We start from the raw sequence: 57,671 nt of genomic DNA, 5'->3' as shown, positions 1-57,671 counted from the left end.
CATGGCCCGAGGCGGAATCGGCTTTGTTGATGATGGTGCTGTTGACCGCCTGACGAACGGGTCAAACGCCTCGGCCTTGTAAAGACTTATGCCCAACATGGCTGTCCCGCCCAACACCAAGAGAGCCATTATCAGAATCTCTTCGCCCTCGACCTTTCCCCTCAGGATCGAGCCCAGCATCGACAAAGCAACCGGGATGCATAGCAGTATCAGCCCGACATATGCGGTCGATGAAGTCGACAGAATGGACAGGAAGAGCAGGATGGCGGCCAGCCATTTGGCCAGCGGTGATTTCGTCTTTCTCCAGTAGCTGTAGCAGAATGCCAGGAGTAGCTGTAGCAGAATGCCAGGCAGGCGAGGGAAATGCTGGCGAATGAAGAGGCCTCCGAAAAAGGTCCGGTGATCCGCACGAATCCGGCCTCCGTCGCGTTCGATATGATCGCGTAGTTGGCGGTTCTGATCGGGCCCAGCAGGTCTCCCGCGCCCACCGTCTTGCTGATGAAATCGAAGACTCCCATCCCCGTGTGGAGGCCGCACCACAAGAAGAAGCGGCGCCGGACCTGGTCGATCCGGTCCGAGTGCAGCAGCAGGGCGCAAAGCGCTATAGCGGCGAGTCCACCAAGGACGAAATAGCCGGTCTGAGAGATGTTGCCGGAAACCGGCGCCAAGGAATCTTCTATGACTATGCCGCGGGTCTTGGACTGCACGAATACGGCGGTCTGTCCCGCAAAGAATCTCGGACACAACCATGATCCGATGACTGCGTACAGTATGAGGCTTGTCAGGATCCAGACCGTCCGGATGCTTCCGAACACGAGTCCAAGATCAAGCCATATGCGACGTCTTAAAGCGACGGTCGTGACAAGCAAGGCCGCGAACATGGTATAGATCAATGGAGATGACCCGCCCAGAAAGGTCAGTGTCATGACGGCCGTCGCGCCGAAAGCCTGGGAAGCGATCAAGCCGATGATCAGCATTCCCCTTGAATAGTAGGACGTGACCAAAATAGCCGCGCATATTAGCAGTCCCGGCAGAGACACCTGCATGCCGACGAGTTCCCGCTTGGTTTGGCCCTGTGACGCGGATACAGCGAGCTGTCCGATCGCTAATCTTTCAACAACTGGATGTCCTGAGCAAGTGAGTCAAAGGGGGTAGCCTTCCACCGGCGATGGTAGAGCGCGCCAATGCTCGTCCCGACGTCACTTCCGTGGCCTTGATAGTCAAGGTGGTGGCGTGCGCTCAAAAGCGCTGGGCGTTGAGTGATCGAATGTCCCCTTCAACGTCGCGCCAAAACATGCACCTGAGCACAATTCGAGAACAAACAGGTCTGCGACGGAGGCGCGAAGCGGGTCGTACCCTCCCGCGAATGGCTAAGCCCTGGTTCCGGCGGGCCCCCTAAAGAACGCCTCGACCCGGGAAGCCGACGACCTTACTACAGTCGCACGCAGTTTTTTGCTTTCAGCCAGGAAACTCTCTGTCAATGCAGGCCCGTAGTAGGCCAGGCAGCGGAGAATTCCACTACAGGGAGGAGAGGCGATATGACCAGCCATGGAGTATATCGCGCGTTAGGGCTCAAGCAGGTTAGGAAACTCAAGGAGGTTTACGAGTGTGCACGGGCCGTGAAGGCCACCTACCCTGAGAGCCATATCGCCAGCAAAGCCGCCAAAAGGTTGATCGACGCCTTCGAAGCCGATGTCCAGAATGCCGGACCTGTTCTGGACGCATCTTGGCTGACCGAGAATGATCCCCAGGGGACCGCCTGAGCCCGAGCTATACATGGCGTGGCTCTGTCGGGGTAAGTAGGCCACCGTGTGCTGCTTCGGACCCTCATGTCCGCTAGGGATGCTGGCGGATTTGCCTTCCCCTTCCCGACCAAACGAGCTGGCATTTGCCACAGCGTCCAAGGAGCGCCAGGGAGCTGCCCTACGCCGTCCTTTGGTTGAGCGTTGCGCGAAGCAGGCGCTTAGATGACAGTGTCGGCGCCTAAGCAATCAACCGATGCTTTGGTGATACATTGGCTTTTGACTGCCGGAGGGGCAAGCAGTCCTTGGCTACGCCTATGGGATGAGGACCGCCGAGGCCAGCTATCTTCGGATGGGTTCACCTTCGCAGCGTTGCGATGTCCTGCGGTATTCAGACGCTCCACAACATCCATCGACGGGCCAGCTCGCTGTTTTACCTAACACCGTAGCGTCTGCGGCGGGGCTAGCCGTTAGTGTTTTTCGCAGATTCAAAAATTTAACCAAATGTTAATCTAAGTTAGCGCTGGCTCATAAATAGCCCATAAGCTTAGGTTGTTCTGGTTGGGATTGGGAACAGGGAACAGCAGTGGGTGCAAAGCTGGGCAAATTCCAGCTGAAGCTCCCAAAATGGTGGGGCCCTATTTTTAAATTTCTGGAGGAACTGAAGAGTGAGGGGCTAATTGGCCGCCGCAGGGCGGATCGCGTGGAAAAAAGGTGGGTAAGTGTATGGGCTCCACAGTAGGACTGCATAAATATACTTCGGCAGATCAGGCAGAGATCCCGTCAAGCGGAGCGGGAATGGTGCAGCGAGCAGGCAGGGAATGTCTGCTCATCCTGGACGGCAGGGCGCTCGACCGCGAATGTCTCGCATCGGCGCTGGAAGACCACGATCTCGGCATGGCCGTCGAGGCCATGGGATCGATTGCCGAATGGCGCGCCAAAGAGGGGATGACCCTTGCAGCCATTCTCTTCAACCTAGGTGGCCGGAAAGTCACCGACCAGGGTATCGCGGACCAGATCAGGCGAATTTCGAGCGAATTCAAGTCAGTGCCCGTAGTGATTTTGGCGGACACCGAAGACCTCGCACAGATACTGACGGCTCTCGAATGTGGCGCGCGTGGCTACATTCCAACCTCTGTAGGGATCGATGTCTGTGTCGAGGCAATCAATCTTGCGGCAGCGGGAGGCATCTTCGTTCCGGCAAGTAGCGTTCTGTCTATGCGGCACCTGATAGATTCAGGCAGCCGTGATGCGCCTTTGACCGGCATGTTCACGCTCAGGCAGGCTGAGGTCGCGCAGGCGCTCCGACGCGGCAAGGCCAACAAGATCATCGCCTTTGAACTGAACCTGCGCGAAAGCACGGTGAAGGTGCACATCCGCAACATCATGAAGAAGCTCAAGGCGACCAACCGCACGGAAGTCGCATACAAAGTCAATGATCTCTTCGCGGAAGGAACTGCGGCTGAACGGTGATCGCAATCACACGCCGCCTCCCTCAATGTACGATCGCGGTCTTGTTGTAGCGAACGCACCAAGCGCGTCGCCGTCAACGAAAAGCCCGCCACGGTAGCGACCCGGGCGGGCTTCATTCTGAGCGGCTACATCCTGGGGGAATCGACCGCTGCTAGCTGTTTACCATAAGATTCTTTTCCGTGAATGGCGTGATCACGCAGGGGACTGCTATTTGGCAGGATCGCCTGGAATTTCCGGGTTGTCCGCGGGTCAGGGGTCGTAGTTCGCGGCAGCCGCGGCGCAAATGCTCATCAGCATTTCGGACATGCCGGCTGTTCGCCCATGGTCCCAGTGTTGAGCCTGGTTCAAGCAACCTACGCTGGATTAGCTGCTCCCGGCCGCAGGCAACGCTGCGCGAATTCATTCGCTTGCGCCTTGATGCTGCTTGTCAGTTGCGCGTTTGCCGCACAAGACCGCACAATCGGGCCAACCATCCACCATAAGTGCTAAACCGGTGACCTTATGGAGAACGCGAAAATCCAGGCTCAGACATCTAGACTTTCTGTCGAACTGGAGCAGTCCGCATGCCTGAGCAAAGCCTCTGTTTTCGCAAATCGGGACGCCTTCAAGAACGTGGCCGCGAGCTGATCCCGGGCGGCAGCCACACCTACGCGAAAGGCGAGGATCAGTATCCCGTTCTCGCGCCGGGCTTTATCGAACGTGGTCTGGGGTGCTACGTCTGGGATGTCGATGGAAACCAATACATCGAATACGGCATGGGCAACCGTTCCGTCGGGCTGGGGCATGCGTACCCAACGGTGCTCAGGGCGGTGGAGGCGGCGCTTGCAGGCGGAGCCAACTTCACGCGCCCCGCAAGGATCGAAGTTGACTGCGCCGAAACCTTCCTTGAACTCGTCGGCGCGCAGATGGTAAAATTCTGCAAGGACGGATCGGACGCGACGTCAGGCGCCGTCCGCCTTGCCCGCGCCTACACGGGTCGCGATCTCGTCGCGTGCTGCGCCGACCACCCTTTCTTTTCGACAGACGATTGGTTCATCGGCACCACACCGATGAATGCGGGAATTCCAGAAGCGGTTCAAAACCTGACCCTCACTTTCCGGTACAACGACATCGCTAGTGTTAAGGATTTGTTCGACAGGCACCCGGGTAAGGTAGCCGCTCTGATCCTGGAACCTTCCCGTGGCGACGATCCGGCCGACGGCTTCCTGCATAATGTCCAGCGTCTTTGCCGGGAAAATGGCGCGCTGTTCATTCTCGACGAAATGATCACCGGGTTCAGGTGGCATGCAGCGGGAGCACAAAGGCTCTATGGCATCGAACCGGACTTGTCGACATTCGGCAAGGCTCTTGGCAATGGTTTTTCGGTCTCCGCCCTGGCAGGCAAACGCGAATATATGCGGCTGGGTGGGCTCGAGCATACGGATCGCCCCCGTGTCTTTCTGCTGTCGACCACGCATGGTGCGGAAACCCACGCGCTTGCCGCGGCCATCGCGACCATGCGGGTTTATCAGGACCAGTCCGTCATCGAACACCTGCACCGTCAGGGAACGAAATTGAAGGAAGGCATCACGGAGGTTTGCAGACGCCATGGATTGGATCGGCACTTCAAAGTTGTCGGCCGTCCCAGTTGTCTCGCCTACGCCACGCTTGACCAGGACGGCAAGCCCTCACAGACATACCGTTCCCTGTTCCTGCAGGAGACGATCAAGCGTGGTGTCCTCATGCCATCTCTCGTCGTCAGCTACACGCACGACGACGCGTCGGTCATGAAAACCATAGACGCCGTCGATGGTGCTCTGGGCGTGTACGCGAAGGCCCTGGATTCGGGAGCAAGCCAATTTTTGGTCGGCCGCCCCTCGCAGATCGTGTTTCGTCGCTTCAACAATGGCGATGCACAGGCCCAGATATCGGCCGTCTCACAGAACCCTCGGCCAGCGAGCAGTGAGACCAAACGACAATCAGAAACCCGCGGGCTCGTACCCACTTCATGAGCCGGTAACCCCGATCTGGCAGCGTGGTGCGCCAAAAGTGTCGTGCGAAGATCGCCAACCACGTCGAGGATGGCTCCTGAAGGCAAAGCCCGACCCGAAGTCTTCCCCAGGAACCATGCGCCCCCTCGGCTCAGACAAGCCCTCAAGCAAATCGGGACGGAAATCCGCTAAAGAAGTCTGGCTTTTCTGAGTGTAAACGCCTCGGCGAAATGTTCCGGGGCCCTGCACTCCATCCCGCGCAATCGCGCCAGCCCCGCGAATGTGTCGCGGTCGAACCAGTCCTTGGAGCGCTGCGTGCCGAAGTGCTGTTGCAGGAGCTCGATCTTGCGTTCCAGCACTGCGGCAGAGAGCGGCACGTAGGCATTTGGCTGGCAAAGATCGCCATCCCATTTGGGAATCTCGTATTCGACCACAAGATGATCGCGAAAGACATTCCAGGTCAGTTGATTGACCTCCCGATGGTCTTGATGGGCATCGAACCTCGCATGGGTCAGCACCAGGTCGGGATGGACGCGAGATCTTAGATCTATCAACCGCTGCTTTATCGCCCGGCTATGGGCCGGGAAATAGCTGTCTTCGAAATCCGCGATGTCGATTACGGACGACTTCGATCCTTTCAGGAACGCTTCGGCCGAAGCGCGGGCCTCGACCGACCGCTGGCCGCCGGCGCTCAGCACACACCAGTGGACGTCCAGTTTCACCCCCGACGTGATCAAACCAAGGATAGTGCCGCCGGCGCCGATCTCGATGTCATCGGAATGGGCGCCAAGGCAGAGGATCGAGAGTTCCTCCCCGCCACGTGCGAGGCCAAGCCCTCTCATGAAGCGGCCATCACCAGACCGCGCCTGGTTTTCTCGGCGGTAACTTTTCTATTCCAGGGCATGTCGCCCCGTTCGACCATGTCTTCGAGCGATTGCCAATCGCGTAGCGTATCCATCGATCGCCAGAAGCCATCATGTTTGTACGCCATGAGCATGTTGTCGTCGATCAGTCGTCTGAAAGGTTCCAGAACGAGCTCCTCGCCATCGCGCATATAGTCGAAGATTTGCGGGCGGAACAGGAAGTAGCCGCCGTTGATCCAGATCTCCGAGGTATCGGTTGTGCGGAACTCACGCACGCGACCATCTTCCGCGATATCGGCCAAATGGTATGTCAGTGGTGCGCGCACTGCGAGAAAACAACCGATCTTGCCGCTGGCTTCGAATTTCGCCACCACGTCGTCGAGATCGACGTTGGTCAGACCATCGGAGTAGTTGGCCAGGAACATCTTCTCGTTCTTAACCTGGTCCCTTGCCGCCCAGAGGCGTTCGCCGATATTGCGCCAGACCCCGGTATCAAGCAGGGTAATGCTCCAGTCCTTGACCTGGTCGCCGAGCAGTTTCACGTCTTGACCTCCCTGCGTGACCACGCAATCGGAAAAGGTCTGCGGCCGTGTGTTGAGGAAGAAATCCTTGATTACATTGGCTTTGTAGCCCAGGCACAAGACGAATTCATCATGTCCATAATCGCTGTACCACTGCATCACGTGGCGCAGGATCGGCTGGTGGCCAAGCGGGATCATCGGCTTGGGTATACTGTCGGAATAGTCGCGGATCCGGGTTCCGCGACCGCCGCAGAAGAGGACAACTTTCATCTGCCTAACTCCGATGGATCGATCACCGCCACAAAAGGAATTGGGACCACAAACCTTGCACCCCAGGAGGCGACATGGCGCATCTGTTCGATGATCTCGTCCTTCAGGTTCCACGGAAGGATGAGGATGTAATCTGGCCGGACTTCGTCGATGGCCTCGACGGATTTGATCGGGATATGCATCCCCGGTGTGAAGCGACCATGCTTGTAAGGATTACGGTCGACCGTGAAGTCGAGGAAGTCGGTGCCGATGGCGCAGTAATTGAGCAGCGTGTTGCCCTTACCTGGAGCGCCGTAGCCACAAACCTTCTTCCCTTCGTTTTTGACCGAGATAAGGAACGCCAACAGGTCGCGCTTGGCACGCTGCGCTTTGTGACCGAAGGAGGCATAGGTAATCATCTCCGTCAGCCCGTGGCGTTTTTCTCGGGCGAGAAGTTTGCCCACGCTGTCATCCACGCCCCAGCGACTGCCCTCATGGGCGAGATAGACACGCAGCGAGCCGCCGTGGGTGGGCAACTCCTCGACGTCGATCAGCCGCAATCCGTGGCGCGCCGCCATCAGTTCGATCGTCAGCAGCGAGAAATATGAAAAGTGCTCATGATAAATGGTATCGAACTGATTCTCCGCCATCAGCCGCTCGATATGTGGAAACTCGAGCGTGACCACCCCCTGAGGTTTGAGCAGGATTTTCATCCCGGCGACGAAGTCATTGAGGTCCGGCACCTGCGCCAGGACGTTGTTGCCAATGATCAGGTCGGCGCAATGTCCTTCGCTCATCATCTGATTTGCCAACCGAACCCCGAAGAAGTCGACCCGGGTGGGCACACCTTTCTCGATCGCGGCGCGCGCAACATTGGCTGCCGGTTCGACGCCCAGTACAGGAACGCCCAGTGGCAGAAAGTGCTGCAGCAGGTAACCATCGTTGCTTGCGAGCTCGACCGCAAGACTGTCACGGCCAAGCCCAAGCCGTCTGGTGATGGCCTCGCAATACACTTTCGAATGAGCCACCCAGCTGGAGGAGAACGAAGAGAAGTAAGCATATTCGCTGAAAATGGTCTCGGGGCTCAGATACTCCTTGAGCTGCACCAGGTAGCAGGTGTCGCAGACAAGCACGTTGAGAGGATAGTAAGCTTCCATTTGGTCAAGCTGCTCGGCCTGCAGGAAGCTTTCGCAAGGTGGAGACATGCCTAGATCGACCAATGTGTGGCGCAGGCGCGACCCGCAGAGCCTGCAACCGACATTCCGGCTTGCCGCACCGTGACCGCGAACGGTTTCGATAGCCTGAATATTCATTCCCCGCTCCTGTCTTCTACCTAACCCGCGGGTCCGCTCCGCAGAACCCATGCCTGCCGCGCCTGAGTAGGCACATGACGGCAGGTTAGGATCCGGCCCTCTCCGCTTCGATTTGCCAATCCGTCGGGCGCGTTAATCCTTATAGCGAGCCGGCGGCGGTGATCCCGACGCCAGGCTCGCCGAACGGGTAGTCAGCTTTCATCCGCACATACCGCTATCGGAGAGGCCAGCTAAGGCTTAGGTAGCCCTTACAGCGTGGGCTGGCGACGCTGAGAATTGATGCGGCAGTCTCGCTCGGCGCCGGGGAGTCAAGGCATGCAGTTCACCGAAACGGAGCTTCAAGGGGTCTGGGTGATCGAGCCTACTCCCATGCTTGACGACCGTGGTTCTTTCACCCGCCTTTTCTGTGAGAAGGAGATGGCCGATTGTGGTCTGGCGACGCGCTTTGTCCAGCACAGCCGGGCTCATTCGATCAAAAAGGGAACTCTCAGGGGGCTGCACTACCAGGAGGAGCCTTACGCAGAGGTCAAGCTGGTCTCCTGTGTCCGCGGCGCGATTTTTGACGTCGTCGTGGACCTGCGTCCGAATTCGCAGACACGCTACAAGTGGCTTGGTTTCGAGCTGACTTCCGAAAACATGAAGCAGCTCTATATCCCTGCCGGCTTCGCCCACGGCCTCCAGACCCTAACCGACGGCACCGAGGTCTCGTATCTCATATCACAGTTCTATACGCCCAACGCGTCGACCGGCGTCCTCTACAATGACCCCACCTTTTCCATCGCATGGCCCTTGATGCCGACAGCCATGTCGGAAAGGGACAAAAGTTGGCCCCTTGTCAGACGGCGAACCGTAACGGCCTCATAAGGCTACCAGGAGCTCATGTTCCAACAGCAGTTTCGCAGCGGCGGCCAGTTCCTTGAAGGGCAGGTTCGAGCGCTCCGCCATGGCCAGGAGCGAATGCTGCCCATCGGCGAGGTTCAGCACCCAAAGCAGGGACATCGACGTCGCCCCCGACGACTTCTGCCCTCCCACGGCTGCATAAAGGCCGCGTTTGCCGAGCTGCGGCTCGCCCTTGGGCAAGCGGTTCAACGGCGTCCAGTCCTCTTCGACAATGTCGATCACCTCCATCAAGATGCGGAAGGAATCCTCGAGATGCTCTGGGCTGATGAAGTCAAGATTGTCGGCCGATGTGTGGTATTCGGGAAATGTGCCGTGGACGCTTCGCTGGAACATGCCGACCGGAAGATTGAAGCCCGGCGAACAATATTGCCTCTCGTCATAGCCATATGGGGAGAAATCCATCAGCTTTGCCCCGGCGCGATGCCCCAGCACGTGGGACATGGCTCGGTCGATGAAGGCGTCGCCGCGGCGGCTGCGCTTGTATGCCGGGTCTCCTGAATCGCCAACGCATGACAGCACCAGACCGTGGTCGATGAGACATGTTCGGTCCTCATTGCGCGACAGCCACGCGAGCGCGCCGATCGTGCCGGGAGCGAATAGGAAGCGGTAACTGTACCGTGTCTTCCTTGCCTTGAGACTTCTCGCCAGCATCGCCAGCAGCGCCAAGCCCGAACAGTTGTCGTTGGCAAGCGAGGGATGGCAAATGTGCGCCGAGAGGAGGAACTCCCGCTCGGTCTGACCGCGGTGCAGGTATTCGCCGTATGTGAGAGTGCCGTCCTCGAGCTCGGCGTCGATCTCCACATGGTAGAAACCGTCGGGCAGGTCAGCCACACGCACGTGGGCGGCGCAGAAGCCCCAGGTCGGGGCGTAATAGCTGGTCCGGTAGGGGATCAGTTGCGGCTGATCGGGCAGAGTATGAATGTGCGGCCTCAGTTGTGCGAGTGTCAGGATCCCCTTGAACGGCAAGCTGTAGTTGACGACGTGCAGGTTGGAGTCCGCAAAATCGAGGACCGTATGTCCGTCCGGGCCTGTGATGGTTGCCGAGCGTATGTTCCATTCCTTTGGAACGGTCCAGTCGAACAGCTGCGTCCCGGTGGGCACTTCGTGCCGTTCCAACTCGATATGCTGTGACAAGACATCCAGCGTTGCTCGCACACCGTTTCCCGTGATGCTCCGGCAGATGGGAAACAGACGTTCGGCCAGGCCATAAATCTCGTGACCGATTCCGTTTGCCGGCGGCGGCCCGATCCCGGCGGGGTTCAGGTGTTCCATCCAGCTTATCCGAGCGCCTCCTCCAATGGCTTGGATACTCCAGCGACCCGCATCCGCTCGTCCAGAAGTCCGCTGGTCAACAGATGCCTGATATGACCGATACGCTGGAAGCGCGGCCCCTCGAATTCCTCCAGCGTGACATTCGACTTCCGGTATGCCTGGTAGAGTTGCTCGGCACCCTTGCGCGCATCCCATTGTGGCCTAAAAGTAGGCAGGGCAAGCGCGATCTTGTCGAAGTTGACCCGATAGGAGCGTTTGTCGGGTCCGGCGTCGGGCGCGAGTTCAAGCCGGCAATCGGGCACGATCTCGGCGACGATCTCGGCGATGTCCCGGATCCTGTAATTGTGGTCGGTTCGTCCCACATTGAAGGCTTGATTGTGAATGGCCTCGCGGGGCGCCTCCAGCCCGGCAATGAATGCCCTGGAAATGTCCTCGATATGGACGATCGGCCGCCACGGTGTTCCATCGGACTTCAGGAGGATGACGCCTTTGGTGACCGCCCACGCGACCAGATTGTTCAACACGATGTCGAAACGGAGCCGCGGCGAGAGCCCATAGGCCGTGGCGGGGCGGAAATAGGTGGGAGAAAAGCTGTTGCTGGCCAGTTCGGAAATATCCCGTTCTGAAAGGACCTTGGACCAACCATAGGGCGTTACCGGATTCAGTTCGCCAGTTTCATCGACCATCCCGTCGCCCGCCTGTCCGTAATTGCTGCACGACGAGGCGAACAGGAAGCGCGACACGCCGGCGTCCTTGGCTGCCTTGGCAAAGCGGACGCTCCCCTGATGGTTGATTTCATAAGTGATGTCCGGATCAAGGTCGGACAGCGGATCATTGGAAAGGGCCGCAAGGTGGATAACGGCATCGAACCCTTCGAGGTCGCGCGCATGCACGTCCCTGACGTCCTTTTGGACGGATGGAATTGAAGCTCGCTCGCCCCCAGCGGCAAAGGTGCAGCGCCGGTAGAGATCGCTGTCATACCCCGTCACCGAATGCCCGGCACGAAGCAGCATCGGCACCATCACCGACCCGATATAGCCTTGATGGCCGGTTACCATGACTTTCATCGCGCATCTTCCTAAAGCAGATAGTGATGGTGCAGAGCCTACCGAGGCTCAAAGAGCTGGGCGAGAACGCCAATAGGCGGTCGGAATGCCCTGTTGGACGAGGCCCTGCCGCCGAATAGGTCATTCGGTTGGTGCGCGCCTAATCCTTTCGGATGTTGTCTCAGGGACCGCCGAAACCGTGTTTTTGGAGCTCGAGTCCTACGGTCCGAAGACGAACAGCGCGCGGCCGGCCTCGATCGCGATGGCCTGCCGGCCATCCACGGTGAACGAGATCGGAGCGGCTCTCGTCTCTCCGCCAAGCGGCACGCGCCAAAGCTCCTGGCCGGAGGCGGAGTCGAGCGCGAACAGCACCCCTCCGGAGGCGCCGAAAACCAGCCCGCCGGCGGTCGCCAGCAGGCCGCCGTAACCTGAGTCCTTTGCCGTGGGGGAGCGGAATTCCCATTTCCTCTCGCCAGTCGCAGCATCGAGCGCACGCACGGCCCGCACCGGCGGAGAAACCCACGCGGCCCCGCTTGCGACAAACAGCCCCCCCTCCCCTCGTTGGACATTGTCCGGATCGGTTTTCGTAAAAATCGATGCCCCTTCGGTCGTCGGCACGAAGACCAGCCCTCGGCCTTGGTCGAAGGCCGGATTTTGCCAGTTCGTTCCTCCGCCGCCCGGCCGTATGAGGCGCCCCTGGGTCGAAGCGCCCGCCGACAGGACCGGCCGCCCCGCGTGATCCAGGCCATCGGCCCAATTCTGCTCCACGAAGTTCACGCCGGTCAGGAATTCCCCGGTGACCCTGTCGAGCACATAGTAGAATCCGTTCCTGTTTGCCCAGCAAATCACCTTGCGTTTGACGCCGTTGATGGTGAGATCGGTAAGGATAGGCGTCTGGTTGGAGTCCCAGTCGTGTTCGTCATGGGGCGTGAACTGGAAGTGCCATGCGAGCTTGCCGGTGTCCGCATGCAGCGCGACCGCGCTATTGGTGTACAGGTTGTCGCCGGGGCGTACGTCGCCATTATAGTCCGGGCCCGGGTTGCCCACGCCCCAGTACACGAGATCGAGCGACGGATCGTAGCTACCCGTCACCCATGTCGGGCCGCCGCCGGTTTGCCAGGCGTCGTTCTTCCACGTCTCGTGCCCCGGTTCGCCAGGACCGGGGATGGTGTTGAATTTCCACAGCTGCTTGCCGCTCGCGGGATCGTAGGCCGCCAGAAATCCGCGAATGCCGAACTCGCCGCCGGCAACGCCGACCACGACGGCATTGCTTGTGGCCAGAGGCGCCCCGGTCATCGTGAAACCTTCGGAGGGCTTGGCTACCTGGGTTTCCCACACCTCCTTGCCGGTGTTGGCATCCACCGCGACGAGGACGCCGTCCAAAGTGCCCAGGAAGAGCGTGCTGCCGAGAACGGCAACGCCTCTGTTTACCCTGCCGCAGCACATCGGCAGATTATCGGGCAAAGGCCTGTCGTACTTCCAGATCACCTTGCCCGATATGGTGTCGAAGGCAACGATGCCGGCAGGAGGCACGCTGGTGAAGAGCGCTCCGCCGATGACAAGCGGCGTCGCCTCTAGAACACGGTCATCGGTGTCGAGCTGGCTGATCCAGCGGACACGAAGCCGGGGCACATTGTCCTTTGTGATTTCGGAGAGCGGCGAATAGCGCCGACCGTCCAGCGAACCCGAATAGGTCAACCATTGGCCCGAATTCGGATCAATCAGATCGTCGCCCTTCACGCGGATATCAAGATGGGGCGCGTTGTCGTCGCTCGTGGCCGAAGTCCTGGCTTGGAGCGATCTGATATAGCTTACGACCTTCCAACGGTCGTCGAACGGCAGATCGGCGTGGGACGCCATGGAGGTTGCGGGAATACCGTCGCGCACGACCTTGTAGATGGCCAGGTCGCTGTCGCCGTGTCTGAGTGGCCGGTCGAGAAGCGGAGCGTGTGTCCCCGATCCATCGTGGCAGGCCGCGCAGTTCCTGCGAAATATATCGGCGCCGCTGGCGCGATCCTCCGCACTGACAAAAGGATTGCTGACGGCGGCATCCAGGGAGCGCCCTTCCGTCACCGTCGTGGTCAAAACGAACCCGCTCGAAGGGTTCGTCATCTGAAGAAGCTCCGACCAGGACAAGTCCGGAACTCCCCCAAACACCTTACGCGTATAGAGCTGGACTCTCCAGGTTAGTGAATGCCATATCTTTGTACTTTTCGCCTCATCTTCGGGCTTATGCATATTATTGTATAATACAAATCCACCCACCACTGCGATGAAAACAGAAATCATCGCAGCGTACAAAAATCGTAACTTCCATCTTCTCTTGGCGGAATGTGCCATCTATCTTGGCATTTTTCCTGTCTGCCGCACTTTACTGTCGTGCTTGTTATCACGCGAGCGGAGCGGTCACATCGAGACTCCTTTCCTGTCAGCCACCGACAGGAGTCAAGGACAGACACCCTTATCGTCCCGATACGGTTGGTCGACGGATGGTGCATGTCAAGGGACTTTCCCAGCAAGCGGGGCCCGCCCGCAAGAAATGCAAAAGGAGTAGCCGCACGAAGACGTAATCCCTAAGCCCTACGAATGGGCTCCTAGCCGCATTGCCGATCCACGCAACAAGAGTGGTAGTTCGCGCAGGAAAAGCCGGCTTGCCGAGGGCAATCCGTAGGCGGCGAGATGCTTTCGAGACCCTGCGGGAGCCCCGGTGATCAACACGCCGGCTATCGGTGCCCTGCCCGCACGCATCGACCGCACGAGGTCCTTCAGCACGTCCATGGAGGTTCTGCCCCATCCGGCGACCAGGATGATGCCATCGAGAACCGGGTTGACCGCCAATTTGGAAGATCCCGAAGCGAACGAGGGGAGGACCACGATGACAATATCGTACGATTGCAATTCGGCGAGGGCGCCGTGCATCGCCTGCGGGACAAGCAGTTCACCGGCGCTCGAAGACAAGCATGGAAGCAGATCGAACTTCCGGTTCGGCACAGACACTATGCTCGACGTGATGGGGCCTGCCGCCCGCTCGCCAGCGGCAGGCAAAGCCGTCAGCAGCATCCTGGTCAGATCCGGACGAGAGGAGTTCGCATCGAGGAGCAGCACGCGCTTGCCGGACATCGAGTAGAGCGAAGCGAGGTTGATCGCCGTCAAGCATTTGTCCTCGTCCTCCGCCGTCGATGTGATGCCCAGCCATTTCATGGGACGGGCGCCGCCGGCGAGGCTGATCGCGGTCTTGACCCGTCTGAGGCTGTGGCTGAGGGGCGAATATGGAGAATTCGTCACCTCGTCCGTTCGGCCGCCACGTCCTCTCCGTCCGAACGGCGGCAACTCGCCCATGCATTCCAGCCCAAGCCCCTCACGGACTTGCCGCGGCGAACGAATGGTCTTGTCGAACATGTTCCGGATGAAGGCTTGGGCCACTCCGACCATGATGCCGAAGAGAGCGCCGAAAGCCAGCATCAGCGAACGTCGCGGATGGCTGGCTGACGGCGATGGCGAAGCAGGCGTGATTACCCGCAGGTCGGCAATCGGATATGTTTCCTGGTTGAGCGAACTGGTGTGCGCCTGCAAGAAGTCGCGGTACATCTTGCGGTAGATGTCCGCGGTAAGATCGAGTTCTTCGAGCGTAGACTCATGCATCTCGCCGCCCGCATTCTCCATCGCCTTGTCCTGGACCGCCGCGTCGCCCGACGGTCTGCCGACGCTGTAGTCGTGCCGGGCGCGGAACTCCTGGGCGATCTGCGTGGCGTTGTTCATTTGGCTCCGCAATTCCTCGAGACGTTTATCGAGCCACGCGCCATCCTCATTGGCCACCGCTCCCTTGGTCCCCAGCTGTTCGAGCACGAGGGCGTTCGCGATGGCGTTGGCTACCCTGGCCGACAATTCGGGGTCGTGGGAACTGAAGGAGATTTCGATCGCGTAGGAGCCACCCAGCTGACGGATGTCGAGTCCGTTCTGAAAGGCCTGCATCGTATGGCGGGTGCGCCTGAATTCCGCGATCTCGGACGCCGTGCCGTCGGCGCTGCCCGAAAGCGGTTGTCCATCGCCGGCGGATTCAGACCCACCGGCAGCCGCTCTGGTCCGCAAGCCCAGCGTTTTCAGCACAAGCGCGCCGAATTGGTCAAATCGTTCGGCCAAGGTAAGACTTTGCGGCCGATTGAACGTCGCGTCGTCCCGCAGGTTGAGTGAGTCGATGACCATCATCGCGGTCCTTTCCGACCTCATGAGGGCGATCCGACTTTCGATCTGCGCTGTATCGAGGGACACGTTGGCTTCGCGCGGCTGCTGCTGGAGCAGCTTGGCGAGGTTCGGCTCGATGAGGATCTGGGTGCTCGCCGTGTAGGTCGGGTCCGTGGTCACGACGTAGAACCCCGCCGCGAGGATGCCTGCCGCCAGGCAACCCGTGATGGAGCGCGCGTACAGCTTCAGGAAGCCGGTAATGTCAGAAAGGCCGATGAATTCGCGGTCGATGGGATTCTCCCAGCCGGACGCGGGCGGCCACTGCCCGGATATCGCCGCATGTCTGGCGACAGCCGGATCATCGATCAGTTCCGGGGATTGGTATCCCTGCAACGACCGTTCGCGGGCATGCCTGTTCCTGCGGGCGAGCGCCCTGGCTGAGGCGACGACGGCGAGTGCGATGAAGAAAACGATGCCGGGATCCGCGCTCCCGCCCGAAATGGAGGCGGCGACGATTCCTGCCAGGGCGCATGCCCGGACGGACGATACCACCGCATCCGTTTCGCGATCGACGTAAGGCCTCAGTCCTCCCAGTCCACGGATCAGCACGCCCAGGAGCGTCGCCATCATCAGGCTGCCGACGAAGCCGAGCTGCGAGACGACGGCAATCGGCCAGCTGGAAGCGCGCGAGCTGCCGAACCCGACGCCCAGGCCGCTGGTGTCGGCGAAGGACTGGAGGCTCTTGACGTTCCAGTAAGTCCGTTCGTGACCGGAGTCCGTGCTGCCCTTGCTGATGATGGTCGAGTCGATGAGGTCGATGACCGGATCGAGGATCCGTTCATCGTAGACGATGATCGCCATCACCGCGCAGACCCCGATCGTCAGGAGCGCGACGATCAGGATTTCATCGGCAGTGACACGACCGGCCAGAAACGAACGTGCGAGGGAAAAGGCAACGGGAAGGCTCAGCGCGGCCAAGCCGACATATGCCGTCGACGACGTGGAAAGCAGCAGCAGCAGCAGCATGGCCGCCGACAGCCAGCTGGCCAGCCGAGAGCCTGTCTTGCGCCAGTAGACGTAGCAAAACGACAGGCACGCCAGGGACGCGCCGCCGAAGGCCGATGCTTCGGAATACGCTCCGGCAAGGCGGAAGAAACCCGACTGGATCTGGTCCGTGAGCATCGCGTAGCTGGCGGTCCGGATCACCAGCAGAAGGTCCCCGGCTCCCGCGAACTTGCCCGCCAAATCGAGCAGTCCCATGGTCACATGGAGGACGCACCAGACGAAAAAACCGCGCCGGATCTCGTCTGTCCTGTCCTTGTTGAGGAGCAGGACGCAAAGGGCGATGGCCGTGAGGCCGCCTAGAATGAAATATCCGGTTTGCGAGATGTTGGACGAGACCGGCCCGAGCGAGGCCTCTACTACGACGCCGTGGCGCGTGGTGGATTGGACGAACGCGCTGGTCTGTCCCGCGAACAGGCGCGGGAAAAGCCACGCTCCGGCCGCCGCATAAAACATAAGACCAATGAGAACCCATACGGGCCGGATCTTGCCGAACACATCGCCGAGGTCCTGCCAGATCCGCCTCCTCGCGGCGACCCCCATCAGCAGAAGAGCGCCGAAGAAGGTGTAGATAAGCGGCGACGATCCGCCCAGCGAACTGAGTGTCATCAGGGCCGTTGAGCCGAAAGCCAGCGATGCGACAAGCCCTACGATCAGAGGCGCCCGGTAGTAGTAGGCCAGCAGCAGCACCGCCGCGCAGACAACGAGACCGGCAGGCGAGATCTGCATCTGTCGTCAAGCCCGCCCGAGCCGGCCGCAGCCCTGCGTTTCCTTCATATGGCTGGCTCCCCGCGCATCGGCATGCATGTCATAGTTTCCTGGGCTGGCGACCCGCGTTAATGTCCCGGTTCCGGGCGCGGCGCCGATGCCTGACTTTTCGGGAAACGACGCCTGGCCGGCAAGCGTGGCAATGGGAGTAGGAGGCGGCGACAAGGTTGAGCGCACTATCCTTTTGCCGTATTGCCATACCTCCATAAGCCTATCCATCGGCTCTTTCGGATCGTATGGACCTACTTCGACGACATGGCGCCGTCCGGCTCCGGGTTCGCGGCCGCCGCGTCACTGCGAAAGCAAGGACAGTATCTTTCGCCTGCGTGTGTATCTGCGCCAAGGATACACCCACTTCATGCGAAATCTGTTGCGCTCCCGATGGGAAAGACCCGCAACTATCTGCGCCTTTGGAGGGACCGGAAGCGTGACGCTGCAGTTTCGCAGCACCGACTCCGCCTGGCGATAGAATTTGTTGAAATACTCATCCCAGGGCCAGCCGGGTGCGTCCCACGGCTTGGGCGCGCCGACGAAGTGCCAGATCGTTGGCTTGAATCCCAGCTCGCGCGGATCCAACGCCATCATGTATTCGCTCTGATAATTGTAGCGAAGAGGCAGAAAGTCGACGTTTCCCTGCGCCGCGTGATTGAGCGCGCTTTGATCGGACGCGATGCAGCGGTCCGGATGCTCACGCAGAAACTTGATGGCCGACGATGCTATGGAATTCCACGCATTTTTCGATGCATATATTACGCCTGAATTGAAATATGCCGTCGGACTGCAGCCCAAATCTGTCAGATGGGCTATGTCTTTCCCTTTAGACAGGCTCAATTCATCAATGTAAATTCTCATGAAGTCCGGTACCGCCATCAGACCGTGCTCGGGCGGCGAAATTGCCAACAGGCTGTCGAGCTCGTCGTCCACCATGGTGTCGCCGTCGATGTACAGAAGGCGCCCGATATCCTCTTCCAACAACGAGCCGATCCACAACCGTGCCAGCGCTATCGGGGGAACGACGTCACGGTGAAATCGGGAGAGTTCAGCCAGCTGCGGGAAGCTCGCCGCCTTGATTGATATCTTCGTCCCGGAAACAGCCGCGCCGAATTGCTGTAACCACGCCTGTTTCGCATTGACGACGAACAGATAAATGGAGATGTCGCCGCCAGTATGGGCATCGGCGGACAATGCCGTTGCGAACGTCGGAAGAAAGTAGTTCTGGTCCGTGACCAGAACCACCGCCACCTTGCCGGAGGTTTTTTCGCGTTGGTTTTGTTGGGCAAGTGGCAAGGTCACGATCAGATCCGACATCTATTGCCCAATCGATGTTGAGCGCTTTGCAAAATTCCGAGAAACACGGCTAAGGGCGCGTCGCTCCAAGAACCTCCAAGATGACCCGTCTCGCACGTTTGAGGGAGCCGTCCGCCGTGAACAGATGACCGATGGGCGGCAGAAACATGGAGGCCGGGTCAAGCCTCCGGCCGAATTTGAAAAGTTTGGCGCCGGCCGCGCGCTTGCCCCTTATCAGATGCGATAGTGCCGACCAGTAAGCGGCCGCCGCCAGATGGCGCCGGACCATGCGATGAAGCGCCGGCGCGTTGGGCATGGTGCTGCCTTCGTGAGCAAAGAAGCTCTCCAGCACGGTTTCATACTCCTGCAGTCTGCGGAGCCCGTCCTGCCACATGACTTGAGAGATATTGGTCGTGTGTTCGCGCGTTATCGCCAGCGGCACGGACAGCTCCGCAACGGATCCGAAGCGGGCCAGGCGCAGAGCCATCTCCAGGTCGTCGAGCAGAGGGACGGACGGCCGATAGTGGCCGACTGCCTTCTGCACCGATGTCCGCACGAGCATGGCATGGGCGGTCAGGTTGAATTTCATCTTCCGGCAGCAGGTCTCGATCAGCCGGTTGCCATCCGTCAGGGTCCAGCCGTCGGCCTGCGCAGACAGGGTGGGAAGGTCGTTCCCGACCCATGGCGCCATGTGCTTGCCCAGCACGAACGATACCTCCTTGAAGCGGTCGAGGAGCGCCATCCCAAGGCGAAGGGCTCCCGGCATGAGCAAGTCATCGGCGCAGAGGATCATGAAATAATCGGCGCGGGCCAAATCCACGCCTTCGTTGAACGAAGCATGGGAGCCGACATTCACCGGATGCCAGATGGCCTCGATCCTGTCATCCGTCGCCGCCAGCCGATGCGCCACCTCGACGCTGTCGTCGGTGGAGGCGTTGTCGATGATGACGATCCTGACATCCTCGACTCCCTGGACAAGAACGCTTTGAACGCATTGCGGCAGGAAGTGCGCATAATTGTAGCAAGGGATGACAATGTCGACGCTGGCCATCAATCAGAACCTCCGATGAGGATGAGGATTGCCAGGCTCGCTGGCGTCCTTATAGGCTTCTTCAGCATTGTTTCCATCGATGATGTTGCTCGCACGAGTGAGACCGCAACAGACTAGCATTTCGACGTCATTGTTGACCTTCAGACGATGGATGTAGCCCCTACTCCTGGTCCGCAACTTTCGGATGAACGCCGTTGCGCATTGCCTGGAGGCGCAATGCGGGCGATCAACACCATGCGCTTCAACCGATCACGCCGGAGAGGAGGCAGGCGTCCTGCCTGTCGACCTGCTCCCTGAACTCGACGAGACGCTCGCCAATTGCCTGTTCGTGCTTTTTCCTGGCAGCCGCCAGCTGCGAAAACTGCGCGATCAACGTTTCGACATTGAAGGTCTCGACATGCTGGCAGTACTCGCCCAGGCCCATTTCTTCCATCAGCACATCGTTCTTCCTCGCGTAGCTCAGCGAGATGGTCGGCCTGCGCATCATCAATGCGCAGACGATGTTGTGGAACCGCGTGGCGACGACGATGTCGGTCAGCGCCATCTGCCCCATGACGTCGCCCAGCGAATGGACCTGTTCGTGCGCCAGCCTCGAGCCGGGCCGCAGGTCATCCACGGCCGCCCGGAGCGCGTCGACGGCGATGCTGTCTTCTTCGTCGCCTATGAGAAGCCGGACATCGTGGCCGCTGTCGAGGAGGTGGACGACGAAACGCGCCAGTTTGCCGATATAGCCGGTAAGGATCGACTGACCGCCTTCGGCAAAGCCGTACCAGCCGCGATAGGCCATGATGCCGACGCCCACCTTCAGCGCCTCCGGCCGAGTCCGAGGAGATCGAATTGGCGCGGGCAGGCCGAAGGCGAGGTCTGGATAGATCGCGTCTCCACGGGTGTCGAAGCCGACGCTTTCCATGAATTCCCTGGATTGCAGGTCGCGGTAGGACCGGTAATGAGCCAGGCGGGCCGCCGACGTCATCAGCAAGCGGCTCAGCCGGTTCCTGATCGGGCCGGCCCCGATGCTGACAAAGGCGATGCGCGTGCCGACGAGGCGAGCGGCGAGACACCATTTGAGGATGTCGTAAGGCATGCCCGCCGGCCTCTCCCCGAAATCGTCCAGGATTCCGGTGCCTGGGAAGATCATCACGTCGGACTTGCGGATGCGGCTAACCGTCTGCGCGAAATCGGCAAGTTTTCCGGGGATTTTCAGGAGCAGCCGGTTGATGCGTCCGGACAGGCCCGCCGCAGGCCCGTTCCGCCGGATCGGCGAGGTCTCGATCCCAAAAGTCCGTTTGACCACCTCGGGTTCGCCGCAGACGCATGAAAGGTCCGCCTCGGGCCTCTCTCTCCTCAGAAACCCGACCATTGCTTCGAGCGAACCTTCATTGCCGAAATTGCCGGAGCCGAAGAGCCCGAACAATGTTATTCTTCGCGGCGCCCGGAGCACCTCCGTGCGGTGGCCGCTTGGCTGACGGGACGCCGCTCCGATCGCACCGGTGCTCGCCAGGCTGTCAAAGCTGTCTGCGGCGTCGTTCCTGGCGGTCATTGGCTTTGTACCGGTTGCGTACGGAGTTCCAGCATCCAATCGGTGTGATCGCCTTTTGGCGCCACGAAATACCGGACATTCATGGAAAACGGTGACCCGGGAGCCGCCTCGCTCCCTCCCGTGGAAGGATCGATCCAGCGAGCCGAGACTTGCGGCCCGGCGAGCTTTTCAAGGTCGAGGGTAATGCCCCTCCCGTTGGGAAGGTAGACGAGTGCGAACGACCCATCCTTGCTCCGCGCCGACATCGTCCGGGCGTGGTAGCTGCCCTGTCCCGCGATGAGGAAGTCGTTTCCCGTATCAGGTTCGAGTTCCCACCATCTGATCGACGAAAAATATTGATGGAGAACCTGCATGCTCCTGGCCCCCGGACTGTCGAGCGCCTGCTGCCAGGTCGTGTCCGCCGGCCAGAGGCCCGGACCGCCGAAGTGCCAGATCGGGTTGTTGCCGAATATTTGTCCCGAAGCGCCGGAAAGAACCGCCTGGTAGGCCTGCACCCGCACGCGGTGCGCGTCCGCGCCGAACTCGTTTTCGTAGGCGCTCTCCATCAGGAAATACGGCATCTCGCCCGAGGCGTGCTGGACAAGCGCCGCCGCGTGGACGGGCTCGTAGGTGTAGACATTGTCCACGGAAAGCCACGGTTCGCCCCGCCAGTAATCCAGAGCCGCCGTTTCGGGCGCGTTGTGCACGGTTTGCAAGGCATTCGGGTCGATTTCCCGGATCCCTTCCGCGACCGCCCTGACCAGGCTCTTGTCCGGCGGATTGTAGTCGCCGCCCTCCACCCAGATGATGTTTCCGAGGCCGCCATAGCGCTGTCCGACGAATCGGCCGTAGGCTCGCAGGCTTTTCTCGCCGCCGGCGGCCATCTCCTGGTACCAGCCCTGGTCCCCTCCGCCATAGCCGAGATAGGAAGGAACGAGCAGCACCACGAAACCGAGATCGCGCGCCCTGCGCAAGACCCAGTCGGCATGCCTGAAATAGGCTTCGTTGGGGGCGCTGAAGTCGCCATCGCGAAGGAAAGGGCGGTCGCCATAGGCATTGGCGGGAGCGTTGCGGGCAAAGCGATGCTCGATGAGGTTGATCAGCACGGTGTTGAACCCGCGTGCCCGCCGGTCACGAAGGTAGACATCCGCATCCTCGCGGGTCAAATCGGCGATCAGCGACCACGCGGCGTCGCCATTGATCAGAAAGGCACAGCCGGCAGCGTCTTCCAGATATCGCTTGCCGGGTTCCACGCGCAGAGGGAACGGCTGCTGGGCCGCCATGGGCGCTTCGCAGGCATGGCCGACCAGGGTCGTCGCAGCCAGCATGCAAAATGCGAGACCACAGAAGCGCAGATCCATGACGGTCCAGACCTCTTCAGCCGCAGGCTAGTTTGCCATTTCGGCGGCGGGGGCCGTTTTCGCGGTCGCGGCGAGGTGGACGGCATACTTGTCGGTGAATTCGCTGGAGGTGATCATGCCGCGGGCTATGGAATCCCTCGACATCGAGCCGTCCCGCAGCTGTTTGGAATAGACGTCCAGCCCGTACCCGTCGCCGTCCCTGTCCATGAGCAGCCGGTAGAGGAAGCCGACATAGGCACGGTCGCTCAGGCCGATGATGCAATACTTCCTCAAGAATTCCCGCGAATGCATCAGGTCGATCATCATTTTGGGGACATCGGCCGAGCCGTCGTCCAGGGCAGCGGACCACCGTTCGATATCTTCATCGCTGCCCTTGCGCCCCAGTATCAGGCAATGACTAAAACTCGCCTGGCGCATGGTGGCGGTCACGATCTTGCCGCTGTCCGCGAAATCGCAGCCGCGCTCCGGCCTCGGCAGCGGCCGCGGGCCGAGTATCAAGTCCCTCACCGCAATGTATGCGGCCTTAGGCCCTGCCGGGCTCCAGCCGCGCTCCGCCGAGCCGACAAGCCTGACCAACCCCATCGATGCTTCGAAGTCGGGCGCCCAATAGGTTTCATCCAGAAGCTCATAGATGTGAGCGGCTTCCACGTTGTACTTGGCCTGCAGCTGGCGCAGCCGCAGCATGGACTGCATCAGTCCTTCGGCCTGCTGTCTTTCGCTTTGCCGGCTTCCGTAAGGATTGTTGAATTCGGTGACCCAGATCGGCTTCCCGTAGCTGGCGAGCACCTTGAAGGCGGGCTCGGGATCCTGGCCATACATATGCCAGACCGAGATGTCCCATTTGATGCCGTCCTGCTTCATTCGTTCGAATGCCCCGGTGTGGCCCCACCCCGCAGTGCCCATCGCCTTGCGAATGCCCGGGTCGACTTCGCTCATGCCGTCGGACAATCCCTTCAGGACGGCGCTGACCTTGGCCCAGCGCGGGCCGAAATAGTCCAGCACTCCGGTGCCGCCGGCCGGACCCCATTCGCAGGGATATGTGGTGCCGTCATCGCGCTTCTCGCAAGCTTTGATGATGGCGTAGTTCTCGGTCTCGTTGCCCAGTTCCCAGGCGCGGATGTCATCCTTAAACCGGGATCCCAATGCGACCGCCAGAGCGCGCGTCTTGGCGTAGAGCTCGTCGGTGTTGTCTTTATCAAGGTCGACATTGCCGGGGGTGATGACGGGCAGCACCTCGATGCCGTGCTTCTTGCCCTCCGCCACGATTTCCGCCAGCCTGTCCGCCGAGGAAAGGTCGGAAATGTTCACGCGGTAGGACTTCATCCCCAGGTCTTCGAGGTAGTCGAACTGACGCTCGACCGAGATGCCTGGATAGGCCGTAATCGGGTGGCCGTTAGCCCCCCAGAGAATGTCGCCGGAGGCCGACGAGGCCATGGCGAGCAGGCAAGCCGCCCCGATCAACGCACATTTCAACATTTTCAGTGTCCCGGTTCTCACGAGGCTGCAACACTATCCTCGTCGGGGGTCGCAACAATCTGACTATTGGGAGACCGGCTTCATCCGCCTTACGTCTTTAGAATGCGGCTCATAGCCTTTCGGCCGCTATGGGCGACGGCGGCACCCCAGTACGGGCGACCGCTTCGGGACCTTCTCGCGATGCAGGGCCTTGCTGCCGCAGAAGCGGCCTCAGGCGCGCGCCCTTCGATCTCAACCGAATGTGGGACGGACCTACTTCCTTTTGGCTTCTACTTCGGACCGCCGGCCTATGTTCTCCTGCCTTGGGAGGCGGGCAGACCAGACGTCATCGTCCGGCGCTTGTTCACTCGCAGCCGGCATCCAGGATCCTCATGAGCGTCAAACGCGCACTTCTGCTGAGCACGGGCGATCGTTACATCGTGATCGGCTTGAACTTTGTCACCGTCGCCGCCGTTTCCCGCGTCCTGACCCCCGAGGAGATCGGCATCTCGGTGATCAGCCTGGCAATCCTCGGCATCGCGCTGTCGGCGCGGGAATTCGCCAGCTCGAGTTTCATGATCCAGCGTCCGGTCCTGAGCAGGGAGGACATCCGCGGGACCTTCAGCCTGATGCTCGCCCTCACGGCGGCAATCGCAGCCTTTCTGGTTGTGGCCGCTCCGGCGCTCGCGTCCTCCTTCCACGAAGAAAAAATGGTGCCTTATCTTCGGCTGGTGTCGGTGTGCCTGTTCGTCGAATTGGTGCCCATCCAGGTCGTCACGCTGATGCGCCGTGAAATGGCTTTCGGAAAGGTCGCCATGATCAACGTTGCCGGGGCGGCGACAGGCGGAGCTGCTACCGTCGCGCTGGCGCTGACCGGGTTCAGCTATATGAGCTTTGCCTGGGCCTGGCTGGCGAGCAGCACGGTCACCGGCGTGTTGGCCCTGGCGCTGCGCCCGGATTTCTGGATGTTCAAGCCGACGTTCAAGCAATGGCGCAGGATAGCCGCGTTCGGCGGGTACAATGGCGCCATCGTGTTCCTATACAGGGCCTATGAGGCCTTGCCCCTCCTGTTGCTCGGCCGTGTCCTGTCGCCACATGCGGCGGCGCTCTTCAGCCGCGGGCTGACGGTGTGCCAGATACCCGACAAACTGATCCTTGGCGGAGCCATGGCGGTCGTGCTTCCGGCTTTTTCCGCCTCGGCCAGGCAGGGCGGGGACCTTAAACGATCCTACCTACATGCCATTGAAATCATCACCGGGCTTCACTGGCCGGCATTGCTGGCCGTCGCCGCGCTGTCCTATCCCGTCGTGGACATCGCGCTCGGCCACCAATGGCAGGCGGTTGCACCGCTGGTGCAAGTCATCGCGCTGGCGTCTCTTTTCACCTTCAGCTTCGAGCTGAACCATCCCGTGATGATGGCGATGGGCTCGATCAGGGACATGTTCGTAAGGTCGCTGATCGTCGTCCCCGTCTCGGCGGTCGTCATGACGACCGCGGTCCTGCTTGCCGGACTTATGGGCGCGGCGCTGAGCCTGATGTTCATTGTGCCGTTCCAGGCCTTTGTGTCCTTGAGTTTCGTGCGTCGCAGGCTTTCGCTGCGGTGGGACGAGATAGCTGTCGCCGTCCGAAAGAGCGGCGTCGTCGCCGCGTTGACCACACTCGGCCCGCTGGCCATGGTCGTTGCCGGCGGCTTCAGCTTCGACCTGTCGTTGGGACAGGCGATATTCGCCGGGAGTCTTGCCGCGGCCGGCTGGCTGGTCGGAGTGTTCGTGACCGGCCACCCCTTGTTCGACGAAATAGTCAATGCCGGTCGAACTTTCCGCAATGCAGTTGCTCCGACATAATTGTCGGCGCCATTGCAGCGGAAGGCCGTTTCACGCCTTTCCTGGAATTGCCCCCGCAGCCAGCACGTCCCTCCATTGCTGCAGGAACCGATCCTTGGTTGCAGCTGACGCGGTGTCGCGCAGCGCGCGGCTTGTTTGTGTTTTCTCCGCGGCGCTTCGCGAAAGCGCTCTCCCCATCACTTCCGCGATCGCGGCGGGATTATCCGGCTGCACCTGCGAGCAAACGCCCCCGACGGCCTCCACGAGGGCACTGCCAGCGGACACGATCGGCAGCAGTCCCATATAGGCGGCCTCCAGCGCCGGCATGCCGAAACCTTCGAGAAGGCTTGGCAGCACGAATGCCTCGGCATTTGCGTAGAGCCAGCGCAACTGCGCGTCGGGAACATATCCCATGAGCCTCACACCCGGGACGGCGCCCGCGAGTTCCGCTATCTCCGCATAGCCGTCGCCGCGCGTTCCGCACAAGACGTATCCGACCCCCTGGCGATGGAAGCCGCCGTCTCGATACGCCTTCAGGGCGGCGACCTGGTTCTTGCGGGTTTCGAACGCGCCGACGGTGAGAAAGAACGGACCGTTTAAACCGGGGACCGCCTCCGCCGGACCATCGAACAGTTCGGTGCGCAGATAAAGCGGGATTGTCTTCAGGAACCGGAAGCCGGACCCGAAAAGGATCTCGAAGTGGTGCGCCGAGAAATTGCTGACGAAAACGACGCCTGGCCCAACGCGCCGGATCTTCTCGTAGGCAAGACGATAATTGGCGCAGGTCCGTTCGTCGTAGAGTTCGCGATGCGTCAGCGGGCCAACATCGTGGCAAAGGACAATGTCGTTCTCGCTCAGGCGTGACCTCAGGACGTAGAGCGGGTCCAGGAACAGCCGGGTGCCGCGTTCGTCGACCTTGTCACGGATCAGGAAGATTTCGCTGTCCTGGAGCCAGTTGATCTCCAGCATCATCAGCCGGGCGACAATCTTGCGGACCAGGCCCTCGGGAGCGAAGGAACCCAGCCGCCAGTGCCGGATCCCTGCCCTGCCGGGGACGAATTCCCGGGTCAGGTCCTTGGCGATGTGATAGGCCCCGGTCCTGTTCAGGATCGACAGCGAGTTGTCGAAGAGAAGCGTGCCGGCGGACGCCAGTCCGCCTGGGGCGCGTAATCCGCGCGGATCGATCCGTTTGTTCATCGTGCCCCTCTTCACACTGCGATCTGACAGGGAGCTATGCCGCTCCAGCTATAGTTCCGCTCCCGCGCATGCATAACCAACCGTCCGCTCTCGCCGCTTCGACTATCCCGGCAAGGTCGGTCCCTGCCGGGCCGGTTACCCGCTGAACTCCCCGAAGTCGGCGTCGACTTGAACCATGAGCTCGAGGTATTTCCATGCGATCCATCGCCAGGAGTAACTGCTTGCCCTGGCGTATCCCTTGGCGACCAGCCGCTCCCGCAAATCCGGGGTGAGCATCAGCAGGCGGACGGTTTCGGCCCAGGATTGGATGTCGTCGGGATCGGCATAGAGAGCCGAATCCCCACAGATTTCGGGCAGACAGGGCGAGGTCGAGGCCACGACCGGGCAGCCCGAGGCCATCGCCTCGACGGCGGGCAGCCCAAACCCCTCGATGCGCGACGGGAACAGAAAGCACAGGGCGCCTTCGAGCGCCTTCTTGAAGTCGTCGTCCCCTATCCGCCCGAGGAAGACTATGTTCCCGGGCATTTCGGGGAGGTATCGCAGGATCGTTTCCTCGTCGACATCGCCTGGCATCCAGAGATCGAGACCCATGGCGTCGAGGAGCGGGGCAAGCCTGGCGAGAAGCGCCATGTTCTTGTACTCCTGGTCCCGCCTTCCGAGACAGAGAACATAGGGTCTGCCGCGGTCGACGGTCAGGGACGATCTCGCCGCATCCCATCTCTTCGCATGGTCGCTGCCATTGTAGGTGACCACGATGTTTTCGTCCGGCGCGATGCCGAACGCCAACAGGTGGCTGCGCGAGAGCTGCGAGACGGTGGTGATGCGGGCGGCCCGCCTGCCGAGCGCCGGCAGGATAAGGCGGTGCGCCCATCGGAAACCCCGCCCGTAGCTCGACGGCATGAGCCTGGTATGCATATCGTGGATACACGCGATCTGGCGCCTCAATGCGACGGGAGCGAGGTTGCAGAAGCTCAGCAATCCTCCCGGTACATGCCAGGGCAACTGGGCCTGCACCCAGAATTGGGGGAGACGCGGCTTGCTGAATTCAGGCACGACCCGGACAGGGATGGCGTCGAGGCGGAAGGTTTCGGGAAGCGGACGCGGCACCACGAGATCGATCTCCAGGTCGCGGCCAAGCGGATGCCCTTCCGAAATGAGAGCGTCGAGGGCCATGGTCACTTCGCTGGCGTAGCGGGCCACTCCGGTCGGCCGAAGTGTCGTGAAGTCCCCGTTTATCGTCCAGCGCCGCCTCGGCGCTTCCCGGTCCGACCACGTCCATGCCGAATGCCCGATCAGCGATCCGGCGTCCCCGGCAAGCGAGGTCGCCAGCGGTGTCCTGGAGCGGTGTCCATTCAAGCGGCTGGCCGATCGTGCCGGTGGCGATTCTGTCGTGTCGAACTCGATTTTACCCATCTCCGCCTCCCCGGGCCGTCTCGGCGCCCTGGACCAGACTAGCATCGCGCGAGGCACGAAGGTCCTCGAACGTTTGAGGTAGGCAGACTGCCAAACCTCGCCTATCCGGATGATTTCCGGGTTACCCGGATGACCCGATGGCCATGGTGACCCGCCGCCTTGGAGGCCCCACACTGGAAGTTCAAAGGGGGACGGCATGGCGCGGCGTTGGACAATCAATGGGCGTTTTCTTTCCCAGCCGACAACAGGCGTCCAGCGTTATGCGCGCGAGGTCGTCCGTTCGCTCGACGCTTTGCTCGCAGAACATGGGCCCCTCGCCCGCGGTCTCGACGTTCGCCTGCACTGCCCGCCCGGGTCGCAGGAGATCCCGCTCGCTTTCATCGAACGCGTCGAAATCGGCCGCACGAGCGGCCACGTCTGGGAGCAGACGCAACTCCCCTCATCCCTCGGCGGCGGCGGACTGCTCAGCCTCTGCAACACGGGACCGCTGCTTTCCCGCAAGCATATCGTCTGCATCCATGACGCGAACGTCTGGAATGCTCCGCAGAGCTATTCCCTTGCCTTCAGGAGCTTGTACCGAACCTTGCTGCCCAGTCTCGGCAGAACCGCGTGGGGCATTTCGACCGTTTCCGACTATTCGCTGGGCGAGTTGGTCCGCCGCGGCGTCGTCCTCGCCCACCGGGCCTTCGTAGCCCCGAACGGCCATGAGCATGTCCTGCGATGGATGCCTGAACATTCCCCGGCAACCCGGCTGGCGGCCTCGCCGGAAACCATTGTCATGATCGGCAGCGCCGCCCCCCACAAGAATGTGGAACTCATCCTGAACATGGCCGAGCGCCTTGCCGCGGCCGGCCTCAGCATCGCAATCCTCGGCATGTCGGACGCGCGCGTCTTCAGGTCGGGATCCGCCAAGGCCAAAGCGCAAAACATCCACTGGCTCAGCCGTATTTCCGACGGGGAGCTGGCGGCTCTCCTTGGGGATTCGCTCTGCCTGGCTTTCCCCTCGCTCACCGAGGGCTTCGGCCTTCCCGCCCTCGAGGCGATGGCGGTCGGCTGCCCCGTGGTGGTGTCGGACCGCGCCAGCCTGCCCGAGGTCTGCGCAGATGCGGCGCTTTTTGCGCCGCCCGACGACCCGGAAGCATGGTTCGACCGTTTTATGCAGCTGCGCGATTGCGAGGACAAGCGGACCCAGATGATACGCCGGGGACGAGCGAGAGCCTCAGCATTTGGTTGGCAAGCGACGGCCTTGCGCTATCTCGAGGCGATGGCTGCAGCCGACGGCGTCGACACGCAAACGAAGGTCGTCCGAATACGCGAACTCACATGATCGCGTGAAGCGCCTGGACGGCCCCGAGCGATTCCAGGATGGCGCGATCGAAGTTCTCTTCGGAAAAGCGTCCCGCATTCCTGGCGCAGGCGCGGGGCGTCATGGCGTGGCTGTTCTCTTCGAACCGTTCGACCGCCTCCTTGAGGTGATCCACCGTCTGGGCCTTGAACAGCACGCCGGTGGGCTCGGGAGACGACCCAAGGCGCTGCACGATGTCGACCGCTCCGCCGCGGCCGAAAGCGATCAGCGGCGTTCCGCAGGCCTGTGCCTCGGCCAGGGCTATGCCGAAGTCCTCGCAGCCGGCGAAGACCATCGCCTTTGCCCGCGCCAGGGTGTCCACATAATCCTGCCGGGGCAGGTATCCGGAAAAAGTGACGTTCGGGCCGGCAAGTGCCCGCAGGCTGGCCGATTGCTGGCCTTCGCCGACGATGACCAGGCGCCGCGACGGCATCTCGTTGAAGGCCCGGATGACGAGGTCGGTGCGCTTGTAGGGGGCGAGGAAGGACGCCGAGACATAGTAGTCGTCCTTGTCCTCCACGCAGGGCAGTTCCTTCAGCGAGACCGGAGGGAAAACGACGCGCGCCTCGCGTCCGTAGATGTGCTGGATCCGCGAGCGGACATAGTTGGAGTTGGCCAGCATGAGGTCCGGGCCATGCGCGGTTCTGGTATCCCACGTCCTCAGGCGATGGAGCATGTAGCGATAGAGCATTCCCTTGGGGCCGAAGCCAAGCCGACCCTGCTGAAGATAGGAAAACTGCTCGTCCCAGGCGTAACGGACCGGGCTGTGCACATAACAAAGATGCGGCTGGTCCGGCCTGGTGATCACGCCGCGCGAAAATGCCGCCGAAGACGAGATCACCGCGTCGTAGCCCGTCACGTCGAACTGTTCGATCAGGAAGGGACAAAAGAAGAAAAGCGACCGATAGAATTTCTGCACCATCGGGATCCGGTTGGCCGCGGACGTATGGAATTCCACGTCGTGGAAATATTGCTCCTTCACGTCGGCCGGCAGGAAATCGAAAAGCGTGAAGACTTCGGCATTGGGGAGCTGCTTGCAGATCTGCGCCAGCACCCGTTCACCACCCCGGAAATTCGGGCACCAGTCATGAACGACGGCTATCCTCGCATATCTGTCGACGTCGAGCCTCGGCGCAGCCGGCACCTCCTCGATGGGCATATCGACCCTGGCCGCAAGGGCCAGATCGGAAGCGCGTTCGTGGAGCATGGTTCCCCCTTGCCTCGGCAGGCCAGCAGTCTCCATTCCTCGCAACGACCCCGGCAAGTTCTCCGATCGGCTACAGGCTGCTCCGGGCGCATGTTCGGCTAATACTTATGGCTGCGGCCGTTCGCCGGGGATACTCCGAAAGCCGGAGCCAGGGGGTAAGCCAGGCTCCCTCCGTCTCCTTTTATGCAGGCTGTTTCGACCCCGTCACCGGTCTAGGGTCAGCTGGAACCGAATATGGACCGGCCATGAAACTCATCGTGATCATCCCGACCCTCGGCCGCAACGAACAGGTCGCGCGCCTGCTCAGCTATCTGAGCGGCCAGACGAGACTTCCCGACGAGGTCGTGTTGTCGGCGCCCGACGCCACGCATGTCGAACTGCCGGAAAGCTGTCCCTTCCCCGTGTCACTCGTTTTCGGGCCGAATGGGCTGGCCGCCCAGCGCAACACGGCTCTCGTACCTGCCCTGGGGCGCTCCGACATCGTCACATTCTTCGACGACGATTTCGTTCCATCCGCCGAATATCTGGAGCAGATCGAGAAAGCTTTCGCGGAAAATGACGGATGGGCGGTGGTGATGGGCATGGTGGTCAGGGACGGAGCCACCAATGCCGGCCTCACCTGGGAAGCCGCCGAAGCCGCCTTGCGGGAAGCCGACGGCAAGAAACATGAGGGACCGCTGGTGGTCGACCATGTCGGCGCATACGGATGCAACATGTCGCTCCGCTCCTCGCTTGTGGGAGATCTGCGTTTCGACGAGCGCCTAGTCCTCTACGGCTGGCAGGAAGACATCGACTTCACCAGCCAGATGAGATCCAAGGGGCGCGTGGTCTGCGTGACCTCGATCTCGGGCGTCCATCTCGGCATCAAGACGGGGCGGGTGAGCGGAGAGCGGTTCGGCTACTCCCAGGTCGCGAACGCGATCTACCTGGTCAGGAAAGGCTCCGTTCCGGCCTCTTTCGCGCTGCCCCTGATGTTCAGGAACATCGCGGCCAACCTGGCGAGGAGCCTGCGGCCGGAGCCGTATGTCGACCGGAGGGGCAGGCTCAAGGGCAACATGCTTGCGATCCTGCATGTCGCCATGGGGCGAATCGAACCCGAATACATCCTGAAAATCTGAGGCGGAAAAGACAATGCGGAAATGGCTTGTAACGGCGTCGGCTTCCTTGGCGGCGGCGACCGCCTTCGCCTTGCCGGCGATGGCTGCCGAGTATCTGCTCGGACCTCAGGACAAGGTCAGGCTCAAGGTCTACGAGTGGCGTGCGTCGCGCGATGTGATCTTTGAATGGACCGCTCTCAACGACGATTTCGTTGTCGGCGCCGACGGCACGCTCTTCCTGCCATTTGTCGGCCAGATACGCGCGCAGGGCACCTCGCCGGGCGACCTCGCCCGCGCAATCGGCGACCGCCTGATGCAGCAGATGGGCCTCGGCCGCCATCCGGATGTCGCGGTCGAGATCGCCCAGTACAGACCGTTCTACATCGTCGGCTACGTCACGCAGCCCGGCGAATTCCCCTACAGACCCGGACTGACGGTGCTGCAGGCGCTGGGAATCGCCGGCGGCCTGCGGACGCGCGAGGATGACATCCCGAGGCTCGAGCGTGAGGTCATCGCCGGCCAGGGCGACGTGGGCCTGTTGGCGCTGAGCAGCGTCACCCTGCTCGCGCGCAAAGCGCGGCTGGAAGCCGAGCAGGCCGGCAGCGACGACATCGCGTTTCCTGCGGAGCTGAAGGACAGGGCTTCGAACGCAACGGTCGCGGTGGCGATGGAGCAGGAACGCAGGATCTTCGCCGTCCGCAAGGAAGCGATGACAACGCAACTGCGTTCGCTTAGCGAACTCAAGGATTTCCTGGAGAAGGAACTGGACTCGCTCCAGCAGCAGCTGACTTTCCGCGACAAGCAGATCGAGCTTATCCAGAAGGAATTGGCAGGCGTTTCGAGCCTTGTCCAGAAGGGGCTTGCGGTTGCACCGCGGGAGCTCAATCTGGAAGGGACGGTTGCCCAGATGCAGGGCGACAGATTGGCCGCCGAAACCTCGCTCTTGCGGGTCAGGCAGGAGATAAGCAAGACCGACATCGAGATTCTCAATCTCAACAACCAACACGCCAACGAGATCGCCGCGGCCTTGCGGGAGACGCAGTCGCAGCTCAATGAAGTTGTCAGCAAAGCCGAGACCGCATCGCAGTTGCTGCACGAAACCGCGGTCACGGCTCCTGCCCTGCTTGCGCTCAGGGAACACGCCGAAAGGGCCAAGCCGATCTTCAAGATCGTCAGGATGACGGCCAATGGTCCGCAAGAACTGGCGGCCGAGGAAACGACATCGATCGAGCCGGGCGATACCGTGAAGATCGAGATACCCGCGCCGACATCCGCCTTGTCCGCCCTCCCCGCGGATGGCGAGATTCAGGGACAGGCGCTTCCGATCCAGAACACCAACTGATCAAGCCCGCACAGCTTGGGCTCGGGCGGCAGCCTGCCGCCCGAGCGTCGATCGATTGCCTGCGAGCAGCTCTCGCTGTTTCATGGAGACGCAGAACCGCCGCACAGTGTTGCGCGACATGCGTCAGAGGATACGTACTCGCCGGATCGCAAGCGGTTGTTGGCCACTCGGGACGGCGAGCCGCCGCTTATCTCTGCCAGGAGGGATGCTGCCATGAAGGGCTCGGGGCACAGGCCGATCCGCGTCATGCCTGAGTGAACTGTGCATGCAGTGATCCTGGCCCTTGCTATGCTTTTTGAGGCCGCATATCAGTGATCATTCGACCGGCTTCCGCACCAACTGCACAGGAGTGGCCAACGCGACTAGCGGGTCTTTCCATGCCGCAGCGAGCCGATCGGTCCCGTGATGTCGCAGCTGGAGATGTCGGTGCTCATGAGTGTAGTCGCTGTATCGGCGGCAGGCGTTCTGATGGGACTGCGGTTCAAGGCTCCCGCCCTGATCGCCGGGACAGCCGTGCTCTTGATCGGCAGCCTTGTCTGGAATGGCCTTGGCTTGCCGGGCTACGTGACGATCACCAGGTTCCTCATCCTGGCGTTCGCAATGGCTTGCGCCTACATCGTCGGCCTGTCGATTTCCGTGCATAGGAAACGGACCCAAGCGTAGGCCGCCTCGGCTTTTTGAGCAGTTCACATTCGTAGAATTGTTATGACTATTTTCTTCAGTGCGGGACAGAAACCAGTCTTTCTGGAATTCCCTTAGATTAGGATCGATGAAGGGATTGCAAAGGAAGATTTCATTTGCAATCCGCATATTCAACTGATCACGGAACCTTCCGGGATCCTGGCCGTTCGGTCCCGATCCCAGATGTTGCGTAGCCAGCGCGTCAGAGGGACCTCCAATCCCAAATGAATTCCTACTGTGACGACGACGGCAGTGACTGCCGCGAGTGGCATTACCACAATGGCCATTGTTGGCTCTGGGGCCATAATCTTGGCCGCCAAGTTTACGAACGGCTGCAACAACATGGGGTGAAACAGATACATCGAATAGCTCGCGGCGCCAACCAGCAGCACGATCGAGTTGCACGTCGTCGCCCCACTGCGCTCAGCCACCAGGGCGCCCGTTACCACCAGGACAGCCGGAAACCCGTAAGTTACGATTCTGTACTCGCTTGAAGAGACCTGTAAGTAATACTCGATGGAAAGCACGGCCAGGCCTGCTGCAACGAACGCAACGCCGACGGGCAGCCCGAGCTTCCTTCGCTGGGACAAATACCAGTAGCCGAGCCAGCATCCGGCGACGAACTCCAGCACAATGGAATTGGTATAGACACGCAGCGCGAAAGGGCTATCCGGTCCGAACAGCGACCCAGCCGCCACGACAACGAGGAGGACCGCCGAAACAACCGCCACTCTGTCGCGTGTGCTGCGAACCCAGAGGAACGCGCCAAATACCAGGTAAAAGTACATTTCGTAGATCAAGGTCCACCCGAGCGACAGAATGGGCGCCTTCTCCCCGTCCAGCCGCACTTTAGGGTAAAACGCAAACGACGTGACTATGTCGGCCAGGCTATAGTCCTGCAGCCCGTTCGGCCGGAATCCGAGCCCGAACAGGACAATGAGCGCCAGGGTTGCCATCCAGTAGAGAGGGGCAATTCTGATCACCCGTTCACCGTAGAACGCCCAGGCGGAACGTTCTTTTTGCGCGTACGCAAAAACCATCACGAAGCCGGAAATGACGAAGAATATGTCGACGCCCTCCGCACCTATATCGCTGTGGAAATCGGTGCCAAAACGGCGGTTTAACATGGGTCCAAGATGATAAAGTAAAATCGTTATCGCGGCGATGCCTCGCAACGCCTGTAAGTTAGCGACCAATTGAGCCTCCCCGCTCCTCTAAAATATTTCTATTTTTCCACTTTCTGGATCTTTAACGCCCCAAAACGCTAACTTCTTTTACTCTATACTTTGGTGACCGCCTGTCCCATGGGGTTCACCCGAAAAAATGCGATCTTGCCACGCCCATGCCCACCCGGGGGCATTTAGCCAGTCTCGTGGCGTCGCAGGGGTCCGGCTAAAAACAATGAGACGGGATAGGATGGACCATCCGACACAGACGATCCCCCGTTCTAGGAAGCCCTGTCGAAGCGCATCACCGCAAACACGGTCCTGAACAAGATGGCGAGATCGAGCCAGATTGACCAGTTCCGCACATATTGGCTATCCAGCGCCACACGGCTGGGGTAGTCCATGCTGCTTCTGCCGCTTACCTGCCAGAGGCCGGTAACGCCCGGTCTCGTGCGAAGGTATTCCTCCAGATGGTCGCCATAGCGCTGGAGTTCGTCCTTCACGATGGGCCGCGGCCCCACGCAGCTCATGTCGCCACGGATGACGTTGAAGAGCTGGGGAAGTTCGTCGAGGCTCGACTTGCGCAGGATCCACCCGAGGGACGTGACGCGAGGATCGTCCCTGATCTTGTGAGTCTCCTCCCACTCCGCGGTGATCTGGGGATTGGCTTCGAGATATGCTTTGAGAACTTCGTCCGAATTCGCGACCATGGTGCGGAATTTGTAGCAATTGAACGGCTTTCCGCCGAAGCCGACCCGGCTGTGTGAGAACATCGCCGGACCTCCCGTCGTTATCCTGATCAGCAGGGCAACGACGATCATGACCGGCGCGGCCATGACAAGGGCCGAGATTGCCACGACCAGATCCATGAACCGCTTCGAGATGCCTCCCAGGGGAGGGTTCGTCGTTCCTGCCCTAAGCGAGGGCGACAGGTCTGCCAGCACTGCCCCGGCATTGTTGGGCTTGGGCGAGGCAACGACATGCAGGACTGTCGTCCGGCCGTCGTCAGGCTCGGGGAGGAACGGATGAATCCAGATCGTCGCTCCCTTGTGCGGCTGTTTCTCGAAGGCGTCTGTTGTCATTGGACGGTTGCCGGTTCGAAATTGTCCTCGACACTCTTCCAAGGCCGAGGCTTGTGAGCAAGAAAGGCAAAGGAGGTAGCGCAGCGCTCCGGGGCTATCCCCTTATCCCAAGGAATGATCCCCCTACACGCTTTGACGACTTCCGAAGGAGGATTCTCGATACCGGCCTCACGCCTTGCGGCGCTTGGACGTCATCGCGCGGGCCAGGAGCACGCCAAGTATCGGCGTCCTGCTGGCCTGCAGCGTCCTGACAAGTTCCCGCAGTGTTTCGACTTGTGTCCTGCCCCACTCGGCGACGATCACGACGCAGTCCAGGACCGATCCCACAATCAGCTCGTCGGCGCCCGAGGCGAGCGTCGGCAGGTTGACGATCACGATGTCGTAGGCGGCAAACTGGTATGCGGCCAGGTCACTGGCGGTAAGTTCCGCAAGGAGCGCCTTCATCTTGTCTGGCGCCAGCAGATGCTTTTCGTCCACCACCGAACTTGGCAGCATGTCGAACGGCCGTCCCGGGGCGCGGACGATGTTGAGGCGAACGGGATCCTCGCACGGTCTGTCGAAGGCCCGTGACGGGCCGAGCAGACGTGTGGTCATGCTCGCCCGGATGTCGGCGTCGATCACCAGCGTCTTCAGGCCGGACATCGCGTAAAGCGTGGCAAGATTGCTGGCGACGGAACTTTTCGAACTGTCGTTGGAGACAGCGGTCAACCCAAGGAATCTTATCGGATGACTGGTTTCCGCAAGGCTGATTTCCGTTCGTGCCTTCCTGAGGCCGTGGCTGAAGGGGGAATACGGGTATTTCACCACTTCGTCGAGGCGGCCGGAATCCATTCTCCAGCTGGTGGGCGGCACCTCTCCGACGCATTCGACACCCAGATTGTCGCGGATGTGCCGCGGCGACCTTATGGTCCAGTCGAACGTATGCCTGGCAAACGAAATTCCGATACCGAGAATGAGCCCGGTAACTGCCGCCAAGGCCAGAAACAGTTTCGGCCTGGGAGCGCTCGGATAGAGCGGCGCCGTCGCAGCCGTGATCACCCTTGCGTCGGCGACCGGATACGACTGCTGGCTTACCGAGTTGGTGTAGGCCTGGAGGAAGCTTTCGTACATCTTCTGGTAGGTTTCAGCAGTCACCTCAAGCTCTTCGAGCGTCGGCACAGCGCTCGTGCCGCCGCTGGCTTCGTGGCCGACGCTATAGTCGTGCCGCGACCGGAACTCCTGCGCTTTCGCCATGGCCTCGTTCATCTGGGTGCGCAACTGGCCAAGGCGCTGCTCGAGCCACGCGCCGCCTTCCTTCGCGGCGTCGGTCTTGGTTTCGATCTGTTCGCGCACGAAGGCATCGGCCGTGGCGTTCGCAATCCTGGCTGCGCCCTCGGGATCAAAAGAGGTGAAGGATATGTCTATCGCATAGGAAACGCCGACCCTGCGGATGTCGATGCCGTTGCGGAAAATAAACATGCTGCGCCGAGACTTTTGGTAATCGGTCAGCGTCGCAGGCGTTTCAGGCACGCCTAGGCCGAAATGCTCCCAAAGCGAGGTGAACCAGGCGCTTTTCCGGGGCCCGAAAGCGTCAAGCAGGATGGCTCCTATCCTCCTGAATCTCTCCCGAAAAGTCGGAGCCTGCGGACGGTTGAACTCGGGGTCATCGATGAGCTTCAGCTGGTCGATGACCATCGCAGCGATCTTTTCCGACTGCATGACTGCGATCTGGCTTTCCACTTGGGCGGTATCCAATGACAGATTTACTTCACCACCCTCCTGCAGGTGTTGCGGCAATTTCGGCTCGATCAGGATCTGCGCGCTGGCGGTGAAGGTTGGGTCGGTGGTCAAATTGTAGAAGCCGGCCACCAAGAGCGCCGCGGCAAGGCAGGCGATGATGGTGCCAACATAGCACCGCAGAAATCTGGTTATGTCGGAGAGGCCAATGAACTCCTGTTCGACGGAAGCCTGCTGGTCCGTTGTCGAGGGCCATTGATTGGGAAACATGCGGTTCATTCAACGCCTCCGGCAGGCGTGCGCGGAAACCCTGCGCGCACGCCGTCCCCATGCAGGTGGTCCTTGGCATTCGGCCACTGTTTTCATTGAAAGCCGAGGCCCCGCGATCCCAGACTGCCGCGGAAGACTACGCCTGTGCCCCGGAAGGTAAACGCCGCCAATTGGCGTATGCGGCTACGTCCTATGGGAGGGAAGAAGGCGCTGCAATTCTGCTTGAGTCCTGCGCAGGAATGACAGCTGCCGCTGCAGCGAGACCTGCCGTGTGTGTTTCAACATCATATTATGTGTGAGCGTATCGATCCTGACGGAGATAACTTCGAGAGTTTCGCCGTTCTCGAGCGCCTGCACAGAAAACGCGGCGCAGTCCGCCATCGCGTTTTCCGACGGATAGAGTTGCGTCGCCTCCTTCTCGATTTCGACTTGCGTGGCCTGAAGAAGGCGAACCAGCCGGCCAAGGCGCCTTTCATCGACATATTCGCGCGACGGGGACCTCAATGCGGGAAGCGGCATTTTGCGGCCCAATCCTTAACGTGAGCGCCCGAATGGAACGCATGTGCCAGAATACAAAACGCTCTCGCCTCTACGAGACATCCTTTCGGCGGCCGATTGGCATCTCCTATTGGATGAGGGGAGCGTATCTGGGTGTCAGGACTGCCCGAATTCCTGACGAGGCCGGCGCCCCACAGCATGCTAAAACCCTCCCTCGTGAGCGATTTCGGAGCGGAAGGTGTCCTTTACAAACTCAATTGCATCACGACGCGGCGTCGGGCCGGCCGCCGCGCTGGATGGTAGTGGACGTGACTTGGGCAGCCATTTGATCGCTGCCTGGCGCCCAATCGCCGGGCTGTTCCTTGGCGGCCTGGTCCAGGAGTGTCGGCATGGCTTTTCGCAGTCTGCCTGCCTCACGCCGCTGCTGCCAGCTCCTCGCCGGGGCCACAGTGACAGCCTCGTCGGAGAAGCCTATGATCCGGCTCTGGTGCGCTGCTCCGTCCAAAGGGCGCCACGACATGGTTGATGCTCTCGACCTGCAGTTGCGCCAAGATCCAAAGGTCGAGCCAGTAGTTAGAGATTTCTGAGAAGGGAACTCGAATATGGCATCCGAGCTGGTGTGTTTTGTCATGAGCGGGGGCGTGGGCTCACGCCTCTGGCCGCTTTCGCGCGAAGACAATCCAAAGCAATTCCACGACCTTTCGGGCGACGGTTCAATGCTCGCAAAGACTGTCCGGCGGCTCAAGGCGCGGCCCGACAATCAGACCCCAATCTACCTGATCGCTTCCGAACGACATGCCGATCGTGTTATCTCTGACATTGCTTCGCTCGGCCTGAACGGCGGTAAACCGATCTTCGAGCCTGTCGGTCGCAATACCGCCGCAGCCGTCGCCATAGCCACCCTGCAGACAATCTCGGAACATGGCAGCGATGCACTTGTGCTCGTGGTTCCCTCCGATCATGAAATATCGACCGACGCGCAATTCTGGGAGACCGTCGAGTCGGGCGTTCATGCCGCCGAGTCAGGGAGCATCATCGTGTTCGGCATCAAGCCAACGCATGCGGAAACTGGATACGGCTACATCGAGGTTGCAGCAACTGACGACCGCGTGGCTGCAGTTTCGCGCTTCGTCGAAAAGCCCAACGCAGAGACAGCGCGCAACTACGTATCGTCAGGACGATTCTACTGGAATGCCGGCATTTTCCTGTTTCGTGCCGACACCATGCGCCGGGCATTTCTCGAGTTCCAGCCGGACATCTGGGAAACTGCAGAACGGGCCTACAAGACTGCACGAACGGACCTCTCGGGTATCTGTCTCCCCCAGGGTTTCTACTCGGCCGTCCCCTCCACCTCGATAGACTATGCCGTCATGGAGCATGCACGCGATATTGCCATGGTTACGGCTTCCTTCCGCTGGAACGACCTTGGGTCGTGGCAATCGCTGCTCGAAGCCAGCCCGACAGACGGCAATGGCAATGTCGTGATGGGCGACATCGTCGCCATGGACTGCGACAGCTCCTACCTTAGAAGCCAAGGAAGGCTGCTGACCGTCATCGGCATGAAGGGGGTTGCGGTAGTAGCGACACCGGACGCGGTGTTCGTCGCCCCTGTCAGCCACAGCCAGAACGTGAAGAAGGTCGTCGAGCAATTGGAAAAGAGCGGACGGCTTGAGACGAAGTACACGCCCTCGGGAGACCGGGTCATCATCAACGGTTCCTGGCGCAAGCGCGTCGAACATTGGCTCTTCAACGAAACCCTGCCGCTTTGGTCCACCGTAGGGGTCGATGATGTGAACGGCGGCTTTCACGAGGCGCTCGGTTTCGACACAAGGCCGCTGGGGAAGCCCAAGCGCATGCGCACCATGGCTCGCCAGATCTACGCCTTCGCGGTGGCCAAGGAACGCGGCTGGGCCGGACCAGCCGACGAGCTGATCGACCACGGCATCGACTTCATTGCCAAATATGGCCGTACCACCCGTGGCGGCTGGGTGCGCACCCTTAATGTCAATGGCAGCGTGGCTGACCCTGCGGAGGACGCATACGATCATTCCTGCGTACTCCTGGCACTTTGCCATGCGCATCGATGCGGCCATCGCGAGGCCTTGCGACTGGCACAAGAGACATTTCATTTCATCGACGCGCATCTCGAAGACGACCGTCTGAACGGCTTCCTGGAAACCTCGGGCTCGAACGGGATGCGGTTTTCGAACCCGCACATGCACATGCTGGAGGCTTTCCTTGCGTGGCATGACGTTAGTGGCGACCGCACCTATCTGCGCCGGGCGGCTCGCGTGGTAGATCTCTTCAGATGCCATTTCTTCGACCAGGAGAGCTGGACGGTGGGGGAAAATTTCGACGTCGACTGGCTACCTTTGCCTGGAGAAAAAGGCCTGTCGACCGAACCGGGCCACCATTTCGAATGGGCCTCGCTTCTCATCGATTTCGCTCAAAAAAGCGGACAAAAGGACTTGGCCAGTTATGCACGGAAGCTCTATTCGTCCGCGATCGCCAGCGGATTGAATCGGGCTACGGGTCTGGCTTACGCGGCTGTGTCGCGGCAGGGAATGCCAATCGACCGGCTCTCCCGCAGTTGGCCCCAATGCGAGGCCATCAAGGCAGCCATAGCCTTGGACGGCATAGGCGGGCCTGATTTGAAACCAGAGATAGAGGCCCGTGTCGCCCGCCTCTTTCGATGGCATATCGATCCCGCCCCCCTTGGCTTGTGGATCGACAGAATTGACGAGCGCGGAAGATCACAGGCAACGGAGGTTCCCGCCAGCATTTTCTACCACTTGGTGACGGCCTTGATGCAGTATTTGGACAAGACCGAAGGGCAGATCGAATCTTTCCCGATGCCGGCTTTGGGCCTGGACAAGAGCGTCGCCGCGCGGGCTCTGGGCTAAGCCTCACGGTCGGCCCCACACTATTCATCCGGCTGGGTACGGAAGAATTCGACGGCGTGGCAGGCCAGCGATGTACGCGCCCGATCGAAGGTGGCGAGACCCGTCGCGGACGGCAAGCGGTGACCCCGTGAGCTGGGAAGTGACCATGGTTTCTCTGATAAAGGACTTGTCGCCGTTCTCCGATGCGACGTCTCAGCGGCGACGGCGGTATCGTGGTGTCCCAAGGTGGAAGGGCAAGCTACGGCTAATTCGGTATGCCTGCCTCTGTGTCGTGGCTCCAAACCGGGATAGCATGCTTACAATATGTCTAAAGGGACACAGATTGAGCTTTTCCAATCTCGTTTGCCGCCGCGGATCGCGATTAAAATCGCCAAGGCGAGGTGATGTGAGTCCAAACACCCTTCTTGTCCGGACAGTTGAGAAGCATACTATGGCAAAAAAGAAATCGCGTACTAGGCCCAGCAGTGATCTCTTGAAATTGCTGGCCACCAGGCCTCGAGCTGTTGCCCTTGCCGCGTTGCACGTAAGTGAATCGGTGCTGCTTGAACTTGAGGCATCGGAATTGTTGTCGGCAAGACAGATAAGAGGGTTGCTCAAGGACGCATCAAATACCTTGCGGAATGCCGCCGGCCAAGTGGACAATCGCAGCAGCTTCATCGCCGCCGAAATAGTCGATTCCATGCAAGAAACTTTCACAAGAAATAAAAGCTAGCTGCGGGGTTGCGACGTACAACGCTTGCTTTCGCATGCTGGTAGCTGCGACGTCGCACAGGTACCCATCACGCCAAATTTAATGTACATTCGATCCGTTGGGGATAGAAAGGAAGACATCGGGCGGGATTATAGATGTTGTACGCTTCACAGTCTTTGGGCGGGAATGAAAAGCGGTCATCGTATATCAGGCTTGCCGACGAAGATTCGGCGCTCATGAAGACGCTGGGGTTCACACCGAAGCGTTATCCACCCGAGACGGTCATTTTCAGCCAGGGTGAGGACAATGATCGCGTATTCATAGTCGAGTCGGGCTGGGGTTGCCTGTCGCACGAACTTGCAGGGGGGCAGCGACAGATCCTTGATTTTGCCTTGAAAGGCGATCTCGTCCTGTCCCGGTCGAGCGGGGGTGGCGCGCTTGAAACGTTTGTTGCTCGAACCGAACTGAACGTCTTGGTAGCCTCGACCAAGACATTTACGCTCGCAGCCATGAAATCCCCCCATCTTTTCTCCCTGGTCGTCGCGGCTCTTGGGCACAAGGGGGCCGTCATCGCTGAACATCTCACCAATGTTGGTCGACGCAGTGCCCTGGCGCGGACCGCACATCTGTTCCTCGAATTGAGGACGCGCCTGGAACACATAGGCTTCGTCACCCGCGATAGCTATGAATGCCCTCTGACCCAGTACGATCTCGCGGACGCCCTCGGCCTCACTCCGATTCATGTCAACAGGATGCTGCGCGAACTGCGCGAGCGTAAATTTCTCGAATTCCGGCAAGGCCGTGTTCGCGTGCTCGATCTACGAGGCATGACGGAATATGCGGGTTTCGAATGCAGCTATATAAACAGTTGACATCTGTATGTAGGAGCAACTTGGCATCCAGATGCCTCCTGAGCGAGGGGCGCATTGCCGTCCGGCAGCAAGGCGGGCAAAGGGCTGGCTCTGCACGGCCATTGGGCGCCGGCTGACCCTTCCCAGGGATTCCGCCGGGCCGGCTCCCCGCACCCCTTGCGTGTTCGACCGCCCATCCTTCCGCGGCGCCGGCGCCTGGGTGATTTCCATCTCCCTTTAGCTGCTAGCCTGCAAACCCTCATCGTAGCCCTTTGAGGCAAACGTTGGGTGTCCGCCACCAAAGCATGGCGCAGCGCCGATGCCTCCGGCGCGCGGCACGCTCATCGCGGGGCTGTCAAATCCACATGCAAGCAGCTTTTGTAGCGCGAGCTACATCCCCTCATTGGACACGAGCTGGAATGGCCGGCGCGGTCTGGGATGTTGGGATGCGGGCCGCACCGGCCATCGCGGTCGGGGGGCCTCCCGCAAGGCTTGGTATATCTTATATTAGCTACAGCGCAATTAAGCCTATCGGACGACCACCACCATCGCCGGGACCGGGAGGGATCGAGTGCAAACCGAGCATTGCGGACTTGCTGTTCAGACCTGTTGGAGAGCGGAACGCAGAGGCTGAAGGACGGCATGCTAGAGCAGCGCCGGGAATGCCGACTGCGGCGACTCGATACAGCACGATCCCTCCCGTCGCGGCAGCGAGCTGGAGCCGTCCGGAGCGGGAGGTCGGCAGGGCTCGTCGGCGGCCCTAGCCCTTTCGTCATGCGTTAGATGGTGCCGTCATACCGCCATATAGCGACGCTGGAGTAGAGAGAATGGGGATGGCGCAAGATTGCCGTCCCAGGGTCGGCGTCGTGCTCGACTTAGAGGAACTCGCAGGCAATGTGTCCCTACCATCTGAATGTTCTTTTGGCCGCCAAGTCAGCATATATCCGGGCGCGATCGCCATTGTGCTTCTCGACGAGCGCCTGCGCTTCTTGCCTGCTGAGCTTTCCGAGCTTCATCAGAAACTCGAATTCGTGCTTCGGTACGGATGATATCAGGCGTTCGACTTTGGCTCTTTTGGTCTCGTCTGCGGACATAGCGATGCTGAACTTACTTTAGGGCTGCACTCAATGACGCTAAGCACAAGTGCCAAGGAAACGCCAAAGGCCAGGTTGAGCAATATGTTGTTTCTTGGTACATCAGGTTTCCTCGAATACCAATGCGCTTTATCTCAGACCCGGCGACTCAATGTCCCCCGATGCCGATGGCTCCAATCCGCCAAGCAGATCGTCTGTTCATCGTTCCGCACGACATTTCTGGTATCGCTAAACAATTTTACTGTCAGGCAGAATGTTCCCTCTAGTGCGGGTTCGAGACCCAGGTAACCGGATTCGCCCCCAGAAGCTGTTTTGCAGGCAAGGGAAAGAAACGCAACGACGACGGGCTTTGAGCGCGCGATCTGCTACCCTTTTCCATAGGCGACATTTGCGTCGCCTCCGTGACGATCAGGCCCGCCGATGCACGCTGGCTGGATCGTGTCCCGAACGTGGTGTAGCTGTCGGTCGCCGTGCTCTCCGGCATTGGCCGGGCTGGTCTGCGCCACGGCTGGAAAGAAAATGCCACCGCCAACCAGGCTGGCTGACGCCGCGCCTGTACGCAGTCGTGGGCCTGTCACCGAACAGCAGGAGCTTCAATCTGGGCCCCGCCAGCAGCGCTCATCAGTCGCTTCCTGGCCGAACCGTTTCAACATGCAGTGTGCCTGCAGGCGACGGTTGAAGCAGCTCCGCTTCGGTCTTGGTAAGGTAGATCCAGTGCGCCCAGTCATGCGGGCTCAACACGACGATCTGCCGGTCGTGATAGGGCCCAACGTCTGGTCCGGGACCGGTTGTCAGCATCGTGAAGGCCGCTGGCGCTCCGCCCTGCCCTTCCCGCCAGATGCCGGCGATCGCCATGAACGGCTCATCATTCATTGTGAAGCGATGTTTGGCCTTCGGATATTTCTTGCCCGTGAACTCGAAGAATGCCGAGGCCGGAATGAGGCAGCGGTTGCTATTGGCAAAGCTTCGGCCTTCGGAGCGGAAATTGAAAACCGGTCCGCCGCGCGGGCTCGATGGCGGGAAGCCAAAGTTCATAGGCACCAGTTCGATGCCATTGCCCGCGGCGCGCATCACCGGGCCGACATCGTTGATCTTGATGTCGTCGGCCTCGGGCAGATCGCCTTCGCTCTGCCCGGTAGGCATCCCGAGTTCGAGCCTCTGCATCATCTTGCAGTATTCAGCCCACAGAATGTGTTGCTCGTAGTCGTTGCACATAGTGTCTGATCCAGCTTGCGCGATTAGGATACGACCCTACACCCCTCCGGCAAACCCGATGCCAGCTGGTATCCTGTCACTGAACTGTGGCGAAAAGGCCCGCTACAGTTGACGCTATGATAGGCGTGACTCAGGGCCACCTGCTTTTACAGCAACATCTGTGGATGGCTGCCATGGCGTCAGTTCCCGGTTCGGGTCTCGCGGATCCTGGCATAATGGCGCGACGCCTTGGCGCGGTTGCCGCAGTCTCCCATGGAACACCAACGACGGTTTTGCGCCCGGCTCTCATCGATGAACAACCAGCCGCAGCCGCGATCGTCGGCACATTGCTTGACCCGTCCTGCCCGCGGGCCGGTCATGAGTTCAGCCGCGGAGATGGCGATCGGCGTGCAAAAATCGAGTTCATTTGGATGCGAGCCGTTCCAGCCGAATTTCCCGGCACGCCATTCCAGCAAAGCGGCTGGCCTGTGATGCAGAAAACGATTGAATGCCTGGACGTGGTCGGCAACGGGACTGACATTTCTGATCTGTGCCACCAGGAGTGCATAGATCGTCTCGCGCAGCGCTATGGCGCTTGCATATGCGGTTTGGGCCCCTTGAAAGTGCCCTCCCCTCCCCCGCGTGAGTTCAGCAGAATCGTTGGAAATGCGCACGCCGTTTTCATCAAGCCAATCCAGCAGTGCCGCGGGCGTGGGAAGCCGCTCCTCAGTGGCTTGCCGCAGGCGCCAGGCGACCGTGTTGACAAAGCGGATCGCTAGATCCTCCTTCGCGACATCGGTCGGCTGCCGCTTTTTCAGGTTGTGCGGGGAACCCAAGCGCGATCTCCGAATTCTAACCTCATAAGAGGTTTTACGCCTATGAAGCTCCCCAGCGCAAGCTTTCTCCTGATAGCTGCCTTCGGCGCCATCTACTTCATCTGGGGCTCGACTTACCTGGCCTTGGCGCTGGCCCTGCAATCACTGCCGCCATTCCTGCTGATCGCGGCGCGCTGCCTGGTCGGTGGTCTGATCCTTTTCATCTTTGCCGCAGCATCCGGTGCGAAGCCTCCGTCAAGGAGGTCCCTGCTATACGGCGTCATATGCGGATTACTTTTCTTCGTCGGATGCCACGGCATCCTTGCCAACGTTCAGCAGCGTGTTCCAACAGGCCTGGCCGCAATCATGCTGGCGACCATTCCTTTGTGGATTGCGGCGCTTCAGACAGGCCTCCGACGTCCCGATCGGCCAAGCCCCTTGTCACTGACCTTTCTCGTCCCCGGTGTCGTTGGCGTTGCGCTGATAGCCTGGGAAGAAGGCGGTGGCGGAATCGGGGCGGTGCACTTCATCGACATTTTCTTGCTGCTTGGCGCGTCCCTGTCCTGGAGCGTCGGAACGGTGGTATCCGAACAGTCCCCAACGTCCAGCAGCCCATTGGTGATGTTTATCATCGAATTGTGGGCTGGCGCCGCTGCCTTGGCGGTTGTCGGTGCCGCCAAGGGCGAAGTGAGCCTTGTTCACCCCTCCTCGATCACGGCGTTGTCGGTCGCTGGGTGGGCATACCTCACCGTTGCCGGAACGGTGATCGCCTTTGCCGCCTACATCTGGCTGCTCCGCAAAGTCACGCCGACCTTCGTAGCGACCTATACCTTCGTCAACCCCATCATCGCTGTGTTGCTCGGCTGGGCCTTTCTTGCGGAGGTTCCGTCGATATGGATGGCGAGTGGCGCGCTCCTCGTGATCCTTTCCGTGAGCGGCCTGCTTTTCACAAGCTCCGCTCGACGCTCGAGGAGACCAAACAATGCCCGGACCGAATATGCCGTCGACTAGCGGCTCTTCCGATTGAGGCTCGGCATCACAGCGCCAGTGTCTTGTAAGCTGGCTGCTCAGAGCCGAGAACGCGAACGCGGGCCAGAGGCCCTGGATGAGGCCAATGACTCGAGCAGCAACAGCTTGTCCTGGGCATCGCAGATGACAGGGTTAAGGAGGCACAAGGAAGCCATCACCAGGTCCTATATCGTCTACGAGCCGGTAATCGCATTTGGTCACTACAACGCAATTTAACCTGCGCGATGCGCTGGCTTATGACACGGCGGGGCTGGCGCTCATGACCGTCTCAGCAGCCGTCGCCCTGGCAGCAGCCGCTTGTCGCCAGCGGCGCGCCTGGCATAGAATGGCCGTCCGGCACGCGTTCGCGCTGCGTTATGCCAGGCGCTTGGGCCAGTCAGCCGTGAACTTGCAGGGCTGCTGCTGATCAACACGCCTGGCCGCCAGGTCATGGGTGCGGCTGACTGACACCAAGGCCCCGGCCCCATGCACAGATATCTCGCCCCCGGGGTCGAATGACTCCCGTTTTCCCGCCGCTGCAGCGACAGTGGTGGCAACTTTACTGTTTGTACTTTACTGCAGTAAATTTCCACAAAAACCTAAATCGAAACAGCGTGGTAGCTCTCTCCAGCAGACGTTTTTACCGGCGTGTTGACCGCTCGGGCCGTTAACCTCCTGTTAACCCAAAAGCTCTTGCTCGGGATGGCGAATCGGAGCTTAATGGCGGTTGTTGGTCTGTTTCCCACCAAAAAGCGCCAATTCAGGTTTCCGGAAGTATGAACATCGCGATGCGGTTGCCCAGCTTTGAGTTTGACGACAAGATCCTCGAGCACGGGGCGGAGATATCGCGTCGGCTCAATCAGCTGCGCATGGAGAAGTTTCCTCCGAACGCCACGAAGACCCTGCGCACCTTCTCCATGGCCGAGGTAGCGCACTATCTTGGTGTGTCGCAAAACAATCTGAAGCGCCTCCATCTCGAAGGCAAGGGGCCCCTGCCCGAACAAGCGCAGTCGGGTCGACGCTCTTATACGGCGGACCAGATGCTGGAGCTTCGCCATTTCCTCGACCAGCATGGCAGGACGGAGGTTAAGAAATACGTCCCGCACCGCAAGCCTGGAGATAAGCTGCAGGTCATCGCGGTGGTCAATTTCAAGGGAGGAAGCGGTAAGACCACGACCGCGGCTCACCTCGCCCAGCACCTGGCACTTACCGGCCATCGCGTGCTTGCCATCGATCTCGATCCGCAAGCGTCTTTGTCGGCACTCCACGGCTTCCAGCCGGAACTCGACCGGAACCTCTCGCTCTATGAGGCGATCCGCTATGATGCGGAGCGTAGGTCCATAGCCGACGTCATCGTCCCGACGAATTTCCCCGGCCTCGACATTGTTCCTGCAAATCTCGAACTTCAGGAGTATGAGTACGATACGCCGTTGGCAATGCAGGACAAATCATCCAATGCCGGCCGCCAGTTCTTCTTGCGCATAGCCAGGGCCTTGAGCGACGTCGACGATCGCTATGACGTCGTCGTCGTCGACTGTCCTCCGCAGCTCGGCTATCTGACCTTGACCGCCATGTCGGCAGCGACGTCGGTGCTGATTACGGTTCATCCGCAAATGCTCGATCTCATGTCCATGAGCCAGTTTCTGCTGATGCTCGGCGGCATCCTAAAAACCATCAAGGGAGCCGGAGCCGAGATCCAACTCGACTGGTTCAGGTATCTGATCACCCGTTACGAGCCCACCGACATTCCGCAGGCCCAGATGGTAGGCTTCATGCAATCGATGCTGGCCGGCCAGATCCTTGAGCATCCGATGCTGAAGTCGACTGCCATATCGGACGCCGGGCTGACCAAGCAGACGCTCTACGAGGTCGAGAAATCTTCGTTCACGCGCACGACCTACGATCGGGCGATGGAATCGCTTGATGCGGTCAATTCCGAAATCGTCTCGCTCGTCCATCGCGCGTGGGGGAGGGCGTGATGGCGATGAATTTTACTGCAGTAAAAACGCAGATTTTTGTCCACAAAATCAGACTAGTAGCTGATTTGAGGAGGGGCTGAATGGCGCGCAAGGACATTTTCGATAGCGTGATGGGGTCCGCTGCGGTGGAGCAGACCAGGGATGTGTCGAGCTACGCTGTTCGCGGCGCGTCGCGATCCATCATGCAGTCCTTTGAAGAGCTGTCGAAAAGCTCGGTTGTCGATCTCGACCCAGAGCTGGTGGACACCTCGTTTGTGTCGGACCGGATTGGCGAGGATGAGCAGGAATTCTCCGAGTTGGCGCGGGCGATCCAGGAGCGCGGACAGGATTCGCCCATTCTGGTCAGGCCGCATCCGGCTTCCCCCGGGCGCTACCAGACAGTGTTCGGGCATCGGCGCGTCAGGGTCGCACGTGCGTTGGGGCGCCCAGTGCGAGCCGTTGTCAAGCAAATGGACGATCGCGATCACGTCGTCGCCCAGGGCCAGGAGAATGCGGCTCGCGCCAACCTGTCCTTTGTCGAGCGGACGCTGTTTGCCGAGCGCCTGCTCAAGCAGGGCTATTCGGCCGATATCGTTAAATCGGCCTTGACGCTCGACGATACGACCTTCTCCAAGATGCGGTCCGTGTCGAGCAACGTCTCCGAATCCGTCATCATGGCCATCGGGGCGGCCAAGGGGATCGGCCGTGACCGCTGGTGGCAGTTGGCCAAGCTCATGGAGCATCCGGCCAATGCCGCCAGGGCGCAGGCGCATGTCCAGTCCGCCCAGTTCCAGCAAGCCGGCAGCGATGCGCGGTTCCAGGCCCTTTATGAACTGCTGGCGGCAACCGTCCACGGTGCGAAATCGACGCCGACGAGGGCCGTGGAAAGGGCCTGGGCGACAAAAGACAATTCCGTAAAGGCAAGGATCACCGATACCGGGAAGGTTTTCACCCTGGCTTTTAAATCCAGAGAGGCATCGGCGTTCGGTGCTTTCATTACCGGCAGGCTCGAGGAACTGTTCGAGGCGTTCCGAGAGACGGAATCCAGGAAGACAACAGGAGACTGAACCGCAAAAGAAAAAGGCCCCCGAACGTCACCGTCACGGAAGCCCTTCTCAGGTCTGTAGCAAGCCGAGAATCGCAAATCCGCGAATCACTGTCAAGTGCTATTAGGCGTCGTTTGGCGAGCAGATTTCTTTTGTCTGACTAGAGGCAAAGGGAAAATGGTTACGCATATCTCAACGACGCCATTTGGGCGGCGGCCACTGACGCTTGCTCAGATGGCAAGCCAGGCAGGTGCAAAGGCGATCGACCGAACGGCGGCTGTGCCCAAATGGCAGGCCTTTCGAGACATCACAGAGGCCAGGGACGCCATAGGCGCGACCGATCGTTCGCTGGCGATCCTCAATGCGCTGCTGTCGTTTCACCGCGAGGACGATCTTTCCGGGGAGGGGGGCCTGGTCGTGTTCCCCTCCAATGAGCAGCTGATCCGGCGTGCCAACGGCATGTCGCCGGCGACGCTTAGGCGCCACCTGTCCGTCCTTGTGACGTGTGGCTTGGTGATCCGTCGTGACAGCCCGAATGGCAAACGCTTTGCTCGCAAGGGGGAGGGCGGGCAGATCGAGCAGGCCTATGGCTTCGACCTTGCGCCAATCGTGGCTCGTGCCGAGGAATTCAAGCAGTTGGCGGCCGCCGTGCAAGCCGAGCGGAAGGCCTACAGGCTGGTCAAGGAGCGTCTCACCATCTGCCGGCGCGACATCGTCAAGATGATCGATGCAGGGCTCAATGAACAGGTTCCGTGTGATTGGCGCCGGTTTCAGAAGCGGTATGAGGCGGCGGCCGCTCGATTGCCGCGGACAGCCTCACGCCAGTTGCTGGAGTCGGTTGCCGACGAGTTGGAGGACATCTGGGCCGAAGTGCATCAGCTGCTGGAAACATTCGTTAAATCACAAGATATGAACGCCAATGAGTCCCATTCCGAGCGCCACATACAGAATTCAAACCCAGACTCTCATTCTAACGATGAAACTGAAGATCGCCAGGAAAACGAGAAAGAAGCGAGCGGCAGTGCCGGGTCCGACAACAATGTTCACAGCCTGCCCAAACGGGAGTTGCCTCTGGGAATGGTGCTGGACGCATGTCCGGAAATCCTAAACATGGGCCGCGGCGCCCAGATTCGATCCTGGCGTGACTTTGTTGCGGCGGCCGAACTTGCCCGGCCCCATATGGGGGTCAGCCCCAGCGCATGGCAGGAGGCGGTCCAGGTGATGGGGCCTGAAAACGCGGCTATCACGATAGCTGCGATGCTGCAGCGAACCGACCAGATCAACAGTCGGGGCGGCTATCTCAGGAACCTGACGGAGCGGGCTCGCAACGGCCAGTTTTCGGTGTGGCCGATGGTCATGGCGCTGCTGCGTGCAAGGCTTGATGCAAAGACCAGCCAGAACGCCGGCAAGCCGCTCTGGAAGGACAGCGCGCATCAGGATGGGCCGGCCAGCGGCCCAAGATCCGCTGAGATCAGCGAGGCACTGCGGCTCAGCATGAAACGGAAAGGCTGGGATTGATTGGGGAGGGACGGGCCTGGTCGTTGATCAATCCCGCTCAAGGCCAAGCTGTTTAGCCGGTGTACTGGGTCACGTGCTGTCACGTCGTAAGTCGAGGCAGGGGAATGCTCTTGATCAGCCGCGAGCGGGCCATCCAACAGCCTCGTCGGTGGTCGCCTCGGTTGCGAGACTTGATGCTAACGGTAAAGTGCCTTATGTTTTGCCTAGTATTTGTGACGTCTGATATGACAGGATGTAAGCTGTGGGCCACGCACTCAGAAAAATCGCCCCGAATGAACCGTTGGTTTTGCTTTATATGGATCCGGCCGGGAACATTGCTGTCGACCAGGTGGCGGATGGCTTTGGAATGTCCAAGGGCCAATTGGCCGAGACGGCCGGCCTTGCTCGCGAGACCCTTTATCGATTGGAGCGCAGCCGCGCCGCCAAAACACAGGGGCGACTTCGTGAGATGCTTGAGATCATCAGCCGCGTGACGGATTGGGCGGGGGGAAAGGACCAGGCGATGGCGTGGTATCGAGCCCAGCCGCTTGCGGCATTCGGAGGGCGCACCGCCGAAGCGCTCGTGAAAGAGGGCAAGGCTGGTGCCGTTCGTGACTATCTCGATCACATGGCGCTTGGCGGCTTTGCTTGAGGTTCGTTGGAACCTGCTACAGGGCACATGATCCGCGTTGGGCTTTCAAACCGACTTCCGGTGAGGGAGCCGCGATCAGGGGTGCGCGCTTTAATCCCAAAGGTGTGCCCGCACTCTACCTGGCCCTGACCATCATGACGGCGGTCAAGGAAGCCAATCAGGGCTTCGCGCATCGGATCGATCCGTGCGTGCTGTGTTCCTACGAGGTTGATTGCGAGGCCATTGTGGACCTGACAACGGGGAAGGGGAGGGGAGAAGCGTCCGTCACGCTCGACGAGGTGTCGTGCGCCTGGGCGACGGCGCTCAGCAACGGGGAACGCCCGGCTTCATGGGATGTCCATGACCGCCTGCGTTCTCGAGGCATTGCCGGCATTCTGGTGCCAAGCTTTGCGCCGGGCGCCGAGGCAGAAGATTGCAATCTCGTGCTTTGGGATTGGGGGCCAGATCTGCCGCACAAGGTGACGGTATTCGATCCGAGCGGACGGTTGCCGAAAGACCAGCTATCCTGGCTATGACGGCCCTTTAACGAGTTTGGCGGCTTGCGGCGCCAACTCAAACCAGATCGTCATCTGGTCTTTCTGGACATCTGGTTCGGGGCAGGGGAGGGCGCTTTTCCTGCTACAACCCACTACCTTTGGTGAGATTGACGCGGAACCGATCGCGACGGCGCTGGTATTTGCGGGTCATTTCAGCCGAGGTGTGGCCGAGCTGCTTTTGCACATGGCGCTCGTCGACCTCGGCTGAGGAGGCCAGACCGGCTCGCAGCGAATGTCCCGAAAACCTTTGGCCGCGTTCGCCTTCCGGCAGATCACCCCGCACGCCGGCAGCAAGTGCCGCGCGCTTGACCAGCCGTGCCACCTCCTGGTCGTTGAGCCGCTCGGCGCCGACCGCCTTGCCTTGGGCGGTGACACGGCGAAACAGCGGCCCATAGCCTATTCGTGCCAGTCTCAGCCACGCCTCCAGGGCCACGATAGGGCAGGTGGCGTCCGCCGAACCGCGGCCAATCTCAACTTCGCGCCAACCGGTCTTGCCGCGCAGCGTGACCAGGACGCCTTTGCCAGGGAAGAATTCGATCCAGCCACGACCGTCTTCGGTCTGGTCACGGGCCACGTCGAGCCCGACGATCTCCGAGCGGCGAAGTCCGCCCGCAAAGCCAAGCAGCAGCATGGCGCGGTCGCGCAAGCCGCGCAGCGTGCCTCGATCGAGCGTCTCCAGCATGGCAATGAGATCTTCGGGGAGAATGGCCTCCTTCTGCACAGGTGGCTTGGCGTGGCTGTTGCGAATGCCGGCCAGCACAGTGGCGATATGCCGGTCTTTTCTGTCCAGCGGCTGACCGCGCTGGGCATAATTCCAGGTCAGCGAGGACAGACGCCGTTCAATCGTCGCAACGGTTTTTTTATCCCCTCCAGACCCAGAAGCCAGCGCCGTGATGTAGAGCCCGACCATCTGCGGATCCGGCGGCATCGGGTCAAAATATTGCCGGCGGCACCAGGCGCCAAAGTGCTTCCAGTCTGCAGCGTAGGCGCGGCGAGTGTTGGCCGAGCTCGCCGCCTCGACATAGTCACGGGCGCGCCCAGCAAGCGCCTCGAGATGCGCCGGCAGGCGCGGATTGGCGACGTCCGGAAGAGGGGAGGGAGCTTCGGCCGGCGGTTCTTCCGGCGTTGTCCCCATCGCCAGGACGACGTCGATGATGTCGGGCAAGTCGTCGGCGCGGGGCGCGTCGGGCTCCACCGACAGCCTCGCGGACGAAACATCGTCCTGCGCTGCCGTGCTGTGGGACGGTGCGGAGGGTGGCGCGACGTGATTTTCGGGGTTTTGATCGACGAGAGAGGCCATTCGCTCTATAGAGAGCAAAACGAACGATAAGGCAACATTATCATTCGTTTTATCCTTCCGACAGGCTGTGCGTTTTGACGCGAAAATCATGGCGAAAAGCGCACGCGCGCTTTACCCTCAAAAGCCATGATTCGTCTCGATCCCACGACCGCCAGTCCCACCGCCCCGCGGGCCGTGCCGGCCTGGGCGCTCGCCGCCGGCGGCGCGCCGAGCGACGCCGACGCCGCCTTCCAGGCCGGCGCCGCCCTGAGTGCGCTCGACAGCCTTGCCCAGGCGCAGCCTGCCTGGGCCGGCGCCTGGCGCCAGCGACTGGCGCTCAAATGCGCCGTCGCCAGCATGCGGCTCGCCGGCCGTTCAGAGGACGGGGCCGCCTTGCGCGACGCCTGGTACCTGCGCTCGGCCGGTGCCGATCCTGGTCCCGCCGGCGCGATCTTCGCCGCCTGGCGGCGGTTGTCCGTCCAGCCGCCTGTCGCCGACTCCGATCGGCTCGAAAAGATCGTCGACCAGCTTGGACTCCATTGGGACGGCGCCTCTCTCGCTGACCTCTGCCCGGCGATCGACGAAGCAGCGAGGTCGCCGCGACCGGCCCCGTTCGCCGCGGCGGCAATCGCCGGACACGTGATCGCCATGCGGCCCGACTCCGAGATTTTTGCCTGGTGGCTCGCCGACCTTGTGCTGGCGCAAAGCCTCCGCTGGCCGCGGCCACTGCCGCTGCTGATGGCGCAGGTTTTTGCTCCGGCCCTCCGCGCCGCGGGCGGCGTCGGTAAGCGCGTCCGGCTCGAGGAACAAGGATACGAGCGCGCGGTTTGCGTGGCGCTGGCGCAGGCGGCGACCGACGCCTGCCGGCTCGCCGCCGAGCTGTCGCGCCGCGCCGAAAAGCTCCTGGCGGTAGCACCAAAGCTGCGCGCGAAAGGCGCCGGCGACGTGATTTTTTTGCTGCTCAACGAGGACGCCGTTTCCGGATCGCTGACAACCAAAACCCTGTCGCGTTTTGCGGCGCGACGCCTGTTCGACCGGCTGCAGCAATTGGATGCCGTGCGCGAGCTGTCGGGCCGCCAAACCTTTCGGCTGTTTGGGCTCTAGCGATGAGCGAAGCCGCTGCCCGCCGCAAGCCGAACGACCAGCCGGCGCTGCTCGATACCGAATTGGACCACCTGCCGCCGGAATTGCGCTGGCGCGAGTGGATGGGCCGGGTGGAGGCGGTGATCTTTGCGGCAAATGAGCCGGTGCCGCGCGAGGTGCTGGCGCGCGTCGTCGGCAAAAGCTGCAATCTCGACCTGGTCATCGACGACATTCGCGCCGAGCTCGCCGGCCGCCCCTACGAGTTGGTGTCGGTCGCTGGCGGCTGGCAGCACCGGACCAAGAAGGTTTTTGCCGACGTCATCCGCTCCGCCTTTGGCAGCGCAACGGGCGAGGGGGCAAAAGAGCTGACTCAGGCGGAGGCGCTCGTGCTGATGTGCATTGCCTATTTCCAGCCGATCACGCGCGGCGAGCTGTCTTCCTTTTTCGGCAAGGAGGTGTCGCGCGACCTGATCGCCGTTCTGCGCGGGCAGGACCTCATCGCCTCGGGGCCGCGCAGCCCGCAGCCGGGCGCGCCCTACACCTATGTGACGACGAAAACGTTCCTGTCGCAGTTCGGGCTCGACACGCTGCGCCAGCTGCCGGATTTCGAGGCGCTCGAGGATGCTGGGCTGCTGTCGAAGGAGAAGCTGCTGGCCGGGGATCTTGCGCATGGGTTTGCCAGCATGGTCGAAGAGGATGTTGGCTCGGACATTGTCGACTAGTAGCGTCGATGAGCACGCAGAATCGCTCCGGTTGCTTTGCCCGTAGCGCCATCGATGCCCACCAGAATCTGAATGCGAGGTTTCTGAAGCTCCTTCACCGCCAGGGCTACTGGGCTGGCTTCGTCCATCTGCACCCATCGACCCGTCACATTGGTGGCGGCGATCAAGTCAGCGACCCTGTGGTCATGAAGTGCGATCAATCCATCCAGATCCTTTGCACGCTGCGAAATGAAGCGGATCGCGTCGAGAACTGTGAACGCCGCCGTTGGACGCCCATCTTCGTCAAGACATAGGATCGGTTGGGGCTTTTCCTCGACAAGGTCTATCAGTTCACTGAGACCCGTTTCCGGCGTAACCGGCACGAACGCCGCATCCAGCTTAGAGGCAAGAGTATTTGTCGCAGAACCATCTCTGCGAGGGCGCGACCTCACGACAGCGCCGAGTGTGGAGTGGTGTTTCATCCACGCCGCCGTTTCTGCACATCTCAGCTCGACCAAACGCACGATCTTGGCGTGGATGTCGGTTACGTTCATGTCCAAAACCGGCTCGTGATGAGCGACCCTGTTTCGGAACGCATTGATGGGCCTGACGAGATTCTGAATCTCCTGGCGCGATTCGCCATGCTTGAGGTGCGGAAAAGCAATGTTGACGGTTGTGCGCCACAAAGCCCCGTATTCGGAGCGAAATAGGTTCGACCAGAAGTCGAATGTCAGCGTCGCGATCACTTGATTCCGAGCTGCGTTCGCGCCAGCCCTTTGTATCGCCTTGTCCAGCGTTGCGAGGCCGTCGGCCGACAACGTTTGTTCCCGAAAGGTCGCATCCTGGTGCCAGGTGGATCCGAACTTCGCGACGAGAATGCCGTCAACGGCGTTCCGAAGGGTTACTTCCGCCACATTCAGAGGGTAGAGGAACGCCTTGGCGACGCGCGCATTGTACAGGTACAGCGCCATCGCATATTCCTCGTGATTGCCGCCCTTGGTGAGGTATGTCGCGAAGCGTGGTTCAGAGATCGACGCGCGGATAGCCTGCAGTTGCGGAGGCAGGTAAGGATATGGAACTTGACTTTCTGCCATAATGCGTAGATAACCACTCCCAAGCAGTCGAACAGGCCCCACTGGCTTGCCATGCGCCTTCGACACCGATCTTTGTGCACCAGGTCAGGCCAGCCCTCACCTGGTGTTTCAATTTTAGCCTGCAGTTTCAAGGCAGCTAAGCTGCGGGCAGTTATCTCCGAGGCCTTGCCACCTATTGTCTGTTTTTGGTGCGCCTGACCGCCTCTGCCATTGCCTCGACGACTCGTGGAAACCGCGCCGGGTCGCGAACCGCCGCCTTAAGATTGTCGGACCACTCGGGGTTCGATATCTGCCACTTGCCCAGATCACCGCCATTAATACCCCGATGGCGGCACAGAAATTCGCTGATCTTGGCAGGGACACGCTCGGCGATGTAGATTGCATTGGCGGGCTTCGCA

At 60.6% G+C, this 57,671-nt stretch carries 47 protein-coding genes (1 of these 47 cut by a window edge); 21 read left to right on the top strand and 26 right to left on the bottom strand.

The features are described 5' to 3' along the window. Positions 1-209: 209 nt before the first annotated feature. Positions 210-1,046 carry a hypothetical protein gene (locus FJW04_RS24005; RefSeq protein WP_140717127.1) on the bottom strand — a complete coding sequence of 279 codons (837 nt, stop codon included), beginning with the start codon at positions 1,044-1,046 and terminating at the stop codon, positions 210-212. 492 nt (positions 1,047-1,538) lie between these two features. On the opposite strand from FJW04_RS24005, the gene FJW04_RS24000 reads away from it, so the two are divergent. The 3 genes from FJW04_RS24000 (at position 1,539) to FJW04_RS23990 (ending at position 5,206) form a co-directional block, all read left to right on the top strand. Continuing rightward, positions 1,539-1,763 (top strand): hypothetical protein, encoded by a 225-nt coding sequence (locus FJW04_RS24000; RefSeq protein WP_140620151.1) that lies wholly within the window; start codon positions 1,539-1,541, stop codon positions 1,761-1,763. 777 nt (positions 1,764-2,540) lie between these two features. Beyond that, positions 2,541-3,215, top strand: coding sequence for a response regulator transcription factor (locus tag FJW04_RS23995; RefSeq protein WP_246673994.1), 675 nt, complete (start codon positions 2,541-2,543; stop codon positions 3,213-3,215). 563 nt (positions 3,216-3,778) lie between these two features. Further along, entirely contained in the window at positions 3,779-5,206 is a 1,428-nt protein-coding gene (locus FJW04_RS23990) for a glutamate-1-semialdehyde 2,1-aminomutase (RefSeq protein ID WP_140717123.1), read from the top strand. Positions 5,207-5,373: 167 nt separating this feature from the next. Here FJW04_RS23990 and FJW04_RS23985 read toward each other — a convergent pair whose 3' ends face one another. The 3 genes from FJW04_RS23985 to FJW04_RS23975 are packed head-to-tail and all read right to left on the bottom strand — an operon-like array spanning position 5,374 to position 8,131. Next, positions 5,374-6,027: a PIG-L deacetylase family protein gene (locus FJW04_RS23985; protein ID WP_140717121.1), complete on the bottom strand. Its 654-nt coding sequence runs from the start codon at positions 6,025-6,027 to the stop codon at positions 5,374-5,376. Next, on the bottom strand, positions 6,024-6,839 hold the full coding sequence (locus FJW04_RS23980) for a sugar phosphate nucleotidyltransferase (protein WP_023774755.1): 816 nt from the start codon (positions 6,837-6,839) through the stop codon (positions 6,024-6,026). Before FJW04_RS23980 ends, FJW04_RS23985 begins: the two co-directional genes overlap by 4 nt. Beyond that, positions 6,836-8,131: a class I SAM-dependent methyltransferase gene (locus FJW04_RS23975; protein WP_140717119.1), complete on the bottom strand. Its 1,296-nt coding sequence runs from the start codon at positions 8,129-8,131 to the stop codon at positions 6,836-6,838. Before FJW04_RS23975 ends, FJW04_RS23980 begins: the two co-directional genes overlap by 4 nt. Positions 8,132-8,446: 315 nt before the next feature. Between FJW04_RS23975 and rfbC the strand changes: the two genes are divergently transcribed. Next, on the top strand, positions 8,447-8,995 hold the full coding sequence (rfbC, locus tag FJW04_RS23970) for a dTDP-4-dehydrorhamnose 3,5-epimerase (protein WP_140620160.1): 549 nt from the start codon (positions 8,447-8,449) through the stop codon (positions 8,993-8,995). On the opposite strand, the gene FJW04_RS23965 is transcribed toward rfbC, so the two are convergent. From FJW04_RS23965 to FJW04_RS23925, 9 genes are all read right to left on the bottom strand, one after another. Continuing rightward, positions 8,990-10,303 (bottom strand): DUF4910 domain-containing protein, encoded by a 1,314-nt coding sequence (locus FJW04_RS23965; protein ID WP_140717117.1) that lies wholly within the window; start codon positions 10,301-10,303, stop codon positions 8,990-8,992. The two genes, rfbC and FJW04_RS23965, sit on opposite strands and share 6 nt — an antisense overlap. Positions 10,304-10,308: 5 nt before the next feature. After that, positions 10,309-11,370, bottom strand: coding sequence for an NAD(P)-dependent oxidoreductase (locus FJW04_RS23960; protein ID WP_140717115.1), 1,062 nt, complete (start codon positions 11,368-11,370; stop codon positions 10,309-10,311). 198 nt (positions 11,371-11,568) lie between these two features. Continuing rightward, positions 11,569-13,461, bottom strand: coding sequence for a PQQ-binding-like beta-propeller repeat protein (locus FJW04_RS23955; RefSeq protein WP_181173040.1), 1,893 nt, complete (start codon positions 13,459-13,461; stop codon positions 11,569-11,571). Between the two features lie 468 nt (positions 13,462-13,929). Beyond that, positions 13,930-17,322 carry a Wzz/FepE/Etk N-terminal domain-containing protein gene (locus FJW04_RS30060; protein ID WP_181173039.1) on the bottom strand — a complete coding sequence of 1,131 codons (3,393 nt, stop codon included), beginning with the start codon at positions 17,320-17,322 and terminating at the stop codon, positions 13,930-13,932. 330 nt (positions 17,323-17,652) lie between these two features. Beyond that, positions 17,653-18,669, bottom strand: a complete 1,017-nt coding sequence (locus tag FJW04_RS23945; protein WP_140717111.1) for a glycosyltransferase — start codon at positions 18,667-18,669, stop codon at positions 17,653-17,655. 49 nt (positions 18,670-18,718) lie between these two features. Continuing rightward, a complete protein-coding gene (locus tag FJW04_RS23940; protein WP_023781621.1) occupies positions 18,719-19,699 on the bottom strand; it encodes a glycosyltransferase family A protein in 981 nt (326 codons plus the stop codon). A gap of 241 nt (positions 19,700-19,940) precedes the next feature. Beyond that, complete coding sequence (locus FJW04_RS23935; RefSeq protein WP_246673993.1) at positions 19,941-21,113, bottom strand: polysaccharide pyruvyl transferase family protein; 1,173 nt, start codon at positions 21,111-21,113, stop codon at positions 19,941-19,943. A gap of 122 nt (positions 21,114-21,235) precedes the next feature. Beyond that, on the bottom strand, positions 21,236-22,546 hold the full coding sequence (locus FJW04_RS23930) for a DUF4038 domain-containing protein (RefSeq protein WP_246673991.1): 1,311 nt from the start codon (positions 22,544-22,546) through the stop codon (positions 21,236-21,238). Positions 22,547-22,606: 60 nt separating this feature from the next. Next, entirely contained in the window at positions 22,607-24,055 is a 1,449-nt protein-coding gene (locus FJW04_RS23925) for a DUF4214 domain-containing protein (RefSeq protein ID WP_140717105.1), read from the bottom strand. A gap of 371 nt (positions 24,056-24,426) precedes the next feature. Here FJW04_RS23925 and FJW04_RS23920 point away from each other — a divergent pair, with 371 nt between their 5' ends. Next, entirely contained in the window at positions 24,427-25,878 is a 1,452-nt protein-coding gene (locus FJW04_RS23920; protein ID WP_181173038.1) for an oligosaccharide flippase family protein, read from the top strand. 30 nt (positions 25,879-25,908) lie between these two features. On the opposite strand, the gene FJW04_RS23915 is transcribed toward FJW04_RS23920, so the two are convergent. Continuing rightward, positions 25,909-26,829: a glycosyltransferase gene (locus tag FJW04_RS23915; RefSeq protein WP_246673989.1), complete on the bottom strand. Its 921-nt coding sequence runs from the start codon at positions 26,827-26,829 to the stop codon at positions 25,909-25,911. A gap of 360 nt (positions 26,830-27,189) precedes the next feature. Then, positions 27,190-28,467 carry a glycosyltransferase family 1 protein gene (locus tag FJW04_RS23910; protein ID WP_140717101.1) on the bottom strand — a complete coding sequence of 426 codons (1,278 nt, stop codon included), beginning with the start codon at positions 28,465-28,467 and terminating at the stop codon, positions 27,190-27,192. Between the two features lie 196 nt (positions 28,468-28,663). Here FJW04_RS23910 and FJW04_RS23905 point away from each other — a divergent pair, with 196 nt between their 5' ends. Continuing rightward, positions 28,664-29,794 (top strand): glycosyltransferase family 1 protein, encoded by a 1,131-nt coding sequence (locus FJW04_RS23905; RefSeq protein WP_140717099.1) that lies wholly within the window; start codon positions 28,664-28,666, stop codon positions 29,792-29,794. On the opposite strand, the gene FJW04_RS23900 is transcribed toward FJW04_RS23905, so the two are convergent. Further along, on the bottom strand, positions 29,787-30,971 hold the full coding sequence (locus FJW04_RS23900; RefSeq protein ID WP_051407744.1) for a glycosyltransferase: 1,185 nt from the start codon (positions 30,969-30,971) through the stop codon (positions 29,787-29,789). The two genes, FJW04_RS23905 and FJW04_RS23900, sit on opposite strands and share 8 nt — an antisense overlap. 293 nt (positions 30,972-31,264) lie before the next feature. Here FJW04_RS23900 and FJW04_RS23895 point away from each other — a divergent pair, with 293 nt between their 5' ends. The 3 genes from FJW04_RS23895 to FJW04_RS23885 all read left to right on the top strand — a co-directional run bounded on the left by FJW04_RS23895 (position 31,265) and on the right by FJW04_RS23885 (position 34,121). Further along, positions 31,265-32,137, top strand: coding sequence for a glycosyltransferase (locus tag FJW04_RS23895; protein ID WP_140717097.1), 873 nt, complete (start codon positions 31,265-31,267; stop codon positions 32,135-32,137). A gap of 13 nt (positions 32,138-32,150) precedes the next feature. Further along, complete coding sequence (locus FJW04_RS23890; protein ID WP_140620186.1) at positions 32,151-33,458, top strand: polysaccharide biosynthesis/export family protein; 1,308 nt, start codon at positions 32,151-32,153, stop codon at positions 33,456-33,458. A gap of 432 nt (positions 33,459-33,890) precedes the next feature. Beyond that, positions 33,891-34,121, top strand: coding sequence for a hypothetical protein (locus FJW04_RS23885; protein ID WP_140717095.1), 231 nt, complete (start codon positions 33,891-33,893; stop codon positions 34,119-34,121). Positions 34,122-34,270: 149 nt separating this feature from the next. On the opposite strand, the gene FJW04_RS23880 is transcribed toward FJW04_RS23885, so the two are convergent. The 5 genes from FJW04_RS23880 to FJW04_RS30620 all read right to left on the bottom strand — a co-directional run bounded on the left by FJW04_RS23880 (position 34,271) and on the right by FJW04_RS30620 (position 39,262). After that, positions 34,271-35,335 (bottom strand): acyltransferase, encoded by a 1,065-nt coding sequence (locus tag FJW04_RS23880; RefSeq protein ID WP_140717093.1) that lies wholly within the window; start codon positions 35,333-35,335, stop codon positions 34,271-34,273. A 251-nt stretch (positions 35,336-35,586) separates the two neighbouring features. Further along, positions 35,587-36,387 (bottom strand): sugar transferase, encoded by an 801-nt coding sequence (locus tag FJW04_RS23875; protein ID WP_140620190.1) that lies wholly within the window; start codon positions 36,385-36,387, stop codon positions 35,587-35,589. 168 nt (positions 36,388-36,555) lie between these two features. Further along, positions 36,556-38,373: a Wzz/FepE/Etk N-terminal domain-containing protein gene (locus FJW04_RS23870; RefSeq protein ID WP_246674003.1), complete on the bottom strand. Its 1,818-nt coding sequence runs from the start codon at positions 38,371-38,373 to the stop codon at positions 36,556-36,558. A 183-nt stretch (positions 38,374-38,556) separates the two neighbouring features. Further along, the gene (locus tag FJW04_RS23865; RefSeq protein WP_140717089.1) at positions 38,557-38,892 is read right to left on the bottom strand and encodes a hypothetical protein; all 336 of its coding nucleotides are present in this window, start codon (positions 38,890-38,892) and stop codon (positions 38,557-38,559) included. Between the two features lie 241 nt (positions 38,893-39,133). Beyond that, on the bottom strand, positions 39,134-39,262 hold the full coding sequence (locus FJW04_RS30620; protein ID WP_281405554.1) for a hypothetical protein: 129 nt from the start codon (positions 39,260-39,262) through the stop codon (positions 39,134-39,136). 211 nt (positions 39,263-39,473) lie between these two features. Between FJW04_RS30620 and FJW04_RS23860 the strand changes: the two genes are divergently transcribed. The 4 genes from FJW04_RS23860 (at position 39,474) to FJW04_RS23845 (ending at position 44,365) form a co-directional block, all read left to right on the top strand. Next, positions 39,474-41,774, top strand: coding sequence for a mannose-1-phosphate guanylyltransferase/mannose-6-phosphate isomerase (locus FJW04_RS23860; protein WP_140717087.1), 2,301 nt, complete (start codon positions 39,474-39,476; stop codon positions 41,772-41,774). Between the two features lie 430 nt (positions 41,775-42,204). Next, positions 42,205-42,486, top strand: a complete 282-nt coding sequence (locus tag FJW04_RS23855; protein ID WP_140663915.1) for a hypothetical protein — start codon at positions 42,205-42,207, stop codon at positions 42,484-42,486. Between the two features lie 134 nt (positions 42,487-42,620). Then, positions 42,621-43,337 (top strand): Crp/Fnr family transcriptional regulator, encoded by a 717-nt coding sequence (locus tag FJW04_RS23850; protein ID WP_140620199.1) that lies wholly within the window; start codon positions 42,621-42,623, stop codon positions 43,335-43,337. Positions 43,338-44,143: 806 nt separating this feature from the next. Continuing rightward, the gene (locus tag FJW04_RS23845; RefSeq protein WP_140717086.1) at positions 44,144-44,365 is read left to right on the top strand and encodes a hypothetical protein; all 222 of its coding nucleotides are present in this window, start codon (positions 44,144-44,146) and stop codon (positions 44,363-44,365) included. A 666-nt stretch (positions 44,366-45,031) separates the two neighbouring features. On the opposite strand, the gene FJW04_RS23835 is transcribed toward FJW04_RS23845, so the two are convergent. Both FJW04_RS23835 and FJW04_RS23830 read right to left on the bottom strand, forming a co-directional pair. After that, a complete protein-coding gene (locus FJW04_RS23835; RefSeq protein WP_140717085.1) occupies positions 45,032-45,625 on the bottom strand; it encodes an SOS response-associated peptidase family protein in 594 nt (197 codons plus the stop codon). A gap of 179 nt (positions 45,626-45,804) precedes the next feature. Further along, positions 45,805-46,440 carry an ABATE domain-containing protein gene (locus tag FJW04_RS23830; RefSeq protein WP_246673987.1) on the bottom strand — a complete coding sequence of 212 codons (636 nt, stop codon included), beginning with the start codon at positions 46,438-46,440 and terminating at the stop codon, positions 45,805-45,807. A 42-nt stretch (positions 46,441-46,482) separates the two neighbouring features. Here FJW04_RS23830 and FJW04_RS23825 point away from each other — a divergent pair, with 42 nt between their 5' ends. The 6 genes from FJW04_RS23825 (at position 46,483) to FJW04_RS23800 (ending at position 53,095) form a co-directional block, all read left to right on the top strand. Further along, positions 46,483-47,430 carry an EamA family transporter gene (locus FJW04_RS23825; RefSeq protein WP_140717084.1) on the top strand — a complete coding sequence of 316 codons (948 nt, stop codon included), beginning with the start codon at positions 46,483-46,485 and terminating at the stop codon, positions 47,428-47,430. Between the two features lie 773 nt (positions 47,431-48,203). Next, positions 48,204-49,406 (top strand): plasmid partitioning protein RepA, encoded by a 1,203-nt coding sequence (repA, locus tag FJW04_RS23820; protein ID WP_140620207.1) that lies wholly within the window; start codon positions 48,204-48,206, stop codon positions 49,404-49,406. 80 nt (positions 49,407-49,486) lie between these two features. Beyond that, entirely contained in the window at positions 49,487-50,452 is a 966-nt protein-coding gene (gene repB, locus FJW04_RS23815) for a plasmid partitioning protein RepB (protein ID WP_140717083.1), read from the top strand. Positions 50,453-50,608: 156 nt separating this feature from the next. Then, complete coding sequence (gene repC / locus FJW04_RS23810) at positions 50,609-51,949, top strand: plasmid replication protein RepC (RefSeq protein WP_140717082.1); 1,341 nt, start codon at positions 50,609-50,611, stop codon at positions 51,947-51,949. Positions 51,950-52,244: 295 nt separating this feature from the next. Beyond that, a complete protein-coding gene (locus tag FJW04_RS23805) occupies positions 52,245-52,580 on the top strand; it encodes an antitoxin Xre/MbcA/ParS toxin-binding domain-containing protein (protein WP_140664019.1) in 336 nt (111 codons plus the stop codon). Beyond that, complete coding sequence (locus FJW04_RS23800) at positions 52,577-53,095, top strand: RES family NAD+ phosphorylase (protein ID WP_140663897.1); 519 nt, start codon at positions 52,577-52,579, stop codon at positions 53,093-53,095. Before FJW04_RS23805 ends, FJW04_RS23800 begins: the two co-directional genes overlap by 4 nt. Before the next feature lie 103 nt (positions 53,096-53,198). On the opposite strand, the gene FJW04_RS23795 is transcribed toward FJW04_RS23800, so the two are convergent. Next, positions 53,199-54,416, bottom strand: coding sequence for a site-specific integrase (locus tag FJW04_RS23795; protein WP_140717081.1), 1,218 nt, complete (start codon positions 54,414-54,416; stop codon positions 53,199-53,201). Positions 54,417-54,542: 126 nt separating this feature from the next. Here FJW04_RS23795 and FJW04_RS23790 point away from each other — a divergent pair, with 126 nt between their 5' ends. Both FJW04_RS23790 and FJW04_RS23785 read left to right on the top strand, forming a co-directional pair. Continuing rightward, positions 54,543-55,499, top strand: a complete 957-nt coding sequence (locus FJW04_RS23790) for a DUF1403 family protein (protein WP_140717080.1) — start codon at positions 54,543-54,545, stop codon at positions 55,497-55,499. Positions 55,500-55,501: 2 nt separating this feature from the next. Further along, on the top strand, positions 55,502-56,200 hold the full coding sequence (locus tag FJW04_RS23785) for an SMC-Scp complex subunit ScpB (RefSeq protein WP_140717079.1): 699 nt from the start codon (positions 55,502-55,504) through the stop codon (positions 56,198-56,200). Here the strand turns inward: FJW04_RS23785 and FJW04_RS23780 are convergent. Both FJW04_RS23780 and FJW04_RS23775 read right to left on the bottom strand, forming a co-directional pair. Then, entirely contained in the window at positions 56,197-57,273 is a 1,077-nt protein-coding gene (locus FJW04_RS23780) for an Abi family protein (protein WP_246673985.1), read from the bottom strand. The genes FJW04_RS23785 and FJW04_RS23780 overlap by 4 nt on opposite strands. Before the next feature lie 172 nt (positions 57,274-57,445). Next, positions 57,446-57,671, bottom strand: the final stretch of a protein-coding gene (locus FJW04_RS23775; RefSeq protein WP_140717077.1) for a hypothetical protein. It continues 341 nt past the right edge of the window; the window shows 226 of its 567 coding nt (coding positions 342-567); its start codon lies beyond the right edge, outside the window; its stop codon occupies positions 57,446-57,448.

This window comes from Mesorhizobium sp. B2-7-3 (assembly GCF_006440715.1).
In the GTDB taxonomy this organism is placed as follows: Bacteria; Pseudomonadota; Alphaproteobacteria; order Rhizobiales; family Rhizobiaceae; genus Mesorhizobium; species Mesorhizobium australicum.
This window is presented reverse-complemented; position numbering and strand designations above follow the sequence as displayed.

Bases quoted from the DNA above. Each gene is read 5' to 3' on its own strand.
- FJW04_RS23785 (WP_140717079.1), top strand. From the start codon at position 55,502: ATGAGCGAAGCCGCTGCCCGCCGCAAGCCGAACGACCAGCCGGCGCTG.
- FJW04_RS23915 (WP_246673989.1), bottom strand. From the start codon at position 26,829: ATGATGCTGGAGATCAACTGGCTCCAGGACAGCGAAATCTTCCTGATC.
- FJW04_RS23860 (WP_140717087.1), top strand. From the start codon at position 39,474: ATGGCATCCGAGCTGGTGTGTTTTGTCATGAGCGGGGGCGTGGGCTCA.
- FJW04_RS24005 (WP_140717127.1), bottom strand. From the start codon at position 1,046: ATGCAGGTGTCTCTGCCGGGACTGCTAATATGCGCGGCTATTTTGGTC.
- FJW04_RS23985 (WP_140717121.1), bottom strand. From the start codon at position 6,027: ATGAGAGGGCTTGGCCTCGCACGTGGCGGGGAGGAACTCTCGATCCTC.
- FJW04_RS23795 (WP_140717081.1), bottom strand. From the start codon at position 54,416: ATGGCCTCTCTCGTCGATCAAAACCCCGAAAATCACGTCGCGCCACCC.
- FJW04_RS23895 (WP_140717097.1), top strand. From the start codon at position 31,265: ATGAAACTCATCGTGATCATCCCGACCCTCGGCCGCAACGAACAGGTC.
- FJW04_RS23980 (WP_023774755.1), bottom strand. From the start codon at position 6,839: ATGAAAGTTGTCCTCTTCTGCGGCGGTCGCGGAACCCGGATCCGCGAC.
- FJW04_RS30060 (WP_181173039.1), bottom strand. From the start codon at position 17,322: ATGCAGATCTCGCCTGCCGGTCTCGTTGTCTGCGCGGCGGTGCTGCTG.
- FJW04_RS30620 (WP_281405554.1), bottom strand. From the start codon at position 39,262: ATGCCGACACTCCTGGACCAGGCCGCCAAGGAACAGCCCGGCGATTGG.
- FJW04_RS23790 (WP_140717080.1), top strand. From the start codon at position 54,543: ATGATTCGTCTCGATCCCACGACCGCCAGTCCCACCGCCCCGCGGGCC.
- FJW04_RS23900 (WP_051407744.1), bottom strand. From the start codon at position 30,971: ATGCCCATCGAGGAGGTGCCGGCTGCGCCGAGGCTCGACGTCGACAGA.
- FJW04_RS23905 (WP_140717099.1), top strand. From the start codon at position 28,664: ATGGCGCGGCGTTGGACAATCAATGGGCGTTTTCTTTCCCAGCCGACA.
- FJW04_RS23955 (WP_181173040.1), bottom strand. From the start codon at position 13,461: ATGACGAACCCTTCGAGCGGGTTCGTTTTGACCACGACGGTGACGGAA.
- FJW04_RS23890 (WP_140620186.1), top strand. From the start codon at position 32,151: ATGCGGAAATGGCTTGTAACGGCGTCGGCTTCCTTGGCGGCGGCGACC.
- FJW04_RS23780 (WP_246673985.1), bottom strand. From the start codon at position 57,273: ATGGCAGAAAGTCAAGTTCCATATCCTTACCTGCCTCCGCAACTGCAG.
- FJW04_RS23845 (WP_140717086.1), top strand. From the start codon at position 44,144: ATGGGGATGGCGCAAGATTGCCGTCCCAGGGTCGGCGTCGTGCTCGAC.
- repC (WP_140717082.1), top strand. From the start codon at position 50,609: ATGGTTACGCATATCTCAACGACGCCATTTGGGCGGCGGCCACTGACG.
- FJW04_RS23920 (WP_181173038.1), top strand. From the start codon at position 24,427: ATGAGCGTCAAACGCGCACTTCTGCTGAGCACGGGCGATCGTTACATC.
- FJW04_RS23875 (WP_140620190.1), bottom strand. From the start codon at position 36,387: ATGACAACAGACGCCTTCGAGAAACAGCCGCACAAGGGAGCGACGATC.
- FJW04_RS23850 (WP_140620199.1), top strand. From the start codon at position 42,621: ATGTTGTACGCTTCACAGTCTTTGGGCGGGAATGAAAAGCGGTCATCG.
- FJW04_RS23805 (WP_140664019.1), top strand. From the start codon at position 52,245: ATGGATCCGGCCGGGAACATTGCTGTCGACCAGGTGGCGGATGGCTTT.
- FJW04_RS23835 (WP_140717085.1), bottom strand. From the start codon at position 45,625: ATGTGCAACGACTACGAGCAACACATTCTGTGGGCTGAATACTGCAAG.
- FJW04_RS23870 (WP_246674003.1), bottom strand. From the start codon at position 38,373: ATGTTTCCCAATCAATGGCCCTCGACAACGGACCAGCAGGCTTCCGTC.
- FJW04_RS23945 (WP_140717111.1), bottom strand. From the start codon at position 18,669: ATGTCGGATCTGATCGTGACCTTGCCACTTGCCCAACAAAACCAACGC.
- repA (WP_140620207.1), top strand. From the start codon at position 48,204: ATGAACATCGCGATGCGGTTGCCCAGCTTTGAGTTTGACGACAAGATC.
- FJW04_RS23855 (WP_140663915.1), top strand. From the start codon at position 42,205: ATGGCAAAAAAGAAATCGCGTACTAGGCCCAGCAGTGATCTCTTGAAA.
- FJW04_RS23865 (WP_140717089.1), bottom strand. From the start codon at position 38,892: ATGCCGCTTCCCGCATTGAGGTCCCCGTCGCGCGAATATGTCGATGAA.
- FJW04_RS23930 (WP_246673991.1), bottom strand. From the start codon at position 22,546: ATGCTGGCTGCGACGACCCTGGTCGGCCATGCCTGCGAAGCGCCCATG.
- rfbC (WP_140620160.1), top strand. From the start codon at position 8,447: ATGCAGTTCACCGAAACGGAGCTTCAAGGGGTCTGGGTGATCGAGCCT.
- FJW04_RS23940 (WP_023781621.1), bottom strand. From the start codon at position 19,699: ATGGCCAGCGTCGACATTGTCATCCCTTGCTACAATTATGCGCACTTC.
- FJW04_RS23960 (WP_140717115.1), bottom strand. From the start codon at position 11,370: ATGAAAGTCATGGTAACCGGCCATCAAGGCTATATCGGGTCGGTGATG.
- FJW04_RS23885 (WP_140717095.1), top strand. From the start codon at position 33,891: ATGAGTGTAGTCGCTGTATCGGCGGCAGGCGTTCTGATGGGACTGCGG.
- FJW04_RS23910 (WP_140717101.1), bottom strand. From the start codon at position 28,467: ATGGGTAAAATCGAGTTCGACACGACAGAATCGCCACCGGCACGATCG.
- FJW04_RS23825 (WP_140717084.1), top strand. From the start codon at position 46,483: ATGAAGCTCCCCAGCGCAAGCTTTCTCCTGATAGCTGCCTTCGGCGCC.
- FJW04_RS23975 (WP_140717119.1), bottom strand. From the start codon at position 8,131: ATGAATATTCAGGCTATCGAAACCGTTCGCGGTCACGGTGCGGCAAGC.
- FJW04_RS23990 (WP_140717123.1), top strand. From the start codon at position 3,779: ATGCCTGAGCAAAGCCTCTGTTTTCGCAAATCGGGACGCCTTCAAGAA.
- FJW04_RS23965 (WP_140717117.1), bottom strand. From the start codon at position 10,303: ATGGAACACCTGAACCCCGCCGGGATCGGGCCGCCGCCGGCAAACGGA.
- FJW04_RS23925 (WP_140717105.1), bottom strand. From the start codon at position 24,055: ATGTTGAAATGTGCGTTGATCGGGGCGGCTTGCCTGCTCGCCATGGCC.
- FJW04_RS24000 (WP_140620151.1), top strand. From the start codon at position 1,539: ATGACCAGCCATGGAGTATATCGCGCGTTAGGGCTCAAGCAGGTTAGG.
- FJW04_RS23995 (WP_246673994.1), top strand. From the start codon at position 2,541: ATGGTGCAGCGAGCAGGCAGGGAATGTCTGCTCATCCTGGACGGCAGG.
- repB (WP_140717083.1), top strand. From the start codon at position 49,487: ATGGCGCGCAAGGACATTTTCGATAGCGTGATGGGGTCCGCTGCGGTG.